56 protein-coding genes and 1 pseudogene (1 of these 57 running past the window's edge) are annotated in these 54,977 nt (G+C 61.1%); 29 read left to right on the plus strand and 28 right to left on the minus strand.

Annotated elements, in window-relative coordinates:
• From AC1DF8_RS30870 to AC1DF8_RS30880, 3 genes and pseudogenes are all read right to left on the minus strand, one after another.
• Window positions 1-461 (minus strand): annotated as a pseudogene (locus tag AC1DF8_RS30870) (membrane-bound PQQ-dependent dehydrogenase, glucose/quinate/shikimate family); the annotation flags it as partial.
• 121 nt (window positions 462-582) lie between these two features.
• Window positions 583-1,128 (minus strand): glutathione peroxidase, encoded by a 546-nt coding sequence (locus AC1DF8_RS30875; protein ID WP_112543092.1) that lies wholly within the window; start codon window positions 1,126-1,128, stop codon window positions 583-585.
• Window positions 1,129-1,176: 48 nt separating this feature from the next.
• Window positions 1,177-2,679, minus strand: a complete 1,503-nt coding sequence (locus tag AC1DF8_RS30880) for a protein adenylyltransferase SelO (RefSeq protein WP_478156401.1) — start codon at window positions 2,677-2,679, stop codon at window positions 1,177-1,179.
• A gap of 258 nt (window positions 2,680-2,937) precedes the next feature.
• Between AC1DF8_RS30880 and AC1DF8_RS30885 the strand changes: the two genes are divergently transcribed.
• Window positions 2,938-4,386: an MDR family MFS transporter gene (locus AC1DF8_RS30885; RefSeq protein ID WP_112970961.1), complete on the plus strand. Its 1,449-nt coding sequence runs from the start codon at window positions 2,938-2,940 to the stop codon at window positions 4,384-4,386.
• 22 nt (window positions 4,387-4,408) lie between these two features.
• Here AC1DF8_RS30885 and AC1DF8_RS30890 read toward each other — a convergent pair whose 3' ends face one another.
• Both AC1DF8_RS30890 and AC1DF8_RS30895 read right to left on the minus strand, forming a co-directional pair.
• On the minus strand, window positions 4,409-4,624 hold the full coding sequence (locus AC1DF8_RS30890; protein WP_246715618.1) for a hypothetical protein: 216 nt from the start codon (window positions 4,622-4,624) through the stop codon (window positions 4,409-4,411).
• A gap of 41 nt (window positions 4,625-4,665) precedes the next feature.
• Window positions 4,666-5,613, minus strand: coding sequence for a homocysteine S-methyltransferase family protein (locus tag AC1DF8_RS30895; RefSeq protein WP_478156404.1), 948 nt, complete (start codon window positions 5,611-5,613; stop codon window positions 4,666-4,668).
• Between the two features lie 219 nt (window positions 5,614-5,832).
• Here AC1DF8_RS30895 and AC1DF8_RS30900 point away from each other — a divergent pair, with 219 nt between their 5' ends.
• Window positions 5,833-6,513: a TetR/AcrR family transcriptional regulator gene (locus tag AC1DF8_RS30900; RefSeq protein WP_112970959.1), complete on the plus strand. Its 681-nt coding sequence runs from the start codon at window positions 5,833-5,835 to the stop codon at window positions 6,511-6,513.
• Here AC1DF8_RS30900 and AC1DF8_RS30905 read toward each other — a convergent pair.
• Window positions 6,510-7,037 (minus strand): DUF1697 domain-containing protein, encoded by a 528-nt coding sequence (locus AC1DF8_RS30905; RefSeq protein WP_478156406.1) that lies wholly within the window; start codon window positions 7,035-7,037, stop codon window positions 6,510-6,512. The two genes, AC1DF8_RS30900 and AC1DF8_RS30905, sit on opposite strands and share 4 nt — an antisense overlap.
• A 52-nt stretch (window positions 7,038-7,089) precedes the next feature.
• On the minus strand, window positions 7,090-9,198 hold the full coding sequence (locus tag AC1DF8_RS30910; protein WP_478156408.1) for a S9 family peptidase: 2,109 nt from the start codon (window positions 9,196-9,198) through the stop codon (window positions 7,090-7,092).
• A gap of 233 nt (window positions 9,199-9,431) precedes the next feature.
• Between AC1DF8_RS30910 and AC1DF8_RS30915 the strand changes: the two genes are divergently transcribed.
• Window positions 9,432-9,824, plus strand: coding sequence for a DUF930 domain-containing protein (locus AC1DF8_RS30915; protein WP_029868963.1), 393 nt, complete (start codon window positions 9,432-9,434; stop codon window positions 9,822-9,824).
• A gap of 161 nt (window positions 9,825-9,985) precedes the next feature.
• On the plus strand, window positions 9,986-10,768 hold the full coding sequence (locus AC1DF8_RS30920; protein WP_112543101.1) for a polysaccharide deacetylase family protein: 783 nt from the start codon (window positions 9,986-9,988) through the stop codon (window positions 10,766-10,768).
• Between the two features lie 108 nt (window positions 10,769-10,876).
• Here AC1DF8_RS30920 and AC1DF8_RS30925 read toward each other — a convergent pair whose 3' ends face one another.
• From AC1DF8_RS30925 to AC1DF8_RS30935, 3 genes are all read right to left on the minus strand, one after another.
• Window positions 10,877-12,169 (minus strand): NAD(P)/FAD-dependent oxidoreductase, encoded by a 1,293-nt coding sequence (locus tag AC1DF8_RS30925; protein ID WP_478156411.1) that lies wholly within the window; start codon window positions 12,167-12,169, stop codon window positions 10,877-10,879.
• Between the two features lie 23 nt (window positions 12,170-12,192).
• Window positions 12,193-13,359, minus strand: coding sequence for an AI-2E family transporter (locus AC1DF8_RS30930; RefSeq protein ID WP_029868960.1), 1,167 nt, complete (start codon window positions 13,357-13,359; stop codon window positions 12,193-12,195).
• 82 nt (window positions 13,360-13,441) lie between these two features.
• Window positions 13,442-14,341, minus strand: a complete 900-nt coding sequence (locus tag AC1DF8_RS30935; RefSeq protein ID WP_112970953.1) for a LysR family transcriptional regulator — start codon at window positions 14,339-14,341, stop codon at window positions 13,442-13,444.
• Window positions 14,342-14,436: 95 nt separating this feature from the next.
• Between AC1DF8_RS30935 and AC1DF8_RS30940 the strand changes: the two genes are divergently transcribed.
• Window positions 14,437-15,510, plus strand: a complete 1,074-nt coding sequence (locus AC1DF8_RS30940; RefSeq protein ID WP_478156413.1) for an aldo/keto reductase — start codon at window positions 14,437-14,439, stop codon at window positions 15,508-15,510.
• Between the two features lie 95 nt (window positions 15,511-15,605).
• On the opposite strand, the gene AC1DF8_RS30945 is transcribed toward AC1DF8_RS30940, so the two are convergent.
• Window positions 15,606-18,440 carry a phospholipase D-like domain-containing protein gene (locus AC1DF8_RS30945; RefSeq protein WP_478156415.1) on the minus strand — a complete coding sequence of 945 codons (2,835 nt, stop codon included), beginning with the start codon at window positions 18,438-18,440 and terminating at the stop codon, window positions 15,606-15,608.
• A gap of 232 nt (window positions 18,441-18,672) precedes the next feature.
• Window positions 18,673-19,629, minus strand: a complete 957-nt coding sequence (locus tag AC1DF8_RS30950) for a VOC family protein (protein WP_478156417.1) — start codon at window positions 19,627-19,629, stop codon at window positions 18,673-18,675.
• Between the two features lie 199 nt (window positions 19,630-19,828).
• On the opposite strand from AC1DF8_RS30950, the gene AC1DF8_RS30955 reads away from it, so the two are divergent.
• The 5 genes from AC1DF8_RS30955 to AC1DF8_RS30975 all read left to right on the plus strand — a co-directional run bounded on the left by AC1DF8_RS30955 (window position 19,829) and on the right by AC1DF8_RS30975 (window position 22,763).
• The gene (locus AC1DF8_RS30955) at window positions 19,829-20,239 is read left to right on the plus strand and encodes a universal stress protein (protein WP_018114083.1); all 411 of its coding nucleotides are present in this window, start codon (window positions 19,829-19,831) and stop codon (window positions 20,237-20,239) included.
• 12 nt (window positions 20,240-20,251) lie between these two features.
• On the plus strand, window positions 20,252-20,572 hold the full coding sequence (locus AC1DF8_RS30960) for a TraR/DksA family transcriptional regulator (protein ID WP_112543106.1): 321 nt from the start codon (window positions 20,252-20,254) through the stop codon (window positions 20,570-20,572).
• 120 nt (window positions 20,573-20,692) lie between these two features.
• Window positions 20,693-21,361, plus strand: a complete 669-nt coding sequence (gene trhA, locus AC1DF8_RS30965; protein ID WP_112543107.1) for a PAQR family membrane homeostasis protein TrhA — start codon at window positions 20,693-20,695, stop codon at window positions 21,359-21,361.
• An 89-nt stretch (window positions 21,362-21,450) separates the two neighbouring features.
• Window positions 21,451-21,960, plus strand: coding sequence for a GNAT family N-acetyltransferase (locus tag AC1DF8_RS30970; RefSeq protein ID WP_113145906.1), 510 nt, complete (start codon window positions 21,451-21,453; stop codon window positions 21,958-21,960).
• Window positions 21,961-22,064: 104 nt separating this feature from the next.
• Window positions 22,065-22,763, plus strand: a complete 699-nt coding sequence (locus AC1DF8_RS30975) for a pentapeptide repeat-containing protein (protein WP_018114159.1) — start codon at window positions 22,065-22,067, stop codon at window positions 22,761-22,763.
• 1 nt (window position 22,764) lies between these two features.
• On the opposite strand, the gene AC1DF8_RS30980 is transcribed toward AC1DF8_RS30975, so the two are convergent.
• The gene (locus AC1DF8_RS30980) at window positions 22,765-23,511 is read right to left on the minus strand and encodes a class I SAM-dependent methyltransferase (RefSeq protein WP_478156421.1); all 747 of its coding nucleotides are present in this window, start codon (window positions 23,509-23,511) and stop codon (window positions 22,765-22,767) included.
• On the minus strand, window positions 23,508-24,047 hold the full coding sequence (locus AC1DF8_RS30985) for a GNAT family N-acetyltransferase (RefSeq protein WP_478156423.1): 540 nt from the start codon (window positions 24,045-24,047) through the stop codon (window positions 23,508-23,510). The genes AC1DF8_RS30980 and AC1DF8_RS30985 overlap by 4 nt, the downstream gene beginning before the upstream one ends.
• A gap of 75 nt (window positions 24,048-24,122) precedes the next feature.
• On the opposite strand from AC1DF8_RS30985, the gene AC1DF8_RS30990 reads away from it, so the two are divergent.
• Window positions 24,123-25,190, plus strand: a complete 1,068-nt coding sequence (locus AC1DF8_RS30990) for an NAD(P)/FAD-dependent oxidoreductase (protein ID WP_478156425.1) — start codon at window positions 24,123-24,125, stop codon at window positions 25,188-25,190.
• A 45-nt stretch (window positions 25,191-25,235) separates the two neighbouring features.
• Here AC1DF8_RS30990 and msrB read toward each other — a convergent pair whose 3' ends face one another.
• The 5 genes from msrB to AC1DF8_RS31015 all read right to left on the minus strand — a co-directional run bounded on the left by msrB (window position 25,236) and on the right by AC1DF8_RS31015 (window position 29,694).
• Window positions 25,236-25,649, minus strand: a complete 414-nt coding sequence (msrB, locus tag AC1DF8_RS30995) for a peptide-methionine (R)-S-oxide reductase MsrB (protein ID WP_113209994.1) — start codon at window positions 25,647-25,649, stop codon at window positions 25,236-25,238.
• Window positions 25,650-25,800: 151 nt separating this feature from the next.
• Window positions 25,801-26,655 (minus strand): carbonic anhydrase, encoded by an 855-nt coding sequence (locus AC1DF8_RS31000; RefSeq protein ID WP_478156427.1) that lies wholly within the window; start codon window positions 26,653-26,655, stop codon window positions 25,801-25,803.
• A gap of 131 nt (window positions 26,656-26,786) precedes the next feature.
• The gene (locus tag AC1DF8_RS31005; RefSeq protein WP_478156429.1) at window positions 26,787-27,014 is read right to left on the minus strand and encodes a hypothetical protein; all 228 of its coding nucleotides are present in this window, start codon (window positions 27,012-27,014) and stop codon (window positions 26,787-26,789) included.
• Window positions 27,011-27,805 carry a DUF2092 domain-containing protein gene (locus AC1DF8_RS31010; protein ID WP_478156431.1) on the minus strand — a complete coding sequence of 265 codons (795 nt, stop codon included), beginning with the start codon at window positions 27,803-27,805 and terminating at the stop codon, window positions 27,011-27,013. Before AC1DF8_RS31010 ends, AC1DF8_RS31005 begins: the two co-directional genes overlap by 4 nt.
• 227 nt (window positions 27,806-28,032) lie before the next feature.
• On the minus strand, window positions 28,033-29,694 hold the full coding sequence (locus AC1DF8_RS31015; protein WP_478156433.1) for a SulP family inorganic anion transporter: 1,662 nt from the start codon (window positions 29,692-29,694) through the stop codon (window positions 28,033-28,035).
• A 553-nt stretch (window positions 29,695-30,247) separates the two neighbouring features.
• Between AC1DF8_RS31015 and AC1DF8_RS31020 the strand changes: the two genes are divergently transcribed.
• The 10 genes from AC1DF8_RS31020 to AC1DF8_RS31065 all read left to right on the plus strand — a co-directional run bounded on the left by AC1DF8_RS31020 (window position 30,248) and on the right by AC1DF8_RS31065 (window position 38,281).
• On the plus strand, window positions 30,248-30,451 hold the full coding sequence (locus AC1DF8_RS31020; RefSeq protein ID WP_029616312.1) for a hypothetical protein: 204 nt from the start codon (window positions 30,248-30,250) through the stop codon (window positions 30,449-30,451).
• A 128-nt stretch (window positions 30,452-30,579) separates the two neighbouring features.
• Window positions 30,580-32,937, plus strand: a complete 2,358-nt coding sequence (locus tag AC1DF8_RS31025) for a putative monovalent cation/H+ antiporter subunit A (RefSeq protein ID WP_478156435.1) — start codon at window positions 30,580-30,582, stop codon at window positions 32,935-32,937.
• A 265-nt stretch (window positions 32,938-33,202) separates the two neighbouring features.
• On the plus strand, window positions 33,203-33,622 hold the full coding sequence (locus AC1DF8_RS31030) for a Na+/H+ antiporter subunit B (RefSeq protein WP_112543119.1): 420 nt from the start codon (window positions 33,203-33,205) through the stop codon (window positions 33,620-33,622).
• Window positions 33,622-33,999 carry a Na+/H+ antiporter subunit C gene (locus AC1DF8_RS31035; protein WP_113209583.1) on the plus strand — a complete coding sequence of 126 codons (378 nt, stop codon included), beginning with the start codon at window positions 33,622-33,624 and terminating at the stop codon, window positions 33,997-33,999. The genes AC1DF8_RS31030 and AC1DF8_RS31035 overlap by 1 nt, the downstream gene beginning before the upstream one ends.
• A gap of 61 nt (window positions 34,000-34,060) precedes the next feature.
• Complete coding sequence (locus tag AC1DF8_RS31040; RefSeq protein WP_478156437.1) at window positions 34,061-35,608, plus strand: Na+/H+ antiporter subunit D; 1,548 nt, start codon at window positions 34,061-34,063, stop codon at window positions 35,606-35,608.
• Entirely contained in the window at window positions 35,605-36,084 is a 480-nt protein-coding gene (locus AC1DF8_RS31045) for a Na+/H+ antiporter subunit E (RefSeq protein ID WP_478156439.1), read from the plus strand. The genes AC1DF8_RS31040 and AC1DF8_RS31045 overlap by 4 nt, the downstream gene beginning before the upstream one ends.
• Window positions 36,081-36,392 (plus strand): cation:proton antiporter, encoded by a 312-nt coding sequence (locus AC1DF8_RS31050; RefSeq protein WP_029868902.1) that lies wholly within the window; start codon window positions 36,081-36,083, stop codon window positions 36,390-36,392. The genes AC1DF8_RS31045 and AC1DF8_RS31050 overlap by 4 nt, the downstream gene beginning before the upstream one ends.
• A complete protein-coding gene (gene mnhG / locus AC1DF8_RS31055; protein WP_478156508.1) occupies window positions 36,392-36,724 on the plus strand; it encodes a monovalent cation/H(+) antiporter subunit G in 333 nt (110 codons plus the stop codon). Before AC1DF8_RS31050 ends, mnhG begins: the two co-directional genes overlap by 1 nt.
• A 438-nt stretch (window positions 36,725-37,162) precedes the next feature.
• Window positions 37,163-37,594, plus strand: a complete 432-nt coding sequence (locus AC1DF8_RS31060) for a Ros/MucR family transcriptional regulator (protein ID WP_007821525.1) — start codon at window positions 37,163-37,165, stop codon at window positions 37,592-37,594.
• Window positions 37,595-37,855: 261 nt separating this feature from the next.
• On the plus strand, window positions 37,856-38,281 hold the full coding sequence (locus AC1DF8_RS31065) for a YciI family protein (protein WP_112970588.1): 426 nt from the start codon (window positions 37,856-37,858) through the stop codon (window positions 38,279-38,281).
• A 94-nt stretch (window positions 38,282-38,375) separates the two neighbouring features.
• Here AC1DF8_RS31065 and AC1DF8_RS31070 read toward each other — a convergent pair whose 3' ends face one another.
• Together AC1DF8_RS31070 and AC1DF8_RS31075 are read right to left on the minus strand one after the other, a co-directional pair.
• The gene (locus AC1DF8_RS31070; RefSeq protein WP_029868905.1) at window positions 38,376-38,798 is read right to left on the minus strand and encodes a SufE family protein; all 423 of its coding nucleotides are present in this window, start codon (window positions 38,796-38,798) and stop codon (window positions 38,376-38,378) included.
• Between the two features lie 211 nt (window positions 38,799-39,009).
• Window positions 39,010-39,534 (minus strand): DUF5330 domain-containing protein, encoded by a 525-nt coding sequence (locus AC1DF8_RS31075; protein WP_113208214.1) that lies wholly within the window; start codon window positions 39,532-39,534, stop codon window positions 39,010-39,012.
• A 451-nt stretch (window positions 39,535-39,985) separates the two neighbouring features.
• On the opposite strand from AC1DF8_RS31075, the gene AC1DF8_RS31080 reads away from it, so the two are divergent.
• Entirely contained in the window at window positions 39,986-41,524 is a 1,539-nt protein-coding gene (locus tag AC1DF8_RS31080) for a sensor histidine kinase (protein ID WP_113117951.1), read from the plus strand.
• Window positions 41,496-42,449, plus strand: a complete 954-nt coding sequence (locus AC1DF8_RS31085; protein ID WP_113209984.1) for a peptidoglycan-binding domain-containing protein — start codon at window positions 41,496-41,498, stop codon at window positions 42,447-42,449. Before AC1DF8_RS31080 ends, AC1DF8_RS31085 begins: the two co-directional genes overlap by 29 nt.
• A gap of 17 nt (window positions 42,450-42,466) precedes the next feature.
• Here AC1DF8_RS31085 and AC1DF8_RS31090 read toward each other — a convergent pair whose 3' ends face one another.
• Window positions 42,467-43,534, minus strand: a complete 1,068-nt coding sequence (locus AC1DF8_RS31090) for an AraC family transcriptional regulator (protein WP_112547424.1) — start codon at window positions 43,532-43,534, stop codon at window positions 42,467-42,469.
• A gap of 152 nt (window positions 43,535-43,686) precedes the next feature.
• Between AC1DF8_RS31090 and AC1DF8_RS31095 the strand changes: the two genes are divergently transcribed.
• The 4 genes from AC1DF8_RS31095 (at window position 43,687) to AC1DF8_RS31110 (ending at window position 48,308) form a co-directional block, all read left to right on the plus strand.
• Window positions 43,687-44,661 (plus strand): oxidoreductase, encoded by a 975-nt coding sequence (locus AC1DF8_RS31095; protein WP_478156444.1) that lies wholly within the window; start codon window positions 43,687-43,689, stop codon window positions 44,659-44,661.
• A gap of 110 nt (window positions 44,662-44,771) precedes the next feature.
• A complete protein-coding gene (locus tag AC1DF8_RS31100; RefSeq protein ID WP_478156445.1) occupies window positions 44,772-46,220 on the plus strand; it encodes a methyl-accepting chemotaxis protein in 1,449 nt (482 codons plus the stop codon).
• Between the two features lie 37 nt (window positions 46,221-46,257).
• On the plus strand, window positions 46,258-46,596 hold the full coding sequence (locus AC1DF8_RS31105) for a DUF1491 family protein (RefSeq protein ID WP_029869021.1): 339 nt from the start codon (window positions 46,258-46,260) through the stop codon (window positions 46,594-46,596).
• 125 nt (window positions 46,597-46,721) lie between these two features.
• Window positions 46,722-48,308 carry an ABC-F family ATP-binding cassette domain-containing protein gene (locus tag AC1DF8_RS31110; protein ID WP_478156446.1) on the plus strand — a complete coding sequence of 529 codons (1,587 nt, stop codon included), beginning with the start codon at window positions 46,722-46,724 and terminating at the stop codon, window positions 48,306-48,308.
• On the opposite strand, the gene AC1DF8_RS31115 is transcribed toward AC1DF8_RS31110, so the two are convergent.
• Window positions 48,309-49,280 (minus strand): oxidoreductase, encoded by a 972-nt coding sequence (locus AC1DF8_RS31115; protein ID WP_478156447.1) that lies wholly within the window; start codon window positions 49,278-49,280, stop codon window positions 48,309-48,311.
• A 117-nt stretch (window positions 49,281-49,397) separates the two neighbouring features.
• On the opposite strand from AC1DF8_RS31115, the gene AC1DF8_RS31120 reads away from it, so the two are divergent.
• Window positions 49,398-50,366, plus strand: coding sequence for an AraC family transcriptional regulator (locus AC1DF8_RS31120; protein ID WP_478156449.1), 969 nt, complete (start codon window positions 49,398-49,400; stop codon window positions 50,364-50,366).
• A gap of 50 nt (window positions 50,367-50,416) precedes the next feature.
• Here AC1DF8_RS31120 and AC1DF8_RS31125 read toward each other — a convergent pair whose 3' ends face one another.
• Window positions 50,417-51,466 carry a DUF2336 domain-containing protein gene (locus AC1DF8_RS31125; RefSeq protein WP_478156451.1) on the minus strand — a complete coding sequence of 350 codons (1,050 nt, stop codon included), beginning with the start codon at window positions 51,464-51,466 and terminating at the stop codon, window positions 50,417-50,419.
• A 257-nt stretch (window positions 51,467-51,723) separates the two neighbouring features.
• Window positions 51,724-51,930, minus strand: coding sequence for a hypothetical protein (locus tag AC1DF8_RS31130; protein WP_478156453.1), 207 nt, complete (start codon window positions 51,928-51,930; stop codon window positions 51,724-51,726).
• A gap of 540 nt (window positions 51,931-52,470) precedes the next feature.
• Here AC1DF8_RS31130 and AC1DF8_RS31135 point away from each other — a divergent pair.
• Window positions 52,471-52,641, plus strand: coding sequence for a hypothetical protein (locus AC1DF8_RS31135; RefSeq protein WP_183848328.1), 171 nt, complete (start codon window positions 52,471-52,473; stop codon window positions 52,639-52,641).
• Between the two features lie 15 nt (window positions 52,642-52,656).
• Here the strand turns inward: AC1DF8_RS31135 and AC1DF8_RS31140 are convergent, their stop codons facing one another.
• From AC1DF8_RS31140 to AC1DF8_RS31150, 3 genes are all read right to left on the minus strand, one after another.
• On the minus strand, window positions 52,657-53,205 hold the full coding sequence (locus AC1DF8_RS31140) for a DUF1254 domain-containing protein (RefSeq protein ID WP_112547432.1): 549 nt from the start codon (window positions 53,203-53,205) through the stop codon (window positions 52,657-52,659).
• Window positions 53,198-53,785: a DUF1214 domain-containing protein gene (locus tag AC1DF8_RS31145; RefSeq protein ID WP_112547459.1), complete on the minus strand. Its 588-nt coding sequence runs from the start codon at window positions 53,783-53,785 to the stop codon at window positions 53,198-53,200. Before AC1DF8_RS31145 ends, AC1DF8_RS31140 begins: the two co-directional genes overlap by 8 nt.
• Window positions 53,786-53,927: 142 nt before the next feature.
• Window positions 53,928-54,977, minus strand: the 3' end of a protein-coding gene (locus AC1DF8_RS31150) for a transglycosylase domain-containing protein (RefSeq protein WP_478156456.1). The gene runs 1,134 nt beyond the window's last position; only the last 1,050 of its 2,184 coding nucleotides appear in the window; its start codon lies beyond the right edge, outside the window; it ends in the stop codon at window positions 53,928-53,930.

The raw sequence follows: 54,977 nt of genomic DNA on the forward strand, positions 1-54,977 counted from the left end.
GTTGCAGCGGATGATTGCGCCGGCAGGTCGCCGGCGAGGTCATGCGGATCCGTCGTCATGGAATATCCGGCGACGATGATGGCCAGAATGACCGGAATGGCCAGCGGCCAGGGATTGGCACCGTAATAGATGCCGGTCGGGCTGCGAAAACCGAGCGGCCTGCGGATCCATGGCGTCAGCAGCCAGAGCCCGAAGAGGATGATCAGGCCACCGCGCGGACCGAGCTGCCACCAGTCGAACCCCACCTCCCAGATTGCCCAGGCGAGAGCCACGACGACGAGTACTGCATAGACCAATAGCGCGACTGCCTTGCGCATGAGAAGCAGGCCTGCCGTCAGCAGGAACATCAGTCCCGCGAAGAGATAGAAGACGCTGCCGCCAAGCGTGACGAGCCACAGCCCCCCGCCGCCGAGCGCCAGTCCGAAAATGATGAAGAGTATGGAGGTAATGACGATTGCCATAAGGCAGTCTCCCGCTGGTTAGCCGGATCGGAAAATGGCGAAAAACATACGCCGATCAGGCAGATAGAGCGGGAGGCCTGCCTTTCAACCGCCGCATTTGGCCGCGGTTGAAACTGGCGCGCTAGTTGGCTTTTGCAAGCTCTCGATCGATTGCGGAAACGAGGCGGTTGTCGTCCGCCGTGACGTCAGGGGCGAAACGGGCAACGACCTTGCCATTGCGGCCGACGAGGAATTTCTCGAAGTTCCAGAGGATTTCCTTGTCGTCGCCGGCAAGGCCGGCGCCCTTCAGCCGCTCACGCATCGGCCCTTCGCCTGTCGTTTCCACATCGGAGCCGGTCAGGTTCTTGTAGAGCGGGTGCTTGTCCGGTCCCTTGACGGAAATCTTCGAGAACATCGGGAAATCGACGCCGAAGGTGCTGGTGCAGAAATCCAGGATTTCCGCATCCGTGCCCGGCTCCTGGCCCTTGAAGTCATTGGCCGGGAAACCGGCGATGACGAAGCCGCGCTCGCGCTTGTCGGCATAGAGCTTTTCAAGCCCTTCATACTGCACCGTCAGGCCGCACTTGGAGGCGACATTGACGATGAGCAGCACCTGGCCGCGATATTCGTTGAGCGTCGTCTCACGTCCTTGCACTGTCTTGACCGGAATATCGAGAAGGTCAGTCATTGTTATCTCCAATGAATATGGGGCGAGTTGAATTGGAACTGTCTGAAATCAGGTTCCGCAGAAGGTCTGGAGCACCCGCTCTTCCGGCTTCGGCGGGTCCATATAGGCTGCAAACGCCGGCTGCTCCTCATAGGGATGCGAAAGAACTGTGAGCAGCGCCTCGAACAGCGAGAAATCGCCGTCCTCAACGGCCGCCTCAATCGCCTGCTCGACCCGATGGTTGCGCGCAATGAAGGCCGGATTGACCTGCTTCATTGCTGCAGCCCGATCACTGGACATCTGCGGATCGCGCGAAAGCCGCTCGCGCCAGCGCGCCAGCCATTCGGTGCTGGCAGCAGGCTCGCGGAAAGTCGATGTGAATACCGCCTCGGACGCGTCGTCGCCTGCAACAGCCGACAGCCGCCGGAAAGTCAGCGTAAAATCTGCGCCCCCTGCCTGCATCAGCGCCAGCAATGACTGGATGAGTTCGAGATCGCCGTCTTCGATTGAAGTCAGACCGATCTTGTCGCGCATGCCCTGCAGCCAATAGGCGTGGAAACGCTCGCCATAGGCCTTGATGATGGCGTTGGCATGCTCGATCGCCTTGTCTTTGTCGGCATCAACAAGCGGCAGCAGCGCTTCACCGAGCCGCGCCAGGTTCCATTGCCCGATGCCCGGCTGATTGGCATAGGCGTAGCGCCCGTGCTGGTCGATCGATGAGAACACCGTCATCGGATCGTAGATATCCATGAAGGCGCAGGGGCCGAAATCGATCGTCTCGCCCGAGATCGTCATGTTGTCGGTATTCATCACTCCATGGATGAAGCCCACCTGCAGCCAGCGGGCGATCAGCGCCGCCTGCCTGTCGCAGACAGCTTCATAGAGCGCGAGATAGGGATTTTCCGCCGCCGCCAGCTCGGGATAGTGCCGTTCGATGACATGATCGGCGAGTGCCTTGATGCCGTCCTCGTCGCCTCCAGCGGCAAGATACTGGAAGGTGCCGACGCGGATATGGCTTGCTGCGACGCGCGTGAAGACGGCGCCCGGCAAGATATCCTCACGCCGAACGCCTTCGCCGGTCAGCACGGCGGCAAGCGCCCGCGTGGCGGGAATGCCGAGCGCAAACATCGCCTCGCTGATGATATATTCACGCAGTACCGGACCGAGAGCTGCCCGCCCGTCGCCCCGGCGCGAAAACGGCGTCTGGCCCGCGCCCTTGAGCTGGATATCGCGGCGCTTCCCGTTGCGGTCGATCACTTCTCCGAGAAGGATCGCCCGCCCGTCGCCGAGCAATGGCACGAAATGCCCGAACTGATGGCCGGAATAGGCCATCGCCAGCGGCTCCGCGCCGCCAGGCACGAGATTTCCGGAAAAAATTGCTGCGCCATCGCGCTTCAGGACCTCGACATCAAGCCCCAGTTCTCTAGCCAGCGGTTCGTTGAGCTTGATCAGCCACGGCTCGGCCACCTGCGTCGGCGCCTGCAGGGCGAAGAAGTTCTGCGGTAGCCGCACATAGCTGTTGTCGAAGCCGAAGGCGTTGTCCGGCGGGTTTGTCTGCGGGGCGGAGGTCATGACTAATAGGTAGGGCCGCAGATGCGGTCACGCAAGCCGCCTTAGGTCCAAACCATCCGCTTCACGAAGGGCAAAAAAGTGCAAGGAATGGTGATCGGCCTTTACCTCTCGGCAAAGCAGATGTGCCATAAAAGACATAGCGCCGCCATGATTGCAGGCGTATAGCAAAACCATCTCCTCTTGGCATTTTTGCCATGTCATCCCCGCGGCCCTGTCGCCCCGTGTGCTCCGCTGCGCCTTTGCGAGTGATCCCTGACGATGTCGGATCAGATTTATCATGCGCCGATGGTCCGGCGTGCAGCACCCAATTTCCGGGTGATCGCGATGATTGTCGCGAGTGCCATGCTCATGGAAAATGTCGACGCAACCGTGCTGGCGACCGCGCTGCCGACGATGGCGCGCGATTTCGGCGTCGACGCCCCGGCCATGTCGATTGCGCTGACTTCCTACCTGCTCAGCCTTGCGATCTTCATTCCCGCCAGCGGCCGCGTGGCAGACAGTTTCGGCTCGCGCACCGTCTTCCGCTCGGCGATCGCCGTCTTCGTGGTTGGCTCGATCCTCTGTGCCTTTGCGCCGACCTTGACGTTCCTCGTGCTTGCCCGCCTGCTGCAGGGCATCGGCGGCGCCATGATGATGCCCGTCGGCCGTCTGGTGCTGATGCGCAGCGTCGACCGCAAGGATATGGTCAGCGCCATGTCCTGGCTGCTGGTGCCGGCGCTGATCGGCCCGATCGTCGGCCCTCCGCTCGGCGGCTTCATCGTCACCTATCTCGACTGGCGTTGGATCTTCTACATCAACGTGCCGATCGGCATCATCGGCATGATCTTCGTGTCGATCTATATCGACGAGGTGAAGGGCAAGGCCGCCGGCCCCTTCGATACGATCGGCTTCATCCTCTCGGGTATTTCGCTCGGCTCGATGCTTTTCGGCTTCGAATTGTCGAGCCATGAAGGGCAGGGTTCCTTCTCGATCTTCCTCATTGCGATCGGCCTGCTCTTCGGCATTGCCTATCTGCGCCATGCGCGCCGGCATCCCGCCCCGATCATGGATTTCTCGCTGATGAAGGTGCCGAGCTTCGGCACCTCTGTCATCGCCGGCTCGCTGACGCGCATCACGCAGGGCGCGCAGCCCTTCCTGCTGCCGCTGCTCTTCCAGATCGGCTTCGGTCTTTCAGCCGCCGCCGCAGGGCAGATCGTCATTTCCACCGCACTCGGCGCGCTGTTCATGAAACCCCTGGCAAAGGCCGTCTTCCGCCGTTTCGGTTTCCGCCGAAGCCTTATTATCAACGGCATTCTCGGCACGATCGGTTATGGTCTCTGCGCCGCCTTCCGGCCGGATTGGCCGATGCCGCTGATCTTCATCGCGCTCGTGCTCAGCGCCTTCTTCATGTCGTTCCAGTTCACCGCCTATAATACCATCGCCTATGACGAGATCAGCCAGGAACGCATGAGCTCGGCGACGAGCTTCTACACCACCTTCCAGCAGCTGATGCTCTCGCTCGGCATCTGCATCGGCGCACTGGCGCTGCATGCCTCGATGGCGTTCAACGATGTCGAAACGCCCAAGCTTGGCGATTTCTCCGCCGCCTTCATCGTGGTTGCGATCATTTCGATCAGCGCCACCATCTGGAACCTGCGCTTCTCGCCGACGGCGGGCGAAGAGATCAGCGGCTACAGGGTCAAGCACAAGAAAGGCGCCGCAGCCTGAAGCTGAGGCGCCTTCCTCTTCGTCAGAGGCCGACAGGTTCCCGCAATCGCCTGCGCCGCAATGGACGCGCCTTGCGTTGGTCCGCCTGGAGCCCGTAGGCCATGCGGCGGTCGAGGTCCTCGAAGGCCGCAAGATCCATATCCTGCAATGCCACCTCCACAGCCGCCTCCGGTTCGGCTTGCGTCTGTTGCCCTTTAATCGCAAGCCACAGATCACGCCAGCTGCGCCGGCGTGTCATTGCCCCCACCATCGTCACGCCATGCCCTCCCGATCACTCCGTCACGCCGCCCGGGGCAGGCACGCTTCGCAGATCGCCGCAACATGGCGGTGGTCGGTGCCGCAGCAGCCGCCGAGCACGTGCACCTGCGGCATGCGGCGAAGGAGCTCGCGGTAGCGCTGGCCGAGATCGTCAGGGTCGCCGGCATCCAGCACCTCACTGTTGTCGAGCTGTTCATGGCTCATGGTCGAAGCGTTGGCGCGGATGCCGGAAATGCGCTTTACCCAGCCGCTGCCATGATCGAGCGCCGCCTCGAAATGCGTCGGGTGGGCGCAGTTGATCATGTAGTAGGCCGGCGATCCGCCGGTGGCCGCATCCGTCGTCTCGATCGCATCCTGAAGGCTGCGGCCGGTCACCAGCCTGCCATCTGTCTCCAGCGTGAAGGAGATGGCACAGGGCATGCCGAGCGTGCTGGCTGCCCGCGCAATACCGATCGCCTCGTCGATATTAGTCAGCGTGAAAGCAGCGACCATATCGGCCTCGGTGCCGGCGAAGGTCTCGATCTGGAAGGCGTGATAGTCCTCCGCTTCGTCGGCGCTCATGACGCCCGCCTTGTAGCCGTCGCCGCGCGGGCCGATGGCGCCGCTGACGACAATTGGCTGCTCCGGTCGCTCATAGTCGTGGCGCAAGCCCACGAGCAGTTCGACGGCTTGTTCGTTTGCCGTTTGCAGCGCTTCGGTCGTATAGTTGAGCTTCTGACCCCAGTCGGGATTGGCACGCCATGTGGCAGTGTCGAGCACGAAGCCCGTGCCGTGTCGCCGGGCGATATCCAGGTAGCGGCGATAGTAGTTCTTCGTGCGCTCCCGCCCGTCTTCGGATGCCAGCAATACGAAGGAGGCGAAATGCGGAAGATCGATGCCTTCTTGAAAGATCATCGTGGTTTCCATGCCGCCATCGCTAATGAAGGCGCCGCCTTTAAGCTGCGGCAACCCATGCCTGTACTTTGCCATCGTGAAACCTCTCCAGCCGAGGCGCCTGAAATGACTGCCGTCGATGGTCATGTTCTGCCGCTTATTCTGGTGTCAAACTAGGCGACTTGCGGTATACTATCACAGGTTTCGAATTTTGCGGATTGAAATCAATCCCTTGCATGGGCCGGTGCTGCCGGGGGCGCAGGCGGGCTCGATCTAGCTGTCCAGAAAACTGTACCGTGGGTACAGGAGGGGAACATGCGAAAGGGCGAAGAAACGCGGAATCGCATCCTTGATGTGGCGGAAGCAGCGGTCTTGCAGAAGGGGTTCGGCGGCACGTCCATCGAGGAATTGATCGTCGAAACCGGCATTACCAAGAGCGGCTTCTTTTACCACTTCAAGGACAAGAACGAGCTCGCGAAAGCGCTGCTCAACCGCTACATCGAAAACGACGAACGCATCTATGACGAGATCTTCAGCCGTGCGCGCGATCTGATGGATGATCCGCTGCAATCCTTTCTGCTGGGCCTGAAGCTGCTCTCCGAACTGGTGGCCGACCTGCCGAACGGTCATCCGGGCTGCCTCGTGGCGACGGTCTGCTATTACGAGCGGCTCTTCGATCGCGAGATCCAGGAGACAAACCGCAATGCCGTACTTGCCTGGCGCCGCCGCTTCGGCCGCATGTTCCGCGAGATCATGGAAGTCTATTCGCCACGCGAGCCCGTCGATGTCGACCAGCTCGCCGATATGGTTTCTTCGGTGCTGGAAGGCGGCATTGTTCTCTCAAAGACGCTGAAGGAGCCGAATACGCTCGCCGAACAGGTGCTGATGCTGCGCATCTTCGTGAGGATGCTCTTCCTGCCCGCCATCGAGTCGCCGCTCGTTGCCGTCAGACATGAACATATCTATGGCACGGTGAGGAGTGGCGAGCAGCTTTAGGCTTTGCCGTCTTCCAGCTCAGCCGCCAGGCCGGCAAGCTTGCGTACGGTGTTGAGGTTGCGGGAGGTGCCCGCCTTCAGTGCCGGAAGCTTCAGCTTCGATCGGCCGGAGCCGATGGGATAGTGCACATAGATTTCGCGCCCGGCGAGCTTTGCTTCCTCGCCGTCGGGCGCCACTATCTGTTCCAGCGCATCCTTGGGTGCTGCCTCGGGCAGGAAATAGACCAGCAGAAAATTCGGCTTGGCCTCGGGGAAGGGCGCGTGGGCGATGATGCCGTCAAGCTCCCTGCGGCTGCGCACCATCACGCCCGGCCGCTTGCCCATCTTCTTTCCCAGTGCCTCGTCGAGCTTCTCCACCACCACCTTTTCGGCCTCATCCGAGCGGAACAGGACGTTGCCGCTCTGGATGTAGGTCTTCACGTCGGTGAAGCCGAGCTGCTCGCAAGTCGCCTTCAGCTCGGCCATCGGCAGGGAGCCCGTGCCGCCGACATTCACGGCTCTCAGCAGCGCGATATAGACGGCCATTTCTCCCTCCCTTGGGCGAGTGGCGCACCAGGGCACGCCACATCCGCGCGCCTTACATCTTGCCCGCTACCTTGATCGCAAATGCGTATTCGAATGCGATCTCTTCAAGCCGCTGGAAGCGGCCGGAAGCACCGCCATGGCCGGCGTCCATGTTGGTCTTGAGCAGGATGGGTGCGGCACCCGTCGTCTTGTCGCGCAGCTTTGCGACCCATTTCGCCGGCTCCCAATAGGTGACGCGCGGGTCCGTCAGGCCGCCGAGCGCCAGGATCGGCGGATAGGGCTTGGCGCCGACATTGTCATAGGGCGAATAGGCGGCAATCTGCTCGTATTCGTCGCGGCTCTCGATCGGGTTACCCCATTCCGGCCATTCCGGCGGAGTGAGCGGCAGCGTGTCGTCGAGCATGGTGTTCAGGACGTCGACGAAAGGAACGGCGGCGATGAGACCCGCGAATTTCTCCGGCGCCATGTTGGCGACCGCACCCATCAGCATGCCGCCGGCAGACCCGCCCTCGGCGATGATACCAGCGTAGGACGTGAACTTCTCCTGATTCAGATAGTCAGCGGCAGCGATGAAGTCCTTGAAGGTATTGGTCTTCTTGTCCATCTTGCCGTCTTCGTACCAGGCAAAGCCCTTGTCCTTGCCGCCACGGATATGGGCGATGGCATAGACGAAGCCGCGATCGGCAAGCGACAGGCAATTGGTATTGAAGCCGGCCGGAATGGTGATGCCATAGGCGCCGTAGCCATAGAGCAGGCAGGGTGCGGAACCGTCGAGCGGCGTGTCCTTGCGATAGAGCAGCGTAACCGGCACCTTTTCGCCGTCCCAAGCGGGCGCGAAGACGCGGCGGGTGACATAGTCGTCAGGGTTATGGCCCGATGGCACTTCCTGCGTCTTCAAGAGCGTGCGCTCGCGGGTGACCATGTTGTAATCGTAAAGCTGCGAGGGCGTCGTCATCGAGGAATAGGAGAAGCGGATGACGTCTGTGTCATATTCGGCGGCACCCGAAAGGCCAAGCGAATAGGCTTCCTCGTCGAAGGCGATTGCATGTTCTTCGCCGCTCAGGCGGTCGCGGATCATGATCTGCGGCAGGCCGTCCTTGCGCTCGAGCCACAGGAGATGGCGAGCATAGGCCATGTGGCTGATGATCAGAGTGCCCGGCTTGTGCGGCACGACCTCGCGCCAGTTCTCCTTGCCCGGCTTGTCAACGGGCGTTTCCATGATCTTGAAATCCTTGGCGCCGCCGTCATTGGTGAGAATGTAAAAGACGTCGCCGCCTTCGGTCAGCGAATATTCGATGCCTTCTTCGCGCACCGCTACCAGCTTCGGCTCGGCGTTCAGGTCCTTCGTCGACAAGAGGCGATATTCGCTCGTCTCGTGGTCATGGATGTCGATGTAGATGAAGTCGTCGAGCAGCGAGCCGCCGACGCCCATGAAGAAGCCGGCATCCGCCTCCTCGTAAACCAGCCTGTCTTCGCTCTGCGGCGTGCCGAGGATATGGTGGAAAACCTTCGACGGGCGGTGGTTCTCGTCGAGCGCCGAATAGAAGAAGCTCTTCCCGTCGGGCGCCCAGACCCCGCCGCCACCGGTATTCTCGATCACGTCGGACAGGTCTTCGAGGCTCGAAAGATCGCGAACCCTGAGCGTGAAGAATTCCGAGCCCTTGTCGTCATAGCCCCAGATGCCGCGGCTGTGGTTCGTGCAATGATCGAGGCCGGCGAGTCGGAAATAGGCCTTGCCGGCGGCTTCCTTGTCACCGTCGAGAAGGATTGTGCGGATCGTCTCGTCTTTCACATTGCCATCGCGCGGGATGCGGAAATAGCGGGGCTGCTCGCCGCCGGTGACGAAGGACGTGCCGTAGGCATGAGGGCCGTCCTTCATCGGGACCGAGCTGTCGTCTTCCTTGATGCGGCCGCGCATTTCGGCAAACAACACCTTCTGCAAGGCCTTAGTGTCTTCCATGGCCGCGTTCATGTAGCCATTTTCGGCTTCCAGATGGGCGCGGATATCCGCGTCGAGGATGGAGGGATCCTTGAACATGGCCTGCCAGTTGTCGGCCCGCAGCCAGGCATAGTCGTCAGTGCGCGTGATGCCGTGCCGCGTATCGGAGACGGGTCTTTTTTCAGCAGCGGGCGGGGCGGGCAGGTTCTTGAAAGCGGTCAAGGAAAGCTCCGTAAAGGGCGGTATCGGTGGGCAAGAGATAGAGATGCGGCGGGTCATGATCAAGCGTCGGCCGGTGAACCTTATTGAGACAAAATGGCCGGCGCGTTGCCTTGATGTCACCACATTGTTTAAGAATGTCCGCTAGCGCTGCGCGAAAATTGCACCCGCGTCAGGCCTCCGGCAAGTTTCCGGCGGCATTATGATGAATACATAACAGTAAAGGTTTCTCCGTAATGCCGAAACGTCTGGTCCTGTTTATGTCGCTTGCAGCCCTTGCAGCCTCGTCCGCCCTTGCTGTCGATCCCGCCATCAAGAAGCAGCTGGAAAAGCTGGATCCGGCCACCCGCCTCGAGCAGAGCTGCGATACCGAAGCCATGAGCCGCATCAACCAGGACGGCACCGGCTTCCGGCCGGACAAGGTCATCGCGTACACATTCAAGGACCCGATCCCAAGCGATGACCGCCTCGAAGCCCCCGGCGCCGTCTTCCGCAGCAAGGGCGATTGGTATCACCTTTCCTACACCTGCATTACCGGCCCGCAGCACATCAATGTGCGTAACCTGCAGTACAAGATCGGTGACAAGGTGCCGAAGGATAAGTGGACAAAATACTATCTTTACGATTGAGCCCTCGGCCTCTTCCCGGCACTCTCGCATTCCGGTGACGGGCACAGGAATGCGGGCAGATTGAGACATGAACCGCTCGCGCCGGGCGGCATCAGGCCACATGGCCCGCTTCGTTTCTTTGTTTTAATGTTGCCTGAAACATCAATTGAATCTGATTCTTCATGAAACGCTTTCTTCTTGGTTCTGCGCTGCTCCTGGCTGCCCCGTCGGCATTTGCCGCCGAAATACTTGCTCCTGCCATGCCAGCCCATACGCCAGCGGCAGCCGGTCCGAAGCTCGTTGAGCCGCATCTGCACATCGCTCGCTCCAACGTATCAGGCCGCGCCCGTATCGCGCTCACCTTCGATGCCTGCATGGGCGAGGCTGATGAGCGCATCCTGTCGACGCTCGTCAGCGAGCGCATCCCGGCGACGATCTTCGTCACCGCCCGCTGGCTGAAACGCAATCCGAAGGCGGTTGCCGTCTTTCTGCAGAATCCCGACCTTTTCGAGCTGGAGAATCACGGCGAGAAGCATATCCCGGCAATCGACAAGCCGGTGCTGGTCTATGGCATTGCATCCGCCGGATCGCCCGATGCCGTCAGGCAGGAGGTGGAGGGCGGTGCTGCCGCCATGGTAGCATCAGGCATTCCGGCACCTCACTGGTTCCGGGGCTCGACTGCCAAATACGATCTCTCGGCCATCGGCCAGATCCGCGCCATGGGATACCGCATCGCCGGTTATTCCGTGAATGGCGACGGCGGCTCGCTGCTGGGTGCGGCGGTCACCGAAAAGCGCATTTCCTCGGCCAAGGATGGCGATGTCGTCATCTCCCATATCAACCAGCCGACCCATGCGGCCGGTGAGGGCGTCGCCAAGGCGCTCGTCGATCTCAAGGCAAAAGGCACGGAGTTCGTCCGGCTGCAGGATGTTGCTGATACGGGCGACGACAAGACGACGGAATAGAGCAATTCCGGCAAAAGTGTGCAGCGGATTGCGTCCGGAATTGCGTAAAAGCAAAGAGATAGAGAACTTTCCTGATTCGAAATAAACGGAAATGCTCTGGGACGGGGCTTATCTCAGTTCCTCGCCGGTCCGCGTCCAATCCGCCGCGAAACTCCGCATGGTCGGCGCATCCCTGTCGAGCGCGAAATCCTCGAACCAGTCACGATGCATGCCGGCGAGCATTGCGCCGATCATCTGTCCGGCAAGGTAGGAGAAGGTGATGCCGTTGCCGCCGTAGCCGTAGGCGGCATAGACGCCGGCCATGCCGGGCACGGGGCCTATCAGCGGCAGGCCGTCTGCCGTCTCACCGAAGGTGCCGCACCAGGCATGCTCCACCCGTGTATCCGCCTTCGGCCATAGCCGCTTCAGCTTTTCCCGGATCGCCATGATCTTTCCCGGCAGCTTGCGGTCGCGCTCTTGGGGGGCGGTCGTGTCGTCGTCCTCGCCGCCGGCGATGATACGGTTGTCGTCAGTGGTGCGCACGTAAAGATAAGGATGGCTGTCTTCCCAGAGCAGCATGCCATCCCGCCAGAGATCGTCAGGCTTCTGCGGCACCGTGGCGAGCGCCCAGCTGGAACTGGTGCGATGCAGCTTCGGCATGTCGAGGCCGGGCATGGAATATCCGGTCGCCAGCACCACATGCTGCGCCTCGATCACATGGGCGCCGTTCGTCTCGGCCGTCACGCGCCCGCCTTCGCTGTGAAGCCCGGTCACCGAGGCGTTGACCAGCCGCGCACCGCGCGAAAAGGCAATCTGCAGCAAAGACCAGGTGAGCAGCAGCGGGTCGGCCTCCGCTGACCCCGGTGAGAGGATCGCTGCATCGCGGTCGAATTCGTATTGGGTGAGGAGATCGGGATGTTCGAGATAATGGCCCGGCAGTCCTGCCCGGCGGCGAAGCTGCCGTTCGTCCATCAGTTCGCGCGCACCCTCGTGGTTGTTGGCGAGGTAGAGCGTATTGCGGGGCTGGAAACCGCAGGTAATGCCATGGGCGGCAATCAGCTTGGCAAGCCCCGCGACACAGGCAGCGCTGCGTCGATAGATGCCGGCCGCCCGCTCGAAGCCGTAAAAGGTCTCCAACTCACCGAGCGTGCGGTCGATCTCCCATTGCAGCATCGCCGTGCTTGCCGCGGTGCTGCCGAGCCCGGGCTGTTCGCGGTCGATGACGACCACCGAGAAGCCGCGCGCCGTCAGATGTTCGGCGGCAAGCGCACCGGTGATGCCGCCGCCGATAATGGCAATATCGGTCTTGAAGCTCTGCTCCAGCGGCTGATAGACCGGTTGCACGCCGTTCCTGCCCCAGAGCGAGCAGCCGCCCACGAGCTCTTCGTGGCTGGCTTCGTTGAGATGCAGGTCGGATGCCATAGGCTTGTCTCCGGGCGCTGTCGTTACTTCGGCAGTTGCGGCTGTGGTTTTTCCTCGATCAGCAGTTCGTCGATGATGGTCATGACGACGAGCGACAGTGGCAGGGCCAGCATGGCGCCGACCGCCCCCCACATCCACGTCCAGAAGATGATCGCCAGGAAGACGACGAAGGGGTTGATCTCCAGCCGCCGCCCCATGACCGCGGGGAAGATAAGGTTCTCCATGACGAGGTGCACGGTGAAGAATGCTGCCGCCGGGATGAGGCCGATGACGATGCCGTCATGGGACATGACGCCTGCGATAGCCACGGCAAAGGTCATCATCGTGATGCCGAGATAGGGGATGAAGCTCGAGATGAAGGCGAAGAAGCCCCAGAGAACGGGCGTCGGCAGACCGCCGGCATAGGCGATGATGGTCATGACGACACCGAGGGCGACATAGATCAGCGAGGCTGTGGCGAAATAAAAGCCGAGCGCCTGTTCCACCGCATTGATGACGCGGATTGCCGCGAGCCTCTGCGCACGCTCGCGGAAGGTCATGATGATCGTCTTGCGCAGGCTGACACGGCTGGCAAGAAAGAGCAGCAGGGCAGCAAAGAAGATCAGCCCCTGTACCAGCGCCGGCGTCAGGTTCGTCGTCACCACGTGCAGGACGTTGCCGGTATTCGCAAGCAGGGATTCGATGGACATTGGCCCGCTCTGGAAAGTCGCGGGCGTGATGTGCAGCCACTCGATCCGTTCCAGATAAGGCATGATGCGCTGTGTGGTGCGATCGATGAAATCAGGCGCGTCATTGGCAAGCATCGTCAGTGGTCCGGCAAGCGAATTGACGAGCAAAAAGATGACAAGCGCGACGCCGCTTGAAAGCAGTACGGCATTGGCAAGCCGCGGCACGCCCATCTTTGAAAGTTTCTCGGCTGCCATCCCGAGGATCATGCCGACGACCACGGCGAGCGTGATCGGGATCAGGATCAGCGACATCTGATAGACGGCGGCAAGCCCGAGGATGCCGAAGATGCCGATGATGGCCCAGGCCATGCTGACATCGAGCCCATCCTTCTCGACGCGCCGCACCGGTGCCGGTGGCAGCCCCTCGGCTGCTTCCTGCAGTGTTCGCGCCCATGCGCTGGTATGGCGTTCGCCAAGACGGATCTTGCTTGCCTGTTTCCGGATGCCGTTGGCGATACCCATGTGCGATAAGTCCCCGAAGCCCGATTGCTTCGCCAATCAACGCACAGGGGTTGCCACAGGTTCCCCTCTGGTATCGAGCCATCTAGGCAGCCCGCTGTCGCGCGACGAAATCCACGAAGGCGCGTAGCGGCGGCGGCATCTGGCGACGGCTCGGATAATAGAGGTGGAAGCCTGGGAAGGGCGGTGTCCAGTCATCGAGCATGCTGATCAGCCGTCCGGCGGCGAGATGTTCCGCGACGTGATAGTCGAAGAGATAACCGATGCCGACGCCATCGAGCACGGCCCGCAGCATCAGATCGTTGTCGGTGGTGCTGAGGGGGCCCGAAACGGCAACCTCAAGCTTCTCGTCGCCGCGCTCGAATTCCCAGTGATAGAGGCTGCCATCCGTCGGCCAGCGGGAGACGACGCAGGAATGGTCGCGCAGGTCGCGCGGAGTGTCCGGGATGCCGTGGCGCGCGATATAGTCGGGTGAGGCGACGACGACGAGCCGCATCTCGCCGCCGAGTTTCACGCTCACCATGTCCTTTTCCACCATCTCGCCCAGCCGGATGCCGGCATCGAAGCGGTCGGCGACGATATCGGAGAGTTTGTCATCCACGATGATGTCCATGACGATATCGGGAAAGGCCGCGTGGAAAGGCGCAATCAGCGGCGCCAGCCCGTGTACGATCGCAACCCGCGGCGCGTTGATGCGCAGCAGGCCGGCCGGCGTATCGCGCAGTGCAGAAACATCCGCCACCGCCTGGTCGAGATCGGCAAGTGCCGGCAGCAGCCTCGAAAGCAGGCGCTGGCCTGCCTCGCTCGGCGCCACGCTACGGGTCGTGCGGTTGAGCAGCCGGATGCCCATCCGCTCCTCGAGCGTGCGGATCGTCTGGCTGAGCGCGGAGGCGGATATGCCGAGCCGGGCGGCCGCACGGGCAAAATTGCCGTGCTCGGCGACCGCGGCAAAAGCCCTGAGCTCCGCATAGTCACTACCGCGCATTATACTCTCTTTCCTAAGGAAGCCATGCCGATAATGTAGCATTGTTGTCAGTATCGGCAAGGCGCATCTTCTGTCTGCAACACAGGAGATTACCCATGACTGATACATTGTCCCTTGACCGCTACCGTCTCCTCGGCCGTTCCGGCCTGCGCGTTTCGCCGCTGTCGCTCGGCACCATGACCTTCGGAACAGACTGGGGCTGGGGCGCGGATGAAGAGGAGTCCCGTCGCATGTTCGACGCCTATGTCGATCGCGGCGGCAACTTCATCGATACCGCCAATCAATATACCGGTGGCACCTCGGAAAAACTCGTAGGCCGCTTTGCCGAAGGCCGCCGCGACGAGCTTGTCATCGCCACCAAATATACGATTACCTCGCGCCCGAAAGATCCGAATTCCGGTGGCAATCATCGCCGCAGCATGATCCGTTCGGTAGAAGACAGTCTGAAGCGACTGAATACCGACTACATCGATCTCTTCTACCTGCATGCCTGGGATTTCACGACCTCGGTCGAAGAGGTCATGCGCGGGCTCGACGATCTCGTTACTGCCGGCAAGATCGTTTATGCCGGCATCTCCGACACGCCCGCCTGGCAGGTTGCGCGCATGCAGACGCTGGCCGACCTACGTGGTTGGGCACCGCTGGTCGCCTTGCAGATCGAATACAGCCTGATCGAACGCACGGTGGAACGCGAACTGATCCCGATGGCCCATGAACTCGGCCTCGGCGTCATTCCCTGGTCGCCGCTCGGAATGGGCGTTCTGACAGGCAAATACAGCCGCTCCGATCTCGATATCGGTGCGGGAACGGCAAGTGCGGTCGGCACCCGCAAGAATGTCGCCGCCGGCAATGGTGCGCTGACGGAACGCAGTCTCGGCATCGCCGATGTCGTGAAGCAGGTCGCAGCCGAAATCGGCAAGACACCGGCCCAGGTGGCGATCGCCTGGACGCTCACCAACCCGGCCGTGACCTCGCCGATCATGGGCGTCAAGACGATGGCCCAGCTCGAAGACAATCTTGGTGCGCTCGATGTTGTCCTGTCGGACGAACACCGCGCCCGCCTCGCCGAGGCAAGCGCGATTGTCCTTGGCTTCCCGCATGATTTCCTCGCCAAGCCGCTGACGCGCGGCGTCATGTTCGGCGAGGTGACCATCGAGCCCCGTCGTTGAAGTCTGCCACATCCAAAATGGAAATGGCGCCGGAAACGGCGCCATTTGTCGTTTGGACGCTTTGCTGCGAAGAGCCTAGCCGTGCCGTTCCAAATTCACCGCCCAAGTGCAATGGAAAGCGGGACGGCAATGTAGCCTGATGGCGGTGCCGTTTCCGCTCCGGCCGGCGCAAGCACCGGGGGCGGCAGATTTTCATCTATTTTTGCCGGGCCGATACGGTTCCAGTCGTAGAGGAAGATTTCCTCGTAGAACTTGGCGATCTCCACATCATAGAAGATCAGGCTCGCATCGCGGTTGAAGCCGGTGCCGGCTGTCGTCCAGTTGTGGCTGCCCATCAGGACGGCTTCACTGTCGATGATGATCCCCTTTGTATGGCAGTTCTTCTGCTTGCGGATCTTGTTGGTATCGAAGCCGTAATCCTTGGCATTGCTGATGACGTCGCGGTCCTCGGAGCCGAAGCTGCGGAAGATGATGCGCACGTCGAGGCCACCCTTTTGCTTTTCAAGCAGCGCATCCAGGAGCCGGCGATAGTTGTCGCCCACTGTCCTGGTATTGAAGCTCTGGTTCTGGAAATAGATCCGGCTTTTGGCCGATTGGATGAACGGCAATACGACGTCGATATAGTTGTCGGGCGTCAGGATCGGCTGCACGTCGATCGTGCGCTCGCCGGTCAGCGGCTGGAAATAGCGCGGCTTCTGAGGCGCCTCGAGCGTATCCATGGCGAGATTGGCTGGCAGGAACACCAGCTGTTCCGGCACGATGCCGGCCTCCGTCACGGTCTTGGCCTCTGCAAGATCGCGCAGGATATGCGCCTCGTAGAGTTTGCTGAGCTCAGCGTTTTCAAGGATGGCATGCCATTCGCGATTGTAGAGCCGCAGCGCCGATGCCTCGTCATCCTTGTTCGTCAAAGGCGCCACGTTTGGCTGGTTGGAACTTTGCCAATTGCCGCTCGAGAGCCACATGGCCTTGTGGTCACGCACGGCGACCTTGATGTGATAGGCGGAATCGAAGATGCCGTCCTTGCCGACGCTCGCCGGCGCGAAATCGAACTTGTTGCCCTTCGCATCGCGGATCTGAGCGACCGCTTCGGCATCCGTCAGGTCGCCGTCATGCACCTTGCCGCCCATCTGCAGCACCATGGAGATGGTCTCGGCCTGACCCTTGACCGCATCCAGCACGCCGTTGGCCACATTCGTCGCTCCGAAATCGTACATGGCAACGACCAGCGAGGTGCGGGTCTTCGACAGGAACGGGCCAAGCTGCGGCCAGCTTGCGTCGGGTCCGGTATGGATGACGAATTTGCCGCCGACCGGGCGCCGGCTCAGCGGCAGATCGGGACGCGGCTTGTAATTCGTGTGCCAGCTTGCCGTCGCTGCTTCGTCCAGATCGATGCCGAAGAGATCCTGTGCCGAGGCGACGGTGATATCGGTGCGAACGCCATCGATATAATCAGGCAGTTTCGTGCGGCCGCGTGCTTCCAGGGCACCCAACTCGAGCTTGCGATTGACCGCAATCACGACGGCGCGCTGATCGGTGATCTCGCCATTCTCGAAGCGATAGCCCGGTTTGATTGCGACGACATCCTCGCGATTGGCAAATTGCGATCGCGCGCTGCGCACCGCTGCAAACACCTGTTCCTTGGTCGGCATCGCGATCGGCGCAACCGCTGCCGCATCGGTGCCGGAACCGGCCGTATTCACGACGAAGGTCGATCCCGAAGAAGAGAGTGTCGGTCCGCCGGAAAGCGATGATTGCAGCGCAGCGGCATCGAGTTCAACGGTGATCTTCAGCGGCACTGTGAACGTTACTTTCCCGCCGCTGCTGCCTGTTCCGCTTCCGCCGCCGCTGTTGCCGTCCTTGCCGCTCACGATGATCTCCCCGTTCGATGGCGCTTCGAGCAGTCCGCGGGCGCGTTGCAGGCAGCGCTGCAACACGGCTGCCGGGACCGCGTCATTCTCGATGAATTCGGTGCCGCTGTAGTGAAGCCCGGTCACCCTCCCGGTGCCGATGTCGAGCAGCGGAGAGCCGGAATTGCCGCCGAGGGTGGAGCAGGAATGCGTGACACGGTTCTCATCGGCGGCCAGCAGGTTGCCGACCGCAAGCCGCTTCTTGGTGAAGACGCCGCCAAAGATCTTTTCGGCAAGCCTCTGGTCGGAGAAGCGGGAATCGCTGGCGGGATAACCGATGGCGGCAACCGGCAGATTGCGCACTGGCAGATCGACAGCAAGGTCGAGTTTCAAACGTCCGACCGGCGAGGACTTCTGCTCCAGTTTCAGGAAGGCGACATCGGGCCCGCTTTCCGGCGCCACCCAGACGACGCGTTCGATCTTCACCTCGTCGCTGGCGTCATTGCCGTATTCTTCCAGGAAGTCGATATTGACGCCGATCTCGCGGCGTGCGTCGAAACCGATCTTGAACCTGAAGCCGGTGCCGCTTGCTTCGGCGAAAAGATTGGCCACATGCCGGTTGGTTACAACGAGGCCATCGTCGATCACCCAGGCCGTGCCGGCATAATCGCGATCGGCGTTGCTCACATCGACACGGCCGATCGAGACCATCGCCCGGTTCACATTCGCGGCGTTTTCCGTGAGGATGCGACGCCACGCCCTGGCCTCCTCGCGGGCGCTGTCGATATCGACGGCATTGTTCTTGACGAGGAAAACCGGCGTGCCGACGGCAAAGACGATCGTCTCGTCGTTACCGACAGGTGGCGGCCCGATATCCACCCCTTCCTCGACAGGCTGGTCTTTGTTCATCAGGGCGCGCACGCCCCCATAGCGGACGTTCATGGCGCGGCCGGCTTCGCTAAGCCATTCGGGTTTATCGGCGCTGTGCATCAGCGCCCGGATATCTGCCTGCACATCAGGCGGACTGGCAGCCGCGACCTGCTGCGCCACCAGCTTGACGCGCTGGGAGTCCTCGACTGTCATTCTGCCTCCTCAGTCCGTAGGCGGACATTTGGTTGGGATACGATCGGGAATGGCTGCGAAATCTATTGAGGGTTGCAAACTAGATGGATACGCCCAGTTTATTACAGCGGCATGATGGCGTCGAGACCCGCTGCATCGCCAGCCTGTGGCGACTGGTAATTGCCTGAAAACAAAAGGGTCGTTTCGGAAAATTCCGAAACGACCCTTCTGATATTGTCTGAGGGTGGTCGCCTTAGGCTGAAAGCGTCAGCCCTATGCCCCACGGATCCCTGAGGAAGACACCGCCGTCGCGTTTCTCGCTCTTGATCTCCAGTTCGTCGAGCTTCAACACGGCCTTGTCGAGCGTTTCCTTGTCGTTGAAGCGAATCTTGTAGTCGGAAAGGCCGGTCATGTGGTCGGCGCGCATCCCGGCGCCGCGGCTGTTCCAGATATTGGCGGCGAGATGGTGGTGATAGCCGCCGCTCGCAAAGAAGCTCGCGCTCGGATAACGGGCCATCACCTTCAGGCCGAGCACGTCGCGATAGAAGGCATCCGCCTGCGGAATGTCGCCGACCTGCAGGTGGATGTGACCGATCGCAGTGCCGTCAGCCATTCCGGTCCAGGCGTCATCGGGGGCGCTGTTGTAGAGCGCCTGCAGATCCAGCCGCAGGGTCGCCATCTCCACCATGCCGTCTGGGTGGAATTTCCAGCCTTCATGTGGCCGGTCGGCATAGATTTCGATGCCGTTGCCCTCCGGATCGGAAAGATAGATCGCCTCGCTGACCACATGGTCGGACGCGCCTTCGAGCGTGACATTGTTCTGCGCAGCATGACGAAGCCAGCGCGCAAGCTCGGTGCGATTGGGTACGAGGAAGGCGGTGTGAAACAGGCCGGCGGCGTTGCGGGGCGCTTCGCGTGCGTTGCTGTCCGTCGTCAGCGTCAGGAGCGGCAGGCCCGCAACACCGAGAACCTCACCGCTTGCGGTCTTTTCGAGCACCGAGAGACCAAGCATCTTCTGATAGAAACCGGAGACCGCAGCCAGGTCTTTTACGACCAGGTGCGACTGGTCGATATAGGCAGGGCGCGTCAGCGCATAGGAAGTTTCTGATGATGTCATGGAATGATCTCCTGCCCTGGAATTGAAAGGCGTACCGGCGGTGGCGGCAAGTGTGCCGCCCGTAGCGAGCGCGAGGAATTTTCGCCGGTCCATTCGCCTGTAAGCTCCCCTCGGCTGCTGTACTTGATATCTATATGGCCTATTCGCATTGTTCACAGAAGGCCCATTTTTGACGATGAAGCGTTCTGAAAACGTTGACGATGCCTGGCTCTCCACTTGATATCAGTCAATGCGCTTTATCTATCCAGAGAGGATAGTTGACGACGAAGAGCAACACCTCAAGGAGGATCGCATGTACAGGAAGATCATCGTTCCGATTGAAATCGGCAGCATCGAAAAAGGCGAGAAGATTTTCCGCAAGGCGGAAAAGCTGCTCGACGATGGCGGCGAGATCATCCTCCTCAACGTCGTCGAGGATATTCCGACCTACGTTGCCATAGAGTTGCCGGCAAACGTCGTCGAAAACGCCATGAAGGAAGGCCGTGACAGGCTGGATAGCCTCGTTGCCAAGACCGGCATTCCGGCCACCGTCGAAGTCCGCAACGGTCCGCCCGCCAACGGCATTCTGGCCGCTGCCGAAAACCACGGTGCCGATCTCATCATGGTCGCCTCGCATCTTCCCGATATCTACAACTACTTCATCGGTGCCACCGCCGATCGCGTGGTGCGTCACGCCAAGTGCTCGGTGCTGGTGGACCGGTAGGACGTGAAACCCATGGACATGAAATTACAGGAAAAGATCCTGCGTGATCGCTGGCACGAACTGACAACGCGCCTGCGAAAGATCGACACGGATCTCGGCCGCACCAAGGCGATCGATGACGAAGACCGCGCCATCGAAAACGAGAACGACGAAGTGCTGGAAGGTCTCGGCCAGGCCGGAGAAGAGGAGTTGCGCGCCATTGATGCCGCCCTCGAACGCATCGCCAAAGGCACTTACGGCACCTGTGCCCGCTGCGGCGCCGGGATCTCCGCGGCCCGCCTTGCAGTGCTGCCGCAGACGCCGCTCTGCGAGGATTGCGCGGCGGGCAAGTAAGCGCGCCATCAAGAACACGCTAGGCTCGTCACAAAGATTTAACCTGACGCCACCAGGCGTCCGGTTGCGCCTTGCCCAATTCGGTGCGACCATCCCCTTACTCTGAGTAAGGGTGCGTGCATGGGCGAGTTCAACGGCATTCGCTGGGCCTACGACAGATATGAACTGATCGCGGACGGCATTGTTCATGGCGTCGGGCTGTTCTTTGCGCTGATCGGCGTGACCGTACTGATCTTCTACGCCACTCTCTGGAGCCCGGCCGGCGCGCTTGTTGCCGCCTGGGTTTACGGCGTGGGACTGGTGCTGACGCTCGGCATTTCCTTTTCCTACAATATCTGGCCGGTTTCGCGCACCAAATGGTATCTGCGCCGGTTCGATCATTCGGCGATCTTCATCCTGATCGCCGCCACCTACACGCCCTTTCTGGAGCGCGGCGCCGATGACCCGCTGCTCTTGGGTACGCTGATCGCCATCTGGGCGATCGCAGCCTTCGGCATCTTCGTCAAATGTGTTTTCCCGGGCAGGTATGACCGGCTGGCGATCCTGCTTTATCTCGCCATGGGTTGGAGCGGCGTACTGGTGGCAGAGCCCGTCGCTTCGCGCATTCCCTATGCCTCCATGCTGCTGATCATCATCGGCGGCATCATCTATTCGCTGGGCGTCATCTTCCATGTCTGGGAAAGGCTCCGCTTCCAGAATGCGATCTGGCACGCCTTCGTGGTGGCCGCCGCCGCCGTGCACTATTCGGCCGTGCTGACCTGCTTCAGCCTCTCGGTCCCCGCCTTCTGACATCTTGCGTTTACATAAGCCCGCGCCCGGCGTATTCCCCGTGCAAACAAGCTTATTCGAACACGACCATTCCGAGCCGGGCCTGCCACATGACCAATACCGTTCTTATCAGGGACGCTGCCGAAGCTGATCTTCCTGCTGTCAGAGATATCTACAATCACGCCGTCGAACATACGACGGCGATCTGGAACGAAACGCTTGTCGATCTCGACAACCGGCTGGAATGGTTCAAGGCCCGCAAGGGCAGGGGCTTTCCGGTCATCGTCGCCGAAATGGATGGCAAGGTCGCCGGCTACGCCTCTTACGGTGATTGGCGTGCTTTCGATGGCTACCGCCACACGGTCGAGCATTCCGTCTATGTCGACAAGGATTGCCGCGGCGCCGGCATCGGCGAAAAGCTGATGCGTGCATTGATCGAGCGTGCAAGCGCCGCCAACATCCATGTCATGATTGCCGGCATCGAGGCCGAAAATGCCGCCTCCATCAAACTGCACGAGAAGCTCGGCTTCCGCATCGCCGGCACATTTTCCGAGGTCGGCATCAAATTCGGCCGCTGGCTGGATCTGACCTGCATGGAACTGCGCGTACCGAAGGCCTGATAGGGCCGGTTCCAGATTGATTGCTGGCGAGGACTAACCATATTTTTATCGTAGTCTGCGCCTTGTAGGAATCTCTGATGGCGCGACTCGCGGAGGAGAGGTTGATGTTTGGACGCTCGGTGCTCGGTCTTTCGGCCTTCCTGGTCATGACAGCTTATTCGCTGCCATCGATGGCGGCCAGTTGCGGCAGCACGGCTTCGCCGGAGCTCGACTGGCAGGAGTGTAACAAGAAGAACCTGATGCTTCAGGGCAGCGACCTGCAGGGCGCCAACCTTGCCGGCACGGATTTTTCGCTGACCGATCTCGGCGGTGCCAACCTCAAATCTGCCAATGCGGAAAAGGCAACCCTCGTGCGCGCCTCTCTGGCCGGAGCAAGTGCCCAGGGCGCCAATTTCGGCAAGATCGAGGCCTACCGCTCCACCTTTGCAGGTGCGGCCGCCGACGGCGCAAGCTTTGCCGGTGCAGAGCTGCAGCGGGCCGATTTCACCGGTGCGCAACTGACGAAGGCCAATTTCGAGAAAGCCGAGCTTGGCCGCGCCAATTTCGACAAGGCGGTGCTGACGGGCGTCAGCTTCGCGCTCGCCAATCTCTCGCGCGCCGATCTGACGGGTGCACGTTATGAAGGCCCGATCAGCTTCGACCGTGCCTTCATGTTCCTGACCCGCATCGAGGGGCTGGATCTGTCCGCCGCCACAGGCCTGCAGCAGGCGCAGATCGATCTTGCCTGTGGGGATTCCTCCACGAAGCTGCCTTCGGGGCTTACCGTCCCGTCAAACTGGCCTTGCCCGCAGGAGCAGGATTAACTCAGGCTAGGCGGCCGACCGGAATGATCTCCCGCGACTGTGCCTGGAAAGGGTTGCCTTCCCAGTCGCCATGCCATGCATCGACGGTTAGCCCGGCATCGCTGATCATTGCGGCAAGCTTGTCGCGCGGGGTGTAGAGGATTTTCGAACGTCCGGCGAAACGCTCGCCGGTCGAGAGTACGCGATAGCCGTTCTCGTAGGAAAGAATGCCGCTCGTCTCATCGTAATGCGACTCGTCCGAGGCCTCGATCGCACCAAGCTCCGCATGTTCGAGCTGGCGCACCTTGCTATGACGCACGTCTTGCTGTCCAAGAAAACCGGGATTGCGCGTATCGAAGACAAACCGGCCGATGGGACTGAGATGTGCGGCAATTGTCGCAAGGGCGGCGCGCTGGTCTTCTTCCGTCAGAAAGACCTGGAAAGCGTGGCCCGTCAGCACGATGAGATCGTATTTCTGCCCGAGGCGAACGGTGCGCGCATCACCCTCGATCCATTCCACCTTGTCGCCGCCTGGCCGCGCCCTGCCGATATCCAGCATGGCGGCGGCCGGGTCCACGCCAGTGACGTCGCGTGTCGCTGCGAGCGCTGCCGTCAGTTCTCCGGTGCCACAGCCGAGGTCGAGCGCGGAATGGGCGCCTTCCGCAAGCTTCATGCAGAAGTCGAAATCCGGCCCCCAGCGATTGGCGGTATCATAGAATTGCGCAAGCGAAGGGTCGCGGTAGAGGGGATCGTCGGAAACTGTGCTCATACGTCTGATGCCCTTTCGCTGATGTAGAGATAACGTTCCACCGTCTCGCCGGCCGCGTTCTGCTTGCTGAAGATCTCTCGCCGCTGATGCACGCGTCCGGCGACCTTCTGCGAGGGAAGATTTTCCAGGCTGACGATACTGACGAGGCGCGACAGCCCCATGGTCGAAAAGGCATGATCGCGGCAGGCAAGCGCGGCCTCGGTGGCATAGCCCTTGCCCCAGTAATCCGGCCAGAGATGGTAGCCAAGCTCAGGCTCCAATCCGCGCGATGTGTCCTGCAGTGTGATCCCGCAGTCGCCCGGCAGTTCTCCGCTCTCGCGATCGATCATCGCCCAGAGGCCGAAACCATTTTTCTCATAGCTTCCGAAGGCGAGCCTGTCGAAGAAATCGCGCGTTGCCGCGGCATCCTTCACGGAAGGGTAATATCGCATGCACAGCGGATCGGCGAAGATGCGCTCGAGCGCCGGCAGGTCCGCGACGGTGATTTCGCGCAACACCAGCCGATCGCTGCGCAGGATTTCGCGGACGATGGACATTGTTTCATCCCTCTGTCATCCAGCGCGCCTAAGCCCGCCAACTTCTTCAGTCCGCTTTATACGAGAGCTTCCGCCATGGCATCTGCAAAGATACGCGTCATTATCGTTGGTGCCGGCGTTGTCGGCGCTTCGCTTGCCTTCCATTTGGCCCGGCGTGGAGCCACTGTCCAAGTCGTGGATGAAAATGAGCAAGCCGGCAGCGGCGTGACGGCACGGGCCTTCGGCTGGGTGAATATCATCAATGTCGTGCCGGGAGCCGTCAATTACGGCCTCGTGCAGCAGGCGCTCGCCGACTATACCCGCCTGCAGTCCGATCTGCCGGATGCCTTTGTCGCCGCGCGTAACGGTTCCCTGTTCTGGCTCAAAAGCACTGCGGAGACCGAAGACTTCGCCGCAGCCCATCGCGCAGAAGGGACGGATGTCGAACTGGTCGATGCCGCAAGGATCGCCGCATTGGAGCCCAATCTCCTTGAGCCTCCCGCCTGCGCGATCTTCTCGCCTCGCGATCTCGCGCTCGATCCTGCAAGGCTGGCGCGGGACCTGATCAATGCCGCCGGCGTGCCCGTTACCTTCGGCCGGAAGGTCGAAAGCCTCATCCTTTCGGGCGATCGGGTGCGTGGCGTACGTCTGGCCGATGGCACGATCGAGGCCGATCTCGTGATCCTCGCAGGCGGAACAGCGGTCGACCGCCTGACGGAAAGCGTGGATTTCCAAACGGGCGTCGAAGCCTCACCCTCGATCATCCTGCGCTATAGGTGCGCAGAGCCTGTCGTGAACCGCATCCTCCGCGGCCCCGGTCTGGAAATTCGCCAATCAGCGGACAACATATTGCATGTCGCCAAGAGCTATATCGATGATTCCGCGGAGAACGCACCGGAAAGAGTTGGTGAGCGGATCTTGAAGGTCATGCATGAGCGCCTGCGCCTGCCCCAAGGCGTCTCATTGGTCGAGGCTGCTGCCGGTTACCGGCCATTCTTCTCCGATGAAATGCCGCGGCTCGGTTTCCTGCCCGGCATCGAGGGCGCCTATGTCGCCGTCGGTCATCCCGGCGTCATTCTCGCACCGCTGCTCGGACGGCTTGCAGCAGAGCATGTGCTGGAAGACCGGCGCTCGCCGCTCATCCCATGCGCCGGCCTGATATGAAAAAAGCGGACCCGTGGGTCCGCTTTTCTTTTTGGTTTCAATATTTTACTTGCCGGGCTCGAAAACCATCGCATGCCCGTTAATGCAATAGCGAAGGCCGGTCGGCGGCGGTCCGTCCGGGAAGACGTGGCCGAGATGGGCCTCGCAGGTGCCGCAGCGGATTTCCGTGCGCACCATTCCATAGGTCGTGTCGCTGTGTTCGGTCACGGACTCCGGAGAGACCGGCTCGAAATAGCTCGGCCAGCCGCATCCGGCATCGAACTTCGTGTCGGAGCGGAAGAGCGGCGCATTGCAGCTGACACAGCGGTAGAGACCGGTCTCGAAGGAATCCCAGTAGGGACCGGTAAAGGCGCGTTCGGTACCGTGCTGGCGGGTGATACGGTACTGCTCGGGGGTCAGCAGTTCCTTCCATTCGGCATCGGTCTTGTGGACTTTCGGTGTGGTGGTCGTTTCGGCCATGGAGTGCTCCTTTCGCCGATGGGGGCAATCTCTTTTCGTGCGCAAATGTGGTGCGTTGAGCGCAATTGATCAAGACTGGGATCGCGCCTCCGGGACCTGAACCTGGGGGCATCGCACGTGATCGGAGATTATTCCTGCTCTCGATACGCCCCTAAGCAACGAGCAAAGCCTGTATCCTGGGACAGGAGACCACGAGATCACACAGAACAGCAAATTCATTCGCGTCGTGAGGCGCAGACGCAAGCCCAAACCAGTTCTGCCCTTCTTCTCGTGGCGCCCATACGAGCCGTTGCTCCAGAAGATAGATGCCGTAAACGACATCGATCGAGTCGCTTCCGGTTAGCCCGAGGCACGTCCGAATGCTATAGGCGGTGAGAGCGGCGTTCAGAACGATCGCAACCTCGATCAGTGCGGCGCGATAGCCCGGTTGGCGAATGACCTCTACTCCATGAGCCCTTTCCAGCCAGGTCGCTGCGAGCTGGACGATGACCAGTGTGCGGTCCACGATGCACCGCAGATCCTTCAGCGGCACGATATGCATGTATTTGGCGGGCTGCAAATAGACATCGACTGCCGCAGAAACGGCGCCGCACCGGCTGTGGCCAAGAACCACGATAGACTTGAGACTATCCCCGAGATGGCTGATCGCATAGCTCAGGCTCCCCACGACATCATCTCCGATGCCGTTGCCGGCGGTCCTGACGACGAACAAGTCGTTCGGGCCCTCGGAAAAGACTAGCTCGACAGGAACACGGGCGTCGGCACAGCCAACAATTGCCGCGAACGGTTGCTGAGCTGGCGCGCCGCTGCCCCTTGGATAAAGGCCGAGATCCCGCGGGTCGATATCGATACTTAATGTTGTCGCCTTGGAAGATCCGAATCGGGTCAGGAGTTCGGCGAAAGCCCGATTGCCAGCCTCGAGCCGCAAACGAGCAGCATCTGCATCCTGCGGCAGGGGCCCGTGTGGCGCATCGAACGCGAACCGATAGATCACTTCGGCCAGCAACGCAGAGGTTTCACACGAATGGTCTTCTGTAGAGCCCTTTGCCATGTCGACACCCCCCTGCACAGACAGATCCGGCGGCTGCGCGCAGTTTGTCGTTGAAAGGACGTGGTCGCTGCGCGCAGTTGCCTTGGCTAACAGTTATAGACACCTGCCGCGCATCGCCTTGCGCTCCTGCGGGCAACGCCGGCGACGCTGACCGGTGTCAGCGGGCGCCCAACCCTGGCCTCTGCGGAAGGCATCAGGTTGAATTCGACCGGAAGGGGGCCGCGAAATTCGATGCTTGAGCCCCCGGCGACTACAGCAAGCAACGTGATAGCGATCCATTTAAGCATGCCGTCTCTCCTTTCAAGTTCGATCATTTCATGGAGAATATTTCTGGCAGTTCGTCAGCGTCTGGAAGCTTGCTCAAATCCCGCTTTTGAGCCCCGTCGGGCGCCTTGAAGCTGAAGTCGCCTGCCGCCACGTCCGCCCCTGCCTTCCATGACCGTATGTCAATCGTATATTGCGGAAAGCCTGCGACCTTGGTGCTGGTAACAACGTAGCGGCAAGGGTAGGGGTTCTGTCCCTGGGCAATCCAGATTTGCCAATCCACCCCTTCCTTGGTGCGAAATGCCAGGTGGTCGCATTCCTCGCCGCGTATTACCCCACTCCCAAGATCCTTGACGTCGGTGACCTCGGACATGAGCGCGTCGTAAGGGTGTGACATCAAGATGTCGCCGGCCGGCAGCGGCCGATGGAATTTGTCCCGCAAGGCGTCGATCAGCTGGTCGGTCGTTCCGGGCACTTCCGTCTGAGCGTAAAGGTTGGCGTCCTTCCCGAGAACCGAGAGTGTCTTGCCGTCGAAAACGATTTCGACGTTAGCGAAGCCGCCCTGGCGTGTGACGTTCAGCTTGTCGGGCCGATTGAGCTTCACCGCGCCGGAGCTTGCAAGGGCCAGTTTCTGCTTCTGTTTGGTGACGACCTCCAGGCTCGTGTCATATTCGAAGGAGATTGCGTCCTGCGCTGCCATGTAGTCCGACATCGCCTTTAGCAGGCTCTTCGCTTGCGTGCCGTCGGCCTGGGCGGACGTCGCGCAAGTCAGCGCCGCCAAGGCAAGCCCAGCGGCAAGCAGGCGGGCATTCTGAAAGGGGTTTTCCGATCGAGATCGCATGGGTGTTTCCTCCGCTAAGATAGTGAGAAGACGACCCGCGTGGCTCAAACAAACGCGCGGGATGGATTGTCCTACAGCGCTCGTGTGGCCCTCGCTGAGACGGTCCACCAGCGACTTTCGGCTGAAGTAGCTTGCTCCCTCAAAAAGACTGCATTGCAAAGATTGAAGATGCCAAGGAGAGCAGCGCAGCGACGCACCACTGCAATGCTGCCGGCTCCAGTCCATACCTAGCTGCCGCTCTTTTGCTCCAAATGGCGTTGCAGAGCGGCATTCATGCTAAAAAAGAGGCGCTCACGGCCGAGCTTGTCGGCGAAACCGGAGGCGCGAAGATAGTCGAGTACATCGGAATTCAATCCTGCGAGCCACACGGTTATGCCCTGGGCAGTAACGCGGCGTTCGCTCTCAATCATCGTCTGGAGAGCGGAATACTCGATGTCAAAGACCCCGCTCATATCGAGTGCGAGCACTTTCGGTTTGTATTCGGCTACGAATGCCTGAATCTGATCCGCGACTTGCTGGACGTTGGCGAAAAACAACCGTCCCTCCGGGCGCAGTATCAGCAGACCATCAAATGTTTCGTCGTCAGGATGGTCCGAAGACAGCGGCCGGAGCACGTCAGTGCCCGGCTTGCGGCCGATGACGTAAACTTTCGGTTTCGCCGACTGACTGGCCAAACCGATCAGCGAAAGAACGATCGCGACGACGATGCCCTGAAGCGTACCGAACACGAGCACGCCGAGGAATGCCGCCAGTGCCCAGCGAAATTCCATTCGCCGCACCTTGCGGATGGCCGCAAATTCCGCCGGAGCAATGAGGCCGACCGAGTAGATGATCACAATCGCGGCGAGCACGGCCTGTGGTAGCAAACCAAGCAACGGCGCAAGGAACAGCATTGTGGCCGCAGAAGTCGCAGCAGTGACAAGCGAGGCCGTCTGGGACCGCCCGCCCACTGCGCGGACGACCGCCGTCTGCGAAGTGCCACCACCTGCGGGCATCGAGCCGAAGAATGCGCCGACCACGTTGGCCGTGCCTGTCGCGAGAAGTTCGCGGTTGGGCCTGATTGGGGGCTCGGACGGTGCGGCAAACGCCCGACCCGCGGCAATCGTTTCGGTAAAACTCATCAGCGCGATGCCGAGCGCTCCGGGCAAGAGTTGCTCGACCAAACTGGCGCTGGGGAGAGTGAGTGACGGCAGCGACCGCGGGATGAATCCGACTGTCGCGATACCCAAGGCATTGAGACCGGCGAGCCAGGATACCAGAATGCCCGCGCCGACGACCACGAGTGGGGCCGGAGAATGAGGCCAGAGCCTTTCCATCATCCACAAGGCGATCAGCGCCACGGCTGCAATGGCCAGCGTAAGCAGCGACGTTTCGGGTATATGCTGGACCACGCTCATGATGTCGCGGAAAAAGCCCGCCTTTTCAATATGCACGCCCAGCAGTTTCGGTATCTGATCCAGTACGATCACCAGGCCGATGCCTGCTTTGAAACCGGTTAACACTGGCGATGAAATGAAGTTGGCCACAAACCCCAGGCGCAGCACGGAGGCTGCAATGAGGAGAGCCCCCGTCAACGCCACAAGTGTCGCAACGGCGGTGACCAGCTTGCCTGGATCGCCATCTGGAACGGCGGTTCCAAGCTCGGTCCCGGCCAAAATGGCAAGGGTGGTGGTCGAACTGACGCTTAGTACGCGTGACGTGCCGAGTAATGCGTAGACAATCATCGGCACGAATGCCGTATAGAGACCGACGCTCACAGGCAGCCCGGCAACCGTGGCATAAGCCATCGCCTTGGGCAGTACGACCGCAGCGGCGACAAGGCCCGCCATTATATCGAACCGAAGGCCAGCCGCGAACGAGGCACCGCCATCGTTTCTACTGACTGCCATGTGGGTTTCGTGGGACACGGCCACTGCTCCGATCGGAAATTCAGTCGCTTTCGTGACATTTCACCGGGCATTTTGACGATGTCACTATAGCCGCGTCCCGGCGTCAGCGGCCGTCTTGCTCCAGTTCAAAACCTTGTGCTCACTTCGTAGAAACTCAATTGAATACACATGCCACGCACTCTGCCTCAGCAGAGTTGGATGTTTACTGGACGGGTGCGAACTAAAAGAGGTGCCATTATAACGTAAAATACGTGCGAAAAGAAATGAGTATGGGTGTCGTTGCTTACATCTTTCTTGCGGTCATCGTAGGAGAACTGATGTTCTCTTGGGACGAAGGCCGTCGCCGCGGTTTTTTCGCCCGCCAATAGCCGTCTCGGCCTGTCCTGAGAGTGCCTGAGGATGGAAGCCTCGGTGTGATCAAGTCCCCAAAGCAGACTGTGCCGCTTCAGCGCCCCAATTGTCATCTACCCAATTCGGGGGAAGACGACGAATCACCCGTGCTTTATCTTTAGTGTGCCATTAAGCTTAATGCTGCGTGTTTCGGGGACAAACGGTGTTTCATACTCTGATGATTGTTCTGTACGGCGCAGTCGCCGCGATTGCCATGGGTGTGACCCTGCTGGAGGGCTGGGTCAATCATGATCGCTGGACGGTGTTCCGTATCGCAGGGCTGGTCGCCTGTCTGGTCTGGCCGCTGCCGCTCGCTTTCTTCATCCTGCACGGTTCCGTTTTGCGTCTCGCCACGCGCCTTTCCTGAACGTCAAGCCGTGAACACAGCCCGCATCCATTGCGGGTTGTCGAAATTGCTTGAGGCTATCAGCCGATTCACCTAAGCCTTGGAAAAGGCTGATTGCCGACTTTCATCCGTGCTCACGGGGAGGGGACATGGCCGATGTCACGGCTCTGACATTTCTGGCCCTGTGTCTGCCGTTGATCGGCGCTCTTGCGGCTCCCTTTATCATTCGTGCCTTCGGCGCAGGCGGCGCCTGGCTGCTCGCCGTCGCCCCTTTGCTCGCCTTCCTGCATTTCCTGCGTCTCGTGCCGCAGATCGCTGATGGCGAAATCATAACCGGCGGTTATGACTGGGTGCCGGGCCTGGGCCTGCGTTTTTCCTGGTTCCTCGACGGATTGTCGCTCACCTTCGCCCTGCTCATCACCGGCATCGGCACGCTGATCGTGCTTTATGCCGGCGGGTATCTGAAGGGCCATCCGGATCAGGGCCGGTTCTTCTCGTTCATCTTCCTCTTCATGGGCGCAATGCTCGGCGTCGTGGTGTCGGACAGCTTTCTGATGTTCTTCATCTTTTGGGAGCTCACCTCGATCACCTCCTTTCTGCTGATCGGCTTCGACCATGAACGGCAGGCGGCACGGCGCGCCGCTTTGCAGGCACTCGTCGTCACAGGCGGCGGAGGGCTGCTGCTGCTTGCCGGCTTGCTCCTGCTCTGGGGGCAGACAGGCGTTGCGCAGCTGTCGGAACTGATGCAGTTCGGCGATGTCGTCAGAGGCAGCCCGCTCTATTTCGCCACCCTGTTGCTGGTGCTCGGCGGCGCCTTCACCAAATCGGCACAGTTTCCATTCCACTTCTGGCTGCCGAACGCCATGGAGGCGCCGACACCCGTTTCGGCCTATCTGCATTCCGCCACCATGGTGAAGGCCGGCGTCTACCTGCTGATGCGGCTGAACCCGGTCATGGGCGCAACACCCGCATGGGAGGTTCTGCTGCCGGTCTTCGGCGGCCTGACGCTCGTCACCGGCTCGGTGCTTGCGATCCGACAGACGGATCTGAAGCTGAAGCTCGCCTATACGACTGTCTCCTCCCTTGGCCTGCTGGTGCTGCTGACCGGCTTCGGATCGGATTATGCCATTGAAGGCGCAGTGCTCTATCTGGTGGCGCATTCGCTCTTCAAGGGCGCGCTTTTCATGGTCGCCGGCATCATCGACCACGAAACCGGCACGCGGAACATCACGCGGCTGCGGGGCCTGCGAGGGGCCATGCCGCTGACCTTTGCGATCGCTATCGTCGCAGCACTTTCCATGGCCGGGTTGCCGCCTTTCTTCGGTTTCCTCGCCAAGGAGGAAATTTATACGGCTATCGTCGGCAGTGATCTCTATCCCGTCCTTGCCACCACCATCGCCGTCCTCGGCAATGCGCTGATGTTTGCGATCGCCTTTGCGGTGGGGCTGAGGCCTTTCGCCGGCAGACTGGTGGAGACGCCCAAGCATCCGCATGAGGCGCCGGTCCTGCTTTGGCTCGGCCCTGCCGTCCTTGCTCTGGCAGGTCCGCTTGCTGCAGTCTTTTCCGGCGTCACCCACAGTGCGATCTCCTCGCCCATGGCCTCCGCTATTGCTGGCGCTCCCAAAGAGGTTTCCATTTCGCTGACCCCGCATATCGGCCTGCCGCTTGCCTTGTCGTTGCTGACGATCGTACTCGGCATCGCTGTTTACTGGCAGCTCGACCGTAGCAGGGCTTTCGTCGCCTACGTGCTGCACTCCGCACGTGGCCCGGATCGCGGTTTCGATCATTTCATCGCCGGACTTGTCCGTTTCGCCCACGGTTTCATCGGCATCGTCCAGCCAAGGCGGCTGGATATCTACGTCGCCTGCACATTCCTCTGCGTTGCCGCAGTCCTGCTTGTACCGCTCGTCATCAATGACGGGCTGCCGTCAGGCTTTGCCTGGCCTGCAGACCTGCGCCTGCGCGAAGCGGGCATCATGGTCATCGCCGTACTCGGCCTTGTCGCCGTGCTGATCGCCCGCGACAGGCTGACGGCGATCGTATCGCTCGGCATTCAGGGTTTTGCCGTCGCGCTGATCTTCCTGCTCTTCGGCGCCCCGGATCTCGCCTTCACCCAGTTCATGGTCGAAACGCTCGCGGTCGTCATTCTTGCCCTCGTCATGACCCGTCTGCGCCTGTCGCCGACCGATCCGCGCCACGGCGTCCGCCGCTTCTTCGATATCGTGCTTTCACTCGCCTGCGGTCTCGGCTTCGCGCTGCTTTTGATGCGCGCCACGCAGGCGCCGTTCAACACGGCGCTCAGCGATTTCTTCAATGCCCATTCGAAGCTGATCGCCCACGGCGCCAATGTCGTGAACGTCATCATCGTCGATTTCCGCGGCACTGACACGCTCGGCGAAATTGCCGTCGTGGCGGTGACAGGCCTCGCCATCCTTGCGCTGATCCGCATCCGCGGCAACACGGAGCGCCGGCTGGCGACAAACGATCCGGATGCGGAGGAGGCATGAGACAGGTCTCTTTGGAATCTGATTCTGTCCTCGCAGCGAATGCAGCGTTCGAGGTATCGCGAGACGTTACCGTTTCCCCTCATTCCCGTGCTTGCCACAGGAATCCAGCCTGCCCAACTCCTTGGGAAGGAGAGACTCTTTGGTTTGCTGCAAATGAGTCATTCACGACGCAGACGCGTCGTGGCTGGATTCCTGTGACAAGCACAGGAATGAGGGAGGTTGGTAGACGTCCCCGGCCGTCTCAGCCTCTTTGTGGAGGCACGCAATGAACACCCTCATCTTCCGTACGGTCGCCCCCTTCATCACCGCGCTGATGCTGCTTTTTTCCGTTTTTATCCTGCTGCGCGGCCACAACGAGCCGGGTGGCGGTTTCATCGGCGGCTTGATCGCCGCTTCGGCTCTGGCGATTTACGGCATTGCTTTCGGCGTGGACGCGGTGCGCCGGGCGATCCGCGTACATCCATTGGCGATTGCCGGCTTCGGTCTCTTGCTCTCTTGCCTCGCCGGCCTGATCTCGATCTTCTTTGCCGTGCCATTCATGACCGGCCTTTGGGTCTATCCCGTCCTGGCAGGTGTGGAAGTGCCGCTCTCCAGCGTCATGCTCTTCGATCTCGGCGTCTATTTCGTGGTGCTCGGCGCCGTCGCTTCGATCGCGCTGGCGCTGGAAGAAAGGGAGCTGGACTGATGGAAGCGCTCTTTGCCATTCTCGTCGGCCTGTTCTTTTCGGCCGCTGTCTATCTGATCCTGTCGCGCTTCTCGATCCGCATCATGCTCGGCATCGCCATTCTCGGTAACGCCGTGAACCTGCTGATCTTCACGGCAGGAAGGCTGACCCGCGTCGTGCCGCCGATCATACCCGCAGGGGCCGACATGCTGCCATCAGGTGCGGCTAATCCGCTGCCGCAGGCGCTGATCCTGACGGCCATCGTCATCTCCTTTTCTTTCCTCGCTTTCCTGCTGGTGCTGACCTACCGCGCCTATCAGGAGCTCGGCACAGACGATACGACCCGCATGCACGATGCCGAACCTGAAGAACGGCCGCTGCCGCCTTTGGGGTATTGATCGTGAGTAAGATGCGGATGCTCAATGCCCATGCGTCGACCCTCGCGGGAGGCACCCACTAATGGCCGCTCCCGTCACCGACCTCTCGGCCGCCATGGTCACCGCTCCCGTCCCGCCCGCCCACTGGCTGGCGATCCTGCCGGTCGTGCTCTGCATCAGCCTCGGTGCGCTGCTCCTGATGCTGCGCAGCCTTCCGCGCCTGCAGGCATGGATCGCAATTACCGGCCTCGTTGTCCTGCTGCTCCTTGACGCTGCTCTCCTGCAGCAGGTCGTCGGACACGGCCCGCTCACCATGGTCATGGGCCGCTGGCTGCCGCCCTTTGGTATCGCTTTTACGGTCGATGTCTTCAGTGCGCTGATGGCGCTGGCCGCAGCGGTCGCTGCCCTGGCTGCCGGTATCTATGCCCTGTCAGATACCACCGAAAGCGGCCGCCGATACGGTTTCTTCCCGCTGCTGATGCTGCTGATGGCAGGCGTCACCGGCGCCTTCCTGACCGGCGATATTTTCAACCTCTATGTCTGGTTCGAGGTGCTGCTCATCTCCTCCTTCGGCCTGCTGATCCTTGGTTCCGAACGGGCGCAGATCGATGGCGCGCTGAAATATGCGGTTCTGAACCTCATCGCCACGACGCTGTTCCTCATCGCCGTCGGCATCCTCTATGCGAGTTTTGGCACGCTCAATATGGCCGACATTGCCGAGCGGGCAGCAGCCTTGAGCGGCACGGCGCCGCTGATGACGCTCGCCTGCCTCTTCCTGCTCGCCTTTGCCATGAAGGCTGCGGCCTTTCCGGTCAATTTCTGGCTGCCGGCCTCCTACCACACGCCGCGCATCGCCGTTTCCGCACTCTTTGCCGGCCTCCTGACCAAGGTCGGCATCTACGCGCTGCTGCGCGTCCTGGTCATGCTGCTGCCGGCCGAGCGCGACGAGCTCAGCCTGCTGATAGCTGTCGTCGGAGCCCTGACTGTCCTCGTCGGCGCACTCGGTGCACTCGCTGAAACCGACCTGCGTCGTCTGCTCGGCTATGTGGTGATCTCGGGCATCGGCAATATGCTGATCGGTGCAGCACTCGGCACCGCCGAAGGCCTCGGCGGCGCAGTCTTCTATGCGCTGCATTCGGTAGTGCTGATGACGGCGCTCTATCTTCTGGCCGGCGAAGCGGGCAGGCGAGGCGGCTCCTTCTCGCTGGCCGCGCTCGGCGGCCTCTATCGTCAGAATGGCTGGTTCGCGGCGATTTCGCTGATGCTGCTGCTGGCCGCCTGCGGCCTGCCGCCCTTTTCCGGCTTCTGGCCCAAGGTGTTGCTGGTCAAGGCCTCGCTCGATGTCGGCGCGTGGTGGCTGGCGGGCACGATCCTGCTCGGCGGCTTCCTGTTGACGATTGCCTGCGGCCGCGTCTTCCTGTTTGCCTATTGGCGTCCCGCGTCCCCGGCGCTCCCTCCGGTGCGGACCGGCTGGACGGCTGGTCTTCCGCTTGCGGCGTTGACGATCCTCGTCATCGGCATCGGTCTCCTGCCGGAACAGTTGCTGCAACTCGCGCGCTCCGCCGCCGACGGGCTTGCTGATCCCTCCGCCTATATCTTCTCCGTCTTTCCGGAAGGGACCATACGATGACAGTCCTGTTCCTCAGCCTGCCGCTTGCCGTCGCTTGGGTCGCCGTAACCGGCAGCGCCTCGCCGCTTAATTTCGTTCTCGGCCTCGCCCTGTCGCTGCTGTCGCTCGCAGTCGTGCGCGAGGCCTTCGCCGGCCGTTCGCCGCCGCGCCGCATCCGCGCTTGGCACATCTTCCTGCTGGCGGGTCTTTTCCTTTGGGAACTGGCGCTTTCGGCCTGGCGGGTGGCATTGACGGTGCTTTCGCCGCGTATGCAGCTGGCGCCCGGTATCCTCGCATTCCCGCTGACGGTGAGAACCGATTTTGAGATCACGCTCCTTGCCAATCTCATCACACTGACGCCGGGTACTCTTTCGGTTGATGTTTCCGAGGACCGGCGCACGCTCTATGTGCATGCGCTGGACTGCGCCGATCCTGCCGCGGTCAGGCGCGATATTGCTGGCGGTTTCGAGCGCCGTATCATGGAGGCCTTTGGATGATAACGCCTGCCGCCATCGTTTCCGCCGCCGCCATCGCAGCCCTCGGTATTCTCTGTATTGCGCTTTTTGTGACCGTCTGGCGCGTCATTGCCGGCCCCACTCTTCCCGACCGCATCCTGGCGCTCGACATGATGACGGGCATCGCCATTGGTTTCATTGCCGTCGTCGCGGTGCGCACCGGATTTTCGCTTTACATCGATATCGCCATCGCGCTCGGCCTCGTCGGTTTTCTGGCGACCGTCGCCTTCGCCCGTTTCGTGCTCTCTCGGAGAGCCGTGGCATCTGGGACGCAGGGGAGAGGCGAATGATAATGGACTATGCGCTTGCTGTCGTTACTGCGGTCCTGCTGCTGGCAGGTGCCTTCTTCGCCCTGGTGGCCGCGATCGGTATCGCGCGCTTGCCGGATCTCTACACGCGCATGCACGCCGCTTCAAAAGCCGGCACGGTCGGTTCCGGTTTGTTGTTGCTTGCTGCCGGGCTTTATTCGGGCGAACTTGCTGTGCTTGCAAGAGCGTTGGCCGGTTTCCTCTTTTTTATCCTGACTGCACCGGTTTCTGCACACCTTCTTGCGAGAGCTTCGCATATATCAGGACATTTTCCGGCCGATATCTCAGTACGTGACGATATGCGAATGCGCTGAGAGCGAGGGCTACTCAGAATTTTAAGCAATTTTACGCAAACTTATGCACCGGAAGCACGAGTAAAGCTTGCTGAACCGCTGACCAATTCTTTGTGATGGATTTTTTTTCTAGGAAAATCACAATTAATAATTGGCCTTTTGCGAAAACGATGCTATTTGAAAATCCAAGTAGAGTTCTGATTGTGAATTAGAATCGTACTGCTTCCAGGTCTCCTAGCCTTGTTTGTCAATGTCTAACTGGGTGACGGCCTGGAAGAATACGTAGTAGCTCACCGTCAGGCAGTATTGGTGCAGAGTACGGTCTTCGGAATCTAGGGGTGGATTCCGGTTTTTCGAAACAAAGGCTGTAAGCTGCTCTTTTGGTGTTTGGCTCTACGACGAGGGTTCTTTGTCTTTTTGGGAGAAGGACCGTTTGAGCATGCTAACAGGAGAAAGAATATGACGGATATGGCGACCGGCAATGCGCCGGAGCTGCTTGTGGAACTGACGGCCGATATCGTCGCGGCCTATGTCAGCAACCACGTTGTCCCGGTCAGCGACCTGGCTAATCTGATTTCCGACGTACATTCGGCATTGAGCAACACATCCGTACCGCAGCCGGTGGCAGCGGTCGTCGAAAAGCAGAAGCCTGCAGTTTCTGTCCGCAAGTCCGTACAGGACGAGCAGATTACGTGCCTCGAATGCGGCGGCAACTTCAAGTCCCTGAAGCGCCACCTGATGACGCATCACAATCTCGCGCCGGAAGAATATCGCGAGAAGTGGGACCTGCCTGCCGATTACCCGATGGTAGCCCCGGCCTATGCCGAAGCGCGTTCGCGCCTTGCGAAGGAAATGGGCCTGGGACAGCGCCGCAAGCGCGGCCGCGGCTGAGTATTGCACCGCTGCATGATAAAGAGCCGGGCCTGTTGCCCGGCTTTTTTTGTATTTACCGGTCGTCTCTTCCGGTGATTTCGGCTCTCGTCATCTATCTTCAAAAAAAGCGCGGCAAAAAATGTCGGTCCCGGGATTGCTCATCCGTCTCTAAAGCATGTCGCGCAAAAGTGCGCAGCGGTTTTGCGATAACGACGGAATGACATGAAAGATCGAGGACGGGCGGGCACTCATGCCGCCGCAAACAAGAGGAGAAGAGACATGCGCGTAATGGTCATCGTCAAGGCGACGGCAGACAGTGAAGCGGGCATCATGCCCACGACTGAGCTTCTGGGGGCTATGGGCAAGTATAACGAGGATCTGGTCAATGCCGGCATCATGATGGCGGGTGAAGGCCTGCATCCTTCTTCCAAGGGAAAGCGCATCGCCTTCGATGGCCCGAAGCGCATGGTCATCGACGGCCCCTTCGCCGAGACCAAGGAACTGATCGCCGGTTTCTGGCTGTGGCAGGTCAAGGATATGGACGAAGCCGTCGAGTGGGTAAAGCGCTGCCCCAATCCAATGCTCGGACCGAGCGAGATCGAAATCCGTCAGGTGTTCGAAGCGGCCGATTTCGGCGAGGCCCTGACGCCGGAGCTTGCCGAGCGGGCCGAACGTCTCGGTGAGAGGATGACAAACGGCAAATAACGAATCGGCAATATCAGGTTCGGCGCCCGGCGTATTTCTCCGTGCGCCGAACCGTCTGGTCTCAAGGCTTGTTTTCTCGTGCGGATCGCACCTGTCAGGCGGTAGCCCGCACGCGCGCTTCCTCGCGGATGCGGTTGACCATCGAGCGCAAGCCGTTCGAGCGCTGCGAGGAGAGATTTTCAGTCAGACCGATCTTTGAGAAGATCTCGAAAGCATCGAGCGAGGCGATCTCGGCAGCAGTCTTTCCGGAATAGGTGGCAAGCACGATAGCGACGAGGCCGCGCACGATATGCGCGTCGGAATCGCCTTCGAATGTCATGACCGGATTGTCGGGATTGCCTGCTGTATGCGTGACCAGCCATACCTGGCTGGCGCAGCCCATCACCTTGTTCTCGGAAGTCTTCTTCTCGTCTGCCAGTTCAGGCAGCGCCTTGCCGAGTTCGATAACGTAGCGGTAGCGGTCTTCCCAATCGTCCAGGAAGGAAAAGTCGTCGATGATCTGGTCGAGGGTCGCCATGCTTGTTCAGGCCTTTCACTATTATTAGTTCATATAGGCGAAGCGACCGCAGATTTGAACCGTTAAAAAGAAACGCCGTGAGGGATGGGCATCCTCACGGCGCAGCAAAGTGCTGAAATAAACAGGGCAGGCACGTCAGGCATGGGGCATCTCCGCGTCATGCGGACCACCGATGCAAGCTGGGGTGCGGGCGGGGTGCCCGCGAAATTCGTCAGATCGCCGGTTTCGGCGTCGGCAGCGGGATCGACCCGGCCGGAATGGTTCCGGTTACCACACGTTCAGCCGAAGCGCCGTCGTCCACCGGTGGGCGGTAGGGCTGCGGCAGGTGCGGCATCGGCTGGTTCAGCGCGGCCTGAGCCTCGCGCATTGTATTAGTGATGGCCTCCGGCAGGGAAGGAGCGGCAAGCGCGACAGGCGCCGGCGGCACGGCCGTCTTTGCGGAGGCCATTTTGGAGTTGTCGTCCCTGAACTGGCTGTCGAGCAGCTCATAGGCGACACGGGCGCCTTCGCGGGCCCGGTAGCCGAGAGCCGTCAGGGTCTCCCCACCCTTGCTGCAGACCTCGGGCTTTTCGGAGCACATGCCGGTGATATAGACGTAAGCGCCGCTTGCCGCGGTGAAGGCGTCGGAAAGCTGCAATTGCGGGTGGCCGGCATTGTCGGAGCTCTCCGAAGAGAAAACGGAGAGAGCGACGAGCACAAGGCCAAACCAGAATGATCCTTTGATCAGAAACCACATTGTCTTGCCCATCCTGTTTTTCCCGTCCGGTCTTGTCGCCGAATCGGGCCGGTTGTCCGGTATGTCTGCACCTTACAGCCGAGTTGCGAATGCAGCTTTTCGAAACTCATCGGCATTTGCGGCAAATTTATCTCAAATTTTAATGATCGGTATTTTCGGGGCATTTCACTCAAATTCTAACAGATGTCGTTAAGCATGGTGGCAGCCGCCGCCTGCAATTGCTGGACTTTTGCCCCGCCGCTCTGCCACAAGAGTTAACGTGATGCTGAAATATGAGGAAAATCCGGCGCTTACCTGCTATTAACCACGAAATTCAATGAGCCAGGCAGATGGCCCAAAACGGGACTTTTAGCATTTTTGGGCTGTGGAAGGCGACTTTGCCTTATCCTTTCCTTAAGCCGCGAGGGCCTATTGTCCGGGTCAATGAAAGGCCTTTTCGGGCAGGTATTGCGTGCGTGTATTGAGTGACATTGGCGGTTGGGCGACAGCCCTCGTGGACCGGGCAGCTGCAAGCTGGCTTTCCCGCACGAGCGGCGGCGAAGCTGTGCGTCAGAGCGAGCTCACCATTCTGCGCCGCCTGGTCTTCCTCTCCTCTGCCGCTCTTGTCGCCGCTCCGGTCGGCCTCTCCATCGTTACCAGCCCCGCAGTTGCACTGCCGGCCGGCGTCGCCACGGTCTGCGCCGCCTTTCTTTTTTCTGCCGTCGGCAGCATTGCGCTCGCCCGCCAGGCTATTCCACAGCACGTAGCCGCAGCCAGTGCCGACGATCTCTTCCTTGAGATGAGCCCGGGCCTCGTCCTCTTCCTCGATCCGCTTGGCAGCGTGACGATGGCCGGCGGCCGCGACAAGCGCGACTATCTCGTCTGGATGCGCGACCTGAAGGGCCGTGGCTTCTTCGAGCAAGTGCATGTTTCCGATCGCATCCTTTTCCTGCAGGCGCTGGATGCGCTGCGCCAGGGCGAGGAAAAGGCGACCGTCGATATCAGGCTGGAGCGCCCCTCCGTCTCGCGCGATAACAGGCAATTCGCTTATCTGCGCATGGATATGACCGCACGGCGTGATGTCGACGGCATGCTTTCGGCCGTCATTGCCCAGTTGCATGATGTTTCGGTGGAGCAACGGCTTCGCGCCGAGGCGCAGACGCGCGCGGCAGATGCGGAATCGGCCAACGATGCCAAATCCCGTTTCCTCGCCGCCGTCAGCCACGAACTGCGCACGCCGCTGAATGCCATCCTCGGCTTTTCGGATATCCTGATTGGCGAATATTTCGGCAAGTTCGAGAACGAGCGCCAGCGCGAATATGTCGGCCTGATCCGTGAATCCGGTGCGCATCTGCTTTCCGTCGTCAATACGATGCTGGACATGAGCAAGATCGAGGCGGGCCGTTACGAGCTGATGCTCGAGCCTTTCGATATCGGCGCATCGATCCGGTCCTGCGAATCGATGCTGGCGCTGCAGGCCAAGAGCAAGGGCGTGACGCTCACGAACCGTGTCCAGCGCGGTATCGCAGAGGTCGTGGCCGATCAGCGCGCGCTGCAGCAGATCCTTATCAATCTTGTCGGCAATGCCGTGAAATTCACCGAAACGGGCGGCGTGGTCACCGTCGATGCGGCCATGCGCGACGGCATCCTGAAGCTCACTGTCAGCGATACCGGCATCGGCATTCCTGCCGACAGGCTCGCCACACTCGGCCAACCTTTCGTCCAGATCCAGAACGATTATACCCGTCGATTCGAGGGCACGGGTCTTGGCCTGTCGCTGGTCAAAGGCCTTGTCGCCCTGCATGGCGGCAATTTCGCCATTGCCAGCCAGCCGGGCGAGGGCACGATCATCACCATCGAGATTGCCGCGGATGGTTCCGGAGCCCCGGCGGCAGAAAATGCCGGCCAGGTGGAAACGGTCGAGTTTCCGCCGCGGCTGAAGGGCGCGGCGGGTGCCGCAGAACTGGAAGAGGGGCTTTTCGATGGCCGCGCGCAAGCGAAAATCGCCTAAGGGCAGGAAGGGGCGGCAGCAGCCGGGCCTTGTGATGACCGGTGCGGCAGCACTCGGCGGCATCGGCCTGCAGGGTGCGACGGCGCTGGGTGGCCTCGGTCTTCAGGGCGCCGGTGCGCTAGGCGGCGTCATCGGCCGCAATCCGTCCATTGCCGGCGGCACGATCGCCTTCGTCGTCATTTTCTCCTTCGTCGCTGCCAATGCACTCTGGTATCAGCCAGGCGCGCATCCGCATCCGATTTTCCGCACCCGCGATCCGGGCGCGCCGACCGCCATAGGCTTCCGCCCGCAGGTCGAGCCGCAGGGCGATGTCACCACGTTCCGCATCGAGCGGCCGGACGACGCCGCGGCAACGACCCAGACGACGCCGCCATCTGCCGCAGCCGGCCAGCAGCCGAACCAGCTCGTGATGGACATCCAGAAGGAACTGATCCGCCGCGGCCTCTATAACGGCAATGCCGACGGCGTCATCGGCCCGCGCACCAGCGCAGCCATCCTTTTCTTCGAGGAAACGGTTGGCATGGCGCAAAGCGGCGATGCGACGCCCGACGTGCTTGCTGCGCTCAGAACCGATGCAGTCGGTCCCTCCACCGTCCCTCCGGAGAAACCTCGGGAAGACGTGACGTCGAAGGCGACAGAGGAAGATCCGGTCGCAGCCGCCATCCGCAGCGCCGAAAAGACCGTCAAGACGGCGCCCTCAGGGCCGAAACAGGTTCCGCTGTCAGGCATTTCCAGTGTCGACCTGGTGCTGAAGATCCAGAAGGGCCTGGTCAACATGGCCTACGCCAATGTCGGCGTCGACGGTGTCGCCGGCGAACAGACCCGCGCTGCCATCCGGCACTTCCAGAAACACTACAATCTCCCGGAAAATGGCGAACCCAGCGAAGCCGTGTTGAAGAAGCTCAAGGAAATCGGTGCGCTCTGAGCAATAACGGACTGAAATCAGCCCTGCTGCGACAGGGCTGACGGCTGGCTCGCCAGCCGCAGGAGCCGGTAGTCGACAGTTCGCACCCGACCTTCGACATCAACCACCTCTTCGATCGGCCCGACATTGATAGCGGCCGAAGTCCGGTAGCGCTTCGGCGCAATGCCGGTCACGCGCTTGAATGCATTGCTGAAGGCGCTCTCCGAGGTATAGCCGAGTGAAAGCGCCAGCGAGGAGACCGGCATCGATCCCTCGCGCAGCGCCCGCTCGGCAAGGCGCATGCGCCAGGCGGTGAGATAGGTGAGTGGGGCAACGCCCGCGACCGTCTTGAAGCGCAGGGCGAAGCTGGTGCGCGACATGCCGGCGGATTTTGCGAGCTCTCCGAGCTGCCAGTCATGCGCTGGGTCTGAATGCATCAGTCGCAGCGCCGGCGCGATCTTCTCGTCGCCAAAGGCGCGCAGCCAGCCGACCGTCAGCGGCTCCGACGTCATGATATGGGCGCGCAGCACCTGCACGAAGATGAGCTGAGAAAGCTGGGCCGAGGCAAGCAGCGCGCCCGGTTTGCCGGCCGCCATTTCCCGCACCAGCTGGTCCAGCAGCCAGCGCAGCACGCCGGCCTCGGCAAGGGTCGCCCGCACATGGATGACCGGAGGCAATACGTCGAGCAGCAGCGCCGTGCCGGTCGGCCCAAGCGCGATATGCCCGCCGATATAGAGGAAATCCTCGCCCACGCCATGCCGCGCCATGCCATTGACCTTCTTCTCCTTGAAGGTTGTGACGGCATCGGCGGGCTCCATCGCAAGATCGGTTGCCAGCATGAAGGAATGCTTGCCGTTGAGCAGGACGACGTCGCCGGCTTCGAGCAGGATAGGCTCGCTGCCATTGTCGAGCACCAGCCAGCAGCGGCCTTTGGCCACCGCGCTGATCTTGATGCGGTTCGGCTGCGGAAAGGCAAGCGCCCAGGGGCCGCCGGCAATCAGACCGCCCGCCATCAGGCAGCGGGCATCGAGCAGGCTGAGCATTTCGGAGAGGGGATCGCTTGTCATCTTTGTACGATGGCGCAAGAAATCGGGATTTACAAGCATTCAGAATCCCACCTGCCGGACATAGATATTTCCCGACCAGAGCAATTCCGGCAGACATGTGCAGCGGTTTTGAGTCTCGAACTGCATAAAAACAAAGAGATAGAGCATTTCCGTCACCCACGGGACGGAATCCTCTTGAAAGGAGACATTTCATGTCCACTCCCCAGGCTCCCATCGGTTCACGTTTCGGTGCAGCGTCCACGGCGCAAGAGGTGATTGCCGGCCATGACCTCACCGGCAAGGTGGCGATCGTCACCGGCGGTTATGCCGGTCTCGGCCTCGAAACCGCCCGCGTGATGGCGGCCGCCGGCGCCAAGGTGATCGTGCCCGCCCGCAATATCGAGAAGGCGAGGGCGGTGGGCGAAAACGTGCCCGGCCTGGTATTCGCCTATATGGACCTGATGGATCCCAATTCGATCGACGAGTTCGCCGATTGTTTCCTCGAAGACGACAAGCCACTGCATTTCCTCATCAACAATGCCGCTGTCATGGCCAACCCGCTGACGCGCGACAGCCGCGGTTATGAATCGCAATTCTCCACCAACCATCTCGGCCACTTCCAACTCACCGCGCGCCTCTGGCCGGCGCTGGTGAAGGCCGGGGGCGCCCGTGTGGTTGCCGTCTCCTCGCGCGGCCATGTCCGCTCTGGCGTCGATTTCGACGATCCGATGTTCGAGAACCGCGAATACCTGCCCTACGTCGCCTATGGCCAGTCGAAGACAGCCAATGCGCTATTTGCCGTTGCGCTGGACGCTTTGGGCGCAAGAGAGGGCGTGCGCGCCCTCTCCCTTCATCCGGGCGGCATCGTCACGACCGATCTCGTGCGCCACCAGTCGCGCGAATATCTGCTGGCGAGCGGTTATGTGGATGCCGACGGCAACCCGGTCATCGACCCTGAAAACAACAAGAAGACCATTGCCCAGGGTGCGGCAACCACTGTCTGGTGCGCTGTCAGCGATGAGCTGGATGGCATGGGCGGCGTCTATTGCGAGAACTGCGATATCGCCAAGGCCGTGCCTGCCGACTCCGAGGAACTGCTCGGCGTGCGCCCTTGGGCGACCGATCCCGAGCTTGCCGAGCGCCTCTGGCAGCTGAGCGAGAGACTGACGGGTCTGACGCAAAGCTGAAGGCTTAAGCGGGCAGGGGTCTAAGACCTAAGTATAGGCGCCGCTATTCTTAGCGAGTTGTTAACCATGTTGTTTGAAGCTTCCCTAATGTAGCTTGGGGGAGCTCGATCATGCAGGCGTTGAAGGCGGTGGGGGAGAATGCCGGAAGCCCGGCTTACGAGCCGGATGGACCGGATCGCGACGCGCTGCGCCATATCCTCTCGCGCCTTGCCGAAGAGGCCTCAACGCTCGGCGTCGACCTCGTCGATATAGCCGGCGCCATCCAGGACATGGCGGCAATGTCGGCCCGCCATGCCGCCGCCTTCGATGAGGTCACCCGCACAGCCCTTTCCATCGCGGAGACCAATCGCTCCGTCGCCGTTTCGTTGCGTGAGACCGACAGTACCGCCACGCAAGCGCGCCACATGCTGAAGGAATCGGCTGATCGCCTGTCCGGCTCGGTCTCGGAAATCCGTCACATGGTCCAGTCCTCGGACGAGATCAGCACGGAAATCTCCGGCTTCTCCCGCTCGCTGACCGATGTCGACAAGGTGGCCGCCGAAATCAGCACCATCGCCCGCCAGACCAATCTCCTGGCGCTCAATGCGGCAATCGAGGCCGCCCGTGCCGGCGAGGCTGGCAAAGGCTTTGCCGTCGTCGCCTCCGAGATCCGCGCCTTGTCGCTGCAGACCTCCAAGGCCACGGGCTCCATCCAGGAAACGCTGGAGCAGCTTCGGCTCAAGATCGATCGTCTCTCGACTGTCGGCGGCGGCGCCCGCAAGAGTGCTGCCGGCGTCAGCGAAAAGTCCGAAGCGATGCGTGGCGCCTTCGAAAGCATGGAGCATGTCATTACCCGCATCCTCGATTCATCCGCCGTCATGGCCAACACGACCGAGGCCGTGGATCGTGATTGCGCCGGCTTCGTCGCCAAGCTCGGAGAGATGTCGGCCGAGGTGCTGGATTCCAACGGCCGGCTGCAACAGGCGGCAAAACGCGTCGACAGCGTCGTCGGCCTGTCGGAAACGCTGATCCAGCTGACCGCGAGCGCCGGCGTGGAAACCGCCGACCGCCACTGGATCGAACAGGCCCAATCCGTCGCCGGCCAGATATCGCATGCCCTGGAGCGTGCCGTTGCCGAAGGCGCAATCGGCATGGAGAGCCTATTCAACCGCCACTACCAGCCGATATCGGGCACCGATCCGGTACAGATGATGGCACCATTCACTGAACTCGCCGACCGGCTGCTGCCGCCGATCCAGGAGCCGGTGGCGGGTTCCGACCAGCGCATCGCCTTCTGTGCCGCCATTGATGAAAACGGCTACCTGCCGACCCACAATCGCAAGTTCTCCGAGCCGCAGCGGCCGGGCGATGTCGTCTGGAATACTGCCAATTGCCGCAATCGCCGCATCTTCAACGATCGCGTCGGACTTGCTGCCGGCAGAAGCACTGCGCCCTTCCTCGTCCAGACCTACAGGCGGGACATGGGCGGCGGCAACTTCGCCATGATGAAAGATATTTCCGCCCCGATCACAGTCCGCGGTAGGCATTGGGGTGGTTTGCGGTTGGCGGTAAAAGTATAGCGTTGCCGCCATCTGCCATCCGGTCTATGTCCCGCCCATGAGATTGCGCGCCGATATCTACGTTTCCGCTCTCGTCCGCAGGGTTTTCTCCGCCGGCGATTTTGCTGCCGTGGAGAAGAAGGGCGCGGAAGAAGCTGGCGCGATCTTCATTCGCCAGCGCTTCCGTGACGGGCTCGAAACCCTCTATGCGCCGGCCCCGCAAAGCTTCTTCGACGAGGAGAGCAGCGGCGACCGGCTGTTCGAAATCAGGCTGGAACGCGCCGAGCCCGAGAAGGTGCAGGAAATGCTGGAGCGCGAGCGCAAGTTCGACCCGGATCTCTGGATCGTCGAGCTGGAGGCAGACGAGGTCTCGGAACTCATCCCGATGGCCAACTGACGGCTTGCCTTGAATTTACGCCAATTCCCGCCTAGTTTACCGCCATCCGCAATACCAACAGGATGTGTGCTCAATGGATATGAACCTGATCGCAACGCCAATTCGCCTTGCCATCGGGGATTTACATGCCTGCATCCATTACAGTTTCCAATCTTTCGTGGTCCACGCCTGACGGCCGGCCGCTTTTCTCCAATATCGATCTGAGCTTCAACGCGGAGCGCGCCGGCCTTGTCGGTCGCAATGGCGTCGGCAAGACAACGCTCCTGAAGCTCGTCGCCGGCGAACTGCAGCCGCAGACGGGCTCCGTTGCCGTATCCGGCACTATCGGCATCCTGCGCCAGAGTGTGCAGGTTGGGCCGGATGAAACGGTCGCCGATCTTTTCGGCGCAACGCAGGCGCTTGCCATTCTCAGCCGTGCCGAAAGCGGCGAAGCCATTGCCGATGAGCTTGCTGTTGCCGACTGGACGCTCGAAGCCCGCATCGAAGCCGCACTGGAACGTGCCGGTCTTGCCGCTGGGCCGCAGACTTTGCTCGCAACGCTCTCCGGCGGCCAGCGCACGCGCGCGGCATTCGCCGCCCTGATCTTCGAAGAGCCGGATTTCCTCATCCTCGACGAGCCGACCAACAATCTGGACCGGGAGGGGCGCGAAGCGGTGATCTCGCTTCTTGGAGGCTGGCGCCACGGCGCCCTGGTCGTCAGCCATGACCGCGAACTGCTGGAGACGATGGACGCGATCGTCGAGCTGACGACTTTGGGCGCCACCCGCTATGGCGGAAACTGGAGCGATTACCGCGCCCGCAAGGCGCTGGAATTGGCCGCCGCCGAGCACGATCTGGCGGACGCCAAAAAGCGCGTGGCGGAGGTCGCCCGCAGTGCCCAGGAAACGGCCGAGCGCAAGGCCCGCAGAGACAGTGCCGGCAAGAAGAAAGCGGCCAAGGGCGACATGCCGCGCATCGTTGCCGGTGGTCTCAAGCGGCAGGCGGAAAATACCAGCGGCGAGAATGCCCGCCTTGCCGAACGCCGCCATAGCCAGGCGCTTGAGGATGCCGAGGAGGCACGCAAACGCATCGAGGTCCTGCAGCCGCTCTCTGTCAAGCTGCCCTCGACCGGCCTGCCGCCGGGCAGATCGGTATTGAAGATCGACGCGGTGACCGTCGGCTACGAAATCGACAAGCCGATCATCCGTCAACTCTCCGTCGATATCACCGGACCCGAACGCATCGCAGTCACCGGCCCGAATGGCTCGGGCAAGACAACCCTGCTGGCGTTGATCGCGGGCGATCTCCAGCCATGGGAGGGAGCGGTGCGTGTTTTGACCTCTTTCTCGATGCTCGACCAGCGCGTCAGCCTGCTCGACCCCGAAACCTCGATCCGCGACAATTTCCGTCGGCTGAACCCGCAATCGGATGAGAATGCCTGCCGCGCAGCCCTTGCCCGTTTCATGTTCCGGGCGGATGCTGCGCTGCAGATCGTCTCTACTCTGTCAGGAGGCCAGCTTCTGCGCGCCGGCCTTGCCTGCGTTCTCGGCGGTGCGACACCGCCGTCGCTACTGATCCTCGACGAGCCGACCAATCACCTCGACATCGATTCCATCGCGGCCGTCGAAGCAGGCCTCAGAGCCTATGACGGCGCGCTTCTGATTGTCAGCCATGACGAGGTGTTCCTGGAGATGGTCGGCATCACGCGCCGGCTGGCATTGCCTGGGAGATAGTTACTCGAAGGAGATACCGAGCAGCTTTTCGCTCAGCGTCCAGAGTCTCGCGGCGGCCTCCTCGTCCATTGCCCAGGGCATGACGCCGCGCAGCTCCGTCGTATCGGCAGGCAGCGCCTCGGCAATATCGCAGTCCTCGCAATAGACGCCGCCCATGCCGTCGAGCTGGCGGCTCGTCGCACACCAGACGGTGGTTGCCGCACCCTGTTCGATCGTCTTGAAGAGGGCCGCGATATGCGAGGGTATATTGCCGTCGACATCGCGGAAGCCGATCGCTTCCATATCCGCGTCCGAGACATAGCGGGTCAGCTCCGTCCGGATCGAGCCGGGGTGGACCGAGAAGGCGCGTACGCCATGTTCTGCCCCGCGCCGGTCGATCTCGAGCGCGAAGAGTGCGTTGGCGGTCTTCGACTGGCCGTAGGATTTCCAGGCATCATAGGGTCGGCGCTGATAATTCGGATCGTCGAAGTCGATGGCGGAGAAGCGATGCGCGCCCGATGACAGTGCCACGACGCGGGCATTGCCGGAGCGCTTCAGCGCCGGCCAGAGCCATGCGGCAAGCTGGAAATGACCGAGATGGTTGGTCGCAAACTGCCTCTCGACCCCCCTGTCGTCATGGGCAAGCGGCGTTGCCATGATACCGGCATTGCCGATGAAGAGATCAAGCGGCCGGTGGCTCGCGGCAAATTCCCGGCCGAAGGCATTGATCGAGGCCGGGTTGGAAAGATCGAATGAATGGATCTCGATACGCGGCAGGTCTTTGAGCGCCGCTTTGGCCTTCTCGGTATCACGCGCCGGCACGATGATCGAAGCTCCGGCCCCCGAAAGCACCCGCACCGTCTCGAGGCCAAGGCCGGCATAACCGCCGGTAACGATGGCAAGCTTGCCGGTGAGATCGGCATTGCCGAGCGCTTCTTCTGAGGTCGTCGAGCGGCTGAATCCGGAGGGAAGGGGATATTGGGAAGTCGGCATGAAGTCCTCGCATTTGTCTTGTGGGCGGCTTGTCCGCTCCTACTGGACTAGACCTAGGCCATCCGATGTAGGATTATCCATGCGCTGAAATCCAATCTGCTTGCGTGATCGTCCTAAATGTTTCCTGTCGACCCTCTCTCCGATGTCCTGTCGCTGCTCTCGGCCAGGAGCCTGCTTTCCGCCAGTCTCAGAGCCAAGGGTGACTGGTCCATCCGCTTTGCCTCCGATGGCGTGAAATTCAATGCAGTGCTCGAAGGCGGCTGTTATCTGGTCTCCGAGGGAAGTGAACCACGCTGGCTGGAGGCCGGCGATTGCTTCCTCCTGGTCAATTGCGGCACCCATATCCTGTGCAGTGACCCCTCGCTGACGCCGCTTTCGCCGTCCGAGGTATTCGGACCCGACCATGTCGGTTCCGTCCATGCTGACCTGCCGGGGGAATGCCTGTTTGCCGTCGGCGGGCGCGTGACCTTCGATGATGCCGATGCCGGCCTGTTGCTCGATGCGCTGCCTCCTATCCTCTTCGTCAGTGGCAAGTCGCGGGAGGCAGCCGCCATCCGCTGGCTGCTGTCGCGTCTGGGAGAGGAATGGGATGAGAAGCGCGCCGGTGGGTCGGTTGCGGCGGATCATTTGGCCCAGCTTCTCTTTGTGGAGCTCATCCGTGTCTGGCTCGCTCAGGCCGAGACGGCAGCGCCGGGCTGGATGCAGGCCTTGAACGACCGGCGTGTTGGCGCGGCGATCCGATTGCTGCACGGCGATCCCGCGCGAAACTGGCGGCTGCAGGATCTGGCGGATGCGGCCGGCATGTCGCGCTCCAATTTCGCACTGCGGTTCCGGGAGCTCGCCGGCATCTCGCCGCTCGATTATCTGCTGCGCTGGCGCATGCGGCTTGGCGCGAAGGCGCTACGGTCAGGCCCAGAGCCGATCTCGGCGATTTCCTATTCGCTGGGCTATCAATCGGAAAGCGCTTTCAGCAATGCGTTCAAGCGTATCACCGGCGTTGCGCCGCAGCAGTACAGGCGCGATCACCAGATGGCTGCAGCATCGGCCCGAAAATCGGAATCGATTTTCGGAAAGCCTGATGCGTAGAATCAAAGAGTTAGAGCGTCCTTTGTGCGTCCGAACGGACGCACAGCGCTCTAGCGCGCCCGGTTGACGCTCTTGAGGTCGCGCAACGGCGCCTGCCGGATGAAGCGATAGGCGGGAGCCTGCGCCTGGGCTGCGGGAGCTGGTTTGGCTGCGGCCGGACTGTCCGGATTGTAGGTATAGCTGTCGGCCCGCCGCCAGGCCTCGACACGGGCATGGCACTCTTCCGGGTCCAGCGCATCGAGGACGAGGAAGGCGCGGCTGACATTGTGCTGCACCTCGGCAAGATGCGGATAGAGCTTTTCCAGCACGAAGACGGAGTCAAGAAAGCCCATGCCGAGGCTCATCAACGTCGTGGCGAGCTGCTGGCCGGAGAGGTCGAGCATGATACGTTCTGCAAGCCAGCGGCTGGCTGACAGCGCATCGGCAAGTGCGGTGGCGAAATGCGTGGCTTCCCGAGAGCGGGCAAAGCGCACCAGCAGCGCCTCCTGAATGTCGGATAGCGAACGAAGGCCAAGCCGGTCGTCGTCATCGCGGCCAAGATGGCCGGCAAGGCCGCGAATGCGCTCGCGCAGCGCCTCTTCATTGGCGAGACGCTGGGCTTCTTCCTGATCCATTTCCGGCGGAGCAGGCATCGGCGAAAGAGGCATGGGCGGCTGTTCGGCAGGTGTGGCGGCGGAAGGACGTGGCTCGGCCTGTCGCAATGCCACCAGCGCATCGATGACCTTGGGTGAGAGAGAGTCCCGGCTGACGATTGCCTTCACATGCGAGGCACCGTGGGTGCGGGCAATCGTGATCAATGTATCGTCGCCGATTGCCTTGGAGGAGGTGAGGAAAGGAGCGGCGATTTCGATCGGCTGGTTGCCGATAAAGAGGGCGACTGCTGCCGGCATGTTCTCGCACTGGGAAAGTGCGGCGACGGCCTGGCGCCGTGCTTCCTCGGAGGATGCCTGGAAAAGCGGCATGAAGAGTTCGGCAAACTGGCGCAGTTCGGAGCGTGTCGGATGTGACAGGTTCTCGAAACTGCTGACAGTCGCCATTAACACCACGTCCTTCTTCCTGATGGCCAACGGGCCCTCTAGGTCTCGAAACCGGTCACGCACAAGCACACCCTGAAAACGCAGAACAAGCGGGACACCGTGGGCCGACAAGCGCTGGCGGGGCGCGCGTCAGACCATACGGTTATGAACAAATCCTACACCGGCACGGTTAATGCATGCTGAAGATTCTATTAAAATGCAACAGAAATATACACGTTTCGCGTGTCGCAGAATAATAAGCCGGCAAAATAAAATCACGTGCCCCCGGAACACGGGGATTCGCAGTTTCCAGACATGCGGATAAATAGCCGGCAAATAATCTATAGGCCGGTGCGGCCGTTGAGTGCCGACRGAAGCTTGTCGTGTTCGTGGTGGCCCGACTGGTAGAGGTCGAGTGCGGTCGAAGCAGCGAACTGCGCCTCGACACTTCTGATGTCGATATGTCTTTCAGCGCACCACGCATTTAGCACGCCACTTAACACGTCCAAATCCTCTGACGTGAATGCGCAACCATATAGAAAGGGCATGGGCTGCTCTCCGATGACAGCAAGAGCACGTATGACTTCCAAGCGGCCATCGCCTTAAAAGCTTTGGGCCGATAGAGTTACGATACACCCATCCATCCTGGCCGCAATTCATATTTTAATGATGCATATTTGCAACAGTGGGGGCTTGGGCGCCGTTTCAATGGCGGGGAGCCGTTAACTATATGAATTATCTCTAATTTTATCGGACGGCTTTCAGCCTGTCTTTTCTTTTCCGCGGCTGAAACCAAACAACCGTTCTGCGCGTTATCTGAGTGCCGAGCAGGCTGCCCAAAGCAGCGGCTGAATATTAGTAATCTGTTAACGGTCGTGTGTCTCAATTCGGACAGGAACGACGCGATTTGGGAATATGGATCGTGGAAGCTCCGCAACATCACGGTATTTCGGTAGGTGCCGTGAGAAAGGCGCGAATGCCCTCGGTCCGGTTCATCCGGCGCTTGAGGACGCGCTGGCCCGCAGCAAGGCGGGCAGGGTGAAATCCAACGCAAGTTCATCCGTCTCGGGCAGTGCATGGAGACGAGAATGGCAATTGTAGTCGCATTGGCGGACCGGCTGCCGCAGGCGCCGCGTCGCTCGGGCAAGGAGCCCGGTGAAGCAAAAATACTCTGGTTCACCGGCGTCCGTTACGAACGGATCGTCGAAACCCCGAAGAAAAATCCGGCGCATTCTGCGCCGCGCGTCAAGAATAAGTAATTCACGAAAACAACCCTAGCGGGCGTCGAGTTCCTCGCAGCCCGCTTCCGTCAGGAAGGCGCGCGCAGCCTCGTCGAAGCTTGCCTGCGGCGCCAGCGTGCGCAGCACCGCATAGCCCTCGGGATGCGCCATCTCGACCATGATCGTCTGCTCCAGCTCTTGCGGGAGGTTCTTTCGAAGGTCCGTCAACTGGATCGGGCCTGCTGCGAGAACATCGAGAGCGCCGCCGACAGAGGTGCGGTCGTTCATGCTGAAGACCTCGTTCGAAGCGCTGTCATAGATCGCGATCGACCAGAAGGGCACATTTCCCTTGGCGGTGAAGTGCACCGGATCCTCGCCCACATCGAAGGAGCAGACGGCCGTGCGCACGAAGGGATCGCCATTGGCGAGCCCTGCTTCATCATATCGGCCGGTCAGCAGATAGAAATTGTTCGGATCGCCCTCCGCCTCCACGCGCGTCGCGGCATCGCGGCCGGTGAAGTGCGGCAGCGCCAGAATGATCACCAGATGCAGAAGCGCTGCGCCGAAAAGCCCGGCGAGAAGGGCAAAGAACACCCTAAGCATTGCCGCATCCGATCTTGGTCAGTTTCGGCATTGACAGGTCGATGACGCCGGAGCTGCCGGCCGTTGGCGTGTCGAACAGCGTCAGCACCAGCCGGAACGTACCGGCTTGCGGCAGTGCCAGCCAGTTGCCGGGCTCGGCCCGCGTCGCAATGTCGATGGTGAAGCTGCTGTCCGGCTGGCGAAGGACCGTCCATGAATTCAGCGCCGCCGGCAGGGCCTGCTGCAGGGAGGCGGGATTGCCGGCATTGTCTGCGGTAAACAGCGTCCACAGCCGTGCCGGCGGCGTCTGGCCGCTGATGCGGTAATGGCAGGCAGCGTTCAGCCGCTCGCCGCTGTCGTCCACGCTTGCTGTAAAGGTCAGGCCTTCGGCGCTGCCATAGAGCAGCTTGCCGGCGCGCGCGCGATGCGACTTCGCATAGGGGTCGGCGTCGACGGTCTGGAGTTCCGGAAAGGCCTCCCAGGCGCCGAGCTTGATCGCTCCGAATCCCTGCGTCGCATCCAGCGCGTAAAGCGAAATCATGATGCCGCCGCCGAAGGCGACGATCAGCGTGATCAGGATGAAAAGGGGAAACCGAAACACCTTGCGCCCTTGAAGATCAAACTTGAAGATCAAATCAGTTGAAAGGGTTACCACTGATTCTGGCAGGGTGGAATGCCATGGGGCGATGTGTCCCCCAACTCTTGGCAAGTCGAAGGGCGGTCCGACCAAAACAGCCGAAGCATCATTCCGCGCTCGCCACCTTCTGCACCTCGAGCGGCGCAGCATCCTTCAGCTTCTCGCCGATACCCTTGAGAATGTTTGTCGATTGCACCGACAGCATGCGCGGGCGGACAAGCGTTGGCACGCCGTCCTTCGGCTTGTTGGCCTGTGCCTTGGCGACATCCTTTTCGGATGGCAGCGGGTTTTCGATGCCGGGGATGGCGCGCAGCGTGACGCCCTGATGGGCATAATCCATGGCGCGCTTGAAGGTCATGGCCGGCAGCGAGCCGCCGGTCATGTTGTTGGTCGACGTGTAGTCATCGTTCCCGAACCAGACGGCGCAGGTATAGTTGCCGGTGAAACCCACGAACCAGGCATCGCGATAGGCCTGCGTCGTGCCCGTCTTGCCGGCGGTGACGACGCCGTTGTCGAGGGCCGCCTTGCGCGCCGTGCCCACATAGGGCACCCGCGACAGCATCTGGTTCATGTAGCTGTCGGCCTGTTCGGACAGCACCCGCCGGGCTGGCGGCTCGTCACGATCGAAGTCGTAGAGAACGTCGCCGTCATAATCGAGAACCTGCGTAATGCCATGGCGGCGGGACTGATAGCCGCCGGTCGGGAATACGGCATAGGCGGTCGCCTGGTCCAGCACCGTCACCTCGGACGTGCCGATCGGGATCGTCACGTCGTCGCGGATCGGCGTTTCGACGCCCATGGCCTTGGCCATGGCGCGGATCGGCTGGATGCCGAGCTTCTCCTTGGCAAGGCGCACCGGGATGGTGTTAATCGACTGGGCGATCGCAGTCTCCAGCGTGATGCGGCCGGCATAACGGTTTTCGTAATTGTGCGGGCTCCAGTTGCCCCAGGAGATCGGCGCGTCGATGATCGTCGTTTTCGGCGTCATCCCGCTCTCCATGGCCACCGAATAGGTATAGACCTTGAAGGAGGAGCCCGGCTGGCGCAGCGCCTTGGTGGCGCGGTTGAACTGGCTCTCGCCATAGTCGCGTCCGCCGACCATGGCGCGCACGGCCCCGCCGTTTTCGATCATCACCATCGCGCCCTGCTTGGCGTG

It is taken from the genome of Rhizobium sp. 05N49 (genome assembly GCF_056396805.1).

Bases quoted from the DNA above. Each gene is read 5' to 3' on its own strand.
- AC1DF8_RS30975 (WP_018114159.1), top strand. From the start codon at position 22,065: ATGTTTGGACGCTCGGTGCTCGGTCTTTCGGCCTTCCTGGTCATGACA.
- AC1DF8_RS30950 (WP_478156417.1), bottom strand. From the start codon at position 19,629: ATGGACCGGCGAAAATTCCTCGCGCTCGCTACGGGCGGCACACTTGCC.
- AC1DF8_RS31010 (WP_478156431.1), bottom strand. From the start codon at position 27,805: ATGCGATCTCGATCGGAAAACCCCTTTCAGAATGCCCGCCTGCTTGCC.
- AC1DF8_RS31140 (WP_112547432.1), bottom strand. From the start codon at position 53,205: ATGCTTAGGGTGTTCTTTGCCCTTCTCGCCGGGCTTTTCGGCGCAGCG.
- AC1DF8_RS31135 (WP_183848328.1), top strand. From the start codon at position 52,471: ATGGCAATTGTAGTCGCATTGGCGGACCGGCTGCCGCAGGCGCCGCGT.
- AC1DF8_RS30985 (WP_478156423.1), bottom strand. From the start codon at position 24,047: ATGTCCATCGTCCGCGAAATCCTGCGCAGCGATCGGCTGGTGTTGCGC.
- AC1DF8_RS31085 (WP_113209984.1), top strand. From the start codon at position 41,496: ATGGCCGCGCGCAAGCGAAAATCGCCTAAGGGCAGGAAGGGGCGGCAG.
- AC1DF8_RS30980 (WP_478156421.1), bottom strand. From the start codon at position 23,511: ATGAGCACAGTTTCCGACGATCCCCTCTACCGCGACCCTTCGCTTGCG.
- AC1DF8_RS31005 (WP_478156429.1), bottom strand. From the start codon at position 27,014: ATGATCGAACTTGAAAGGAGAGACGGCATGCTTAAATGGATCGCTATC.
- AC1DF8_RS31040 (WP_478156437.1), top strand. From the start codon at position 34,061: ATGGCCGCTCCCGTCACCGACCTCTCGGCCGCCATGGTCACCGCTCCC.
- AC1DF8_RS31050 (WP_029868902.1), top strand. From the start codon at position 36,081: ATGATAACGCCTGCCGCCATCGTTTCCGCCGCCGCCATCGCAGCCCTC.
- AC1DF8_RS30895 (WP_478156404.1), bottom strand. From the start codon at position 5,613: ATGGCAAAGTACAGGCATGGGTTGCCGCAGCTTAAAGGCGGCGCCTTC.
- AC1DF8_RS30900 (WP_112970959.1), top strand. From the start codon at position 5,833: ATGCGAAAGGGCGAAGAAACGCGGAATCGCATCCTTGATGTGGCGGAA.
- AC1DF8_RS31095 (WP_478156444.1), top strand. From the start codon at position 43,687: ATGTCCACTCCCCAGGCTCCCATCGGTTCACGTTTCGGTGCAGCGTCC.
- AC1DF8_RS30990 (WP_478156425.1), top strand. From the start codon at position 24,123: ATGGCATCTGCAAAGATACGCGTCATTATCGTTGGTGCCGGCGTTGTC.
- AC1DF8_RS31025 (WP_478156435.1), top strand. From the start codon at position 30,580: ATGGCCGATGTCACGGCTCTGACATTTCTGGCCCTGTGTCTGCCGTTG.
- AC1DF8_RS31120 (WP_478156449.1), top strand. From the start codon at position 49,398: ATGTTTCCTGTCGACCCTCTCTCCGATGTCCTGTCGCTGCTCTCGGCC.
- AC1DF8_RS31035 (WP_113209583.1), top strand. From the start codon at position 33,622: ATGGAAGCGCTCTTTGCCATTCTCGTCGGCCTGTTCTTTTCGGCCGCT.
- AC1DF8_RS31070 (WP_029868905.1), bottom strand. From the start codon at position 38,798: ATGGCGACCCTCGACCAGATCATCGACGACTTTTCCTTCCTGGACGAT.
- AC1DF8_RS31090 (WP_112547424.1), bottom strand. From the start codon at position 43,534: ATGCTTGTAAATCCCGATTTCTTGCGCCATCGTACAAAGATGACAAGC.
- AC1DF8_RS30875 (WP_112543092.1), bottom strand. From the start codon at position 1,128: ATGACTGACCTTCTCGATATTCCGGTCAAGACAGTGCAAGGACGTGAG.
- AC1DF8_RS30945 (WP_478156415.1), bottom strand. From the start codon at position 18,440: ATGACAGTCGAGGACTCCCAGCGCGTCAAGCTGGTGGCGCAGCAGGTC.
- AC1DF8_RS31030 (WP_112543119.1), top strand. From the start codon at position 33,203: ATGAACACCCTCATCTTCCGTACGGTCGCCCCCTTCATCACCGCGCTG.
- AC1DF8_RS30905 (WP_478156406.1), bottom strand. From the start codon at position 7,037: ATGGCCGTCTATATCGCGCTGCTGAGAGCCGTGAATGTCGGCGGCACG.
- AC1DF8_RS30955 (WP_018114083.1), top strand. From the start codon at position 19,829: ATGTACAGGAAGATCATCGTTCCGATTGAAATCGGCAGCATCGAAAAA.
- AC1DF8_RS31100 (WP_478156445.1), top strand. From the start codon at position 44,772: ATGCAGGCGTTGAAGGCGGTGGGGGAGAATGCCGGAAGCCCGGCTTAC.
- AC1DF8_RS30920 (WP_112543101.1), top strand. From the start codon at position 9,986: ATGAAACGCTTTCTTCTTGGTTCTGCGCTGCTCCTGGCTGCCCCGTCG.
- AC1DF8_RS30935 (WP_112970953.1), bottom strand. From the start codon at position 14,341: ATGCGCGGTAGTGACTATGCGGAGCTCAGGGCTTTTGCCGCGGTCGCC.
- AC1DF8_RS31060 (WP_007821525.1), top strand. From the start codon at position 37,163: ATGACGGATATGGCGACCGGCAATGCGCCGGAGCTGCTTGTGGAACTG.
- AC1DF8_RS31105 (WP_029869021.1), top strand. From the start codon at position 46,258: ATGAGATTGCGCGCCGATATCTACGTTTCCGCTCTCGTCCGCAGGGTT.
- trhA (WP_112543107.1), top strand. From the start codon at position 20,693: ATGGGCGAGTTCAACGGCATTCGCTGGGCCTACGACAGATATGAACTG.
- AC1DF8_RS30940 (WP_478156413.1), top strand. From the start codon at position 14,437: ATGACTGATACATTGTCCCTTGACCGCTACCGTCTCCTCGGCCGTTCC.
- AC1DF8_RS31110 (WP_478156446.1), top strand. From the start codon at position 46,722: ATGCCTGCATCCATTACAGTTTCCAATCTTTCGTGGTCCACGCCTGAC.
- AC1DF8_RS31015 (WP_478156433.1), bottom strand. From the start codon at position 29,694: ATGGCAGTCAGTAGAAACGATGGCGGTGCCTCGTTCGCGGCTGGCCTT.
- AC1DF8_RS30960 (WP_112543106.1), top strand. From the start codon at position 20,252: ATGGACATGAAATTACAGGAAAAGATCCTGCGTGATCGCTGGCACGAA.
- msrB (WP_113209994.1), bottom strand. From the start codon at position 25,649: ATGGCCGAAACGACCACCACACCGAAAGTCCACAAGACCGATGCCGAA.
- AC1DF8_RS31045 (WP_478156439.1), top strand. From the start codon at position 35,605: ATGACAGTCCTGTTCCTCAGCCTGCCGCTTGCCGTCGCTTGGGTCGCC.
- AC1DF8_RS30885 (WP_112970961.1), top strand. From the start codon at position 2,938: ATGTCGGATCAGATTTATCATGCGCCGATGGTCCGGCGTGCAGCACCC.
- AC1DF8_RS31115 (WP_478156447.1), bottom strand. From the start codon at position 49,280: ATGCCGACTTCCCAATATCCCCTTCCCTCCGGATTCAGCCGCTCGACG.
- AC1DF8_RS30925 (WP_478156411.1), bottom strand. From the start codon at position 12,169: ATGGCATCCGACCTGCATCTCAACGAAGCCAGCCACGAAGAGCTCGTG.
- AC1DF8_RS30970 (WP_113145906.1), top strand. From the start codon at position 21,451: ATGACCAATACCGTTCTTATCAGGGACGCTGCCGAAGCTGATCTTCCT.
- AC1DF8_RS31075 (WP_113208214.1), bottom strand. From the start codon at position 39,534: ATGTGGTTTCTGATCAAAGGATCATTCTGGTTTGGCCTTGTGCTCGTC.
- AC1DF8_RS30890 (WP_246715618.1), bottom strand. From the start codon at position 4,624: ATGACACGCCGGCGCAGCTGGCGTGATCTGTGGCTTGCGATTAAAGGG.
- AC1DF8_RS30915 (WP_029868963.1), top strand. From the start codon at position 9,432: ATGCCGAAACGTCTGGTCCTGTTTATGTCGCTTGCAGCCCTTGCAGCC.
- AC1DF8_RS31065 (WP_112970588.1), top strand. From the start codon at position 37,856: ATGCGCGTAATGGTCATCGTCAAGGCGACGGCAGACAGTGAAGCGGGC.
- AC1DF8_RS30930 (WP_029868960.1), bottom strand. From the start codon at position 13,359: ATGGGTATCGCCAACGGCATCCGGAAACAGGCAAGCAAGATCCGTCTT.
- AC1DF8_RS30880 (WP_478156401.1), bottom strand. From the start codon at position 2,679: ATGACCTCCGCCCCGCAGACAAACCCGCCGGACAACGCCTTCGGCTTC.